Here is a 56996-nt window from a genome sequence, read left to right as displayed (position 1 = left end):
GCATCGGGCTCAAGAGGCGCCGGCTCATGGATCATCCACTCCGGCGGTCAGCGTCCATTCGTCGGTGCGCGCCAGGTGATCGTACGGCCCCGGATACGATTTCCTCCCGGTTTCCACCCGCGGCCGGATGCGCGCCGCCATCGGCAGCCCGTCCTGCAGCAGGAAGGCCTCGACATGCCGCTGCATGCGGCGTTCGATCTCGCCCACCGCATCCATCAGGCTCATGCCCTTCACCAGCTTGAACGGCTTGATCTGGAACGCTGCCGGCCCGAGGCCGATCTTGATGTAGGTGAGCGCCGAGCTGTCGCGGGGCGAGATGCCGGGGAACACCCCGGCGCGGGCCATTGCCGCTTCCAGCAGCAGCTGCGGCGCATCGAACGCTGTCATGTCCTTGGGCTGCGGTACGCCGCCGGTCTTGAAGTCGATGATTTCGAGCGTGCCGTCGCGCTTCAGGTCGAGCCGGTCGGCCTTGCCGACGAGGGTGAAGTTGTCGAGCGCCGGAAACAGCCATTCGCCCTTGGTCTCGGCATGGCGCTCGACGATCTCGGCATCGCGCCGCCGCTCATAGTCGAGGAACTGCCGGGCGGCGCGCTCGAAGCGCTTGAGCCAGATGTCGCGACGCTCCTTGATGGCGTCGAGCCCGGCAAAGGCGTCGCGCGCCATCTCCATCATCTCGGGCAGCGCTTCGGGCAGTTCGAGATCGAGCCCGGCGTGGACGAATCTCTCGAACACGCCGTGGATCATGGTGCCACGCTCGCGCGCGCTGGGCTCGGTCCCGAGCGGCTCGATCCGTTTGAGGGCGAGCACGTGCCGGGCGTAGATGTCGTAGGGCGAGCGCATCAGCGGCTCGATCTCGGTGATCGACAGTCGCCGTGGGCGGATGCGGGCAGGCGGATTGGGCGACGGCCGCTCGGCCGGGCGCGGCACGCCGGCATGATCGATCGCATCGGCTTCAGCCAACCAGCGCATGCCCCGCGCCCGGGCCTGCCTCGCCTCGCTCTCGCCGATAAAGGCATAGAGCCGCTGCAGCAGCGGCGAAGGCAGCGCGGGCGAGGTGCCGATGCGCTCGGCATAGGCGATGATCACTTCGGCATTGCCGGCGGCCATGACGAAATCATGCGCCGCCTGGCCCTGCCGGCGCTCGGGCGGCTCGAGCCCGACGCCGATGCGCATGCCGCGGCTGAGCCAGGGGCCAGGGTCGGCGACCGGCGGCCAGATATCCTCGTTCATGCCGGCGAGGATCATCAGGTCGGGGTTCATCAGGCGGGCTTCGAGCTCGCCCCAGATGTGGATGTCGTCGCGCGCGGGGACCGGGTTCTGCATCTTGGTGCCGGTGAGCAGCGCCTCGAGCACGGCTTCGAGGTCGAACGGCGCGAAAGCGGTGCCGCCCTGGTCGAGCGCCACCAGTTCCTCGGCCCAGCGGCGGAGCTCGGCCATCCCCGGCAGCTCGGCTTCGGCGATCAGCGCATCGAGCGTCGTCAAGAGCGCCGAGGCGAGTTCGGGAGCGGTGATGCGCTCGCGCGTCCTGAGCGTCACGATCGGCGCCATCGCGGCATCGAGCCGATCGAGCAGCGCCGGCAGTTCGGCGTGGTCGGACAGGGCCCGCAAGCCGGCGATGCCGGCGCCGGGGCGCTCCGAACGCAGCCGCAGGTCGAGATGGTCGGTGAGCTTGCGGACGAGGAAGCGCTCGAGGCCCAGCGATACGGCGGCGTTGCGCAGCAGCGAGATGGTGTCGACCGGCGCATAGTCGTCGGTAGCGATGGCCAGCACCTGCCGCGCCAGCCGCCCGGCGGCCGACTGGAACAGCGGTGTGCCAGCGGCGTCATCGACCACCACGCCGTGGCGGTTGAGTTCGGCTGCGATGCGCCGGGCCAGCGTCTGGTCGCGCGCCACGATGCCGACGGTCTTCTTCTCAGCCAGCGTGGCCCGGGCGGCCAGCGCGATGGCGCGCGCCTCGACGTCGGCGTTGCGGGCGGCGAGGATGCTGACGCCCTCGAGCGCCCGGCCCACCGGAATATCGGCTCGGAGGATCGGCCAGGCCGGCGTCTCGCTGGCCGGCGCCAGCGCTGCCTGCACCAGTGCGGTGCGGGGCGTTTCGCCGCCCAGTTCCACCACTTCGCCGACACCGGCCTCGAGGCTGCGCAGCAGCTTCATCAGGCCATACTGCGGATGGCCTTGGGTGGTCTCGCCGTTGATCATCCGGTCGTGGCGATCCGGGGTGAACGAGGTATCAAGCCCCGGCAGCACCACGACGCCGCGCGGCAGTGCCGCCACAGCCTTGAGCAGCGCCGCAGTAGCGGGGATCGAGCCGGTGGAGCCGGCGGCAATCACCGGGCGGTCGCCATAGACGAAGCTCGCCGCCCCGGCCTGGCGCAGCAGCCGCTCGTTGCGGGCGGTGGCGGCGTCGATGCGGCCGCGTTCGGCGAGGATCGCCGGCCAGGCCTTCAGCGCCACATCGAGGAACTCCAGCACCTTCTGCCAGTTATCGGCCAGCTCCTCGGGCACCAGTTCCTTGAGCTTTTCGGTGGCGATGCCGGCGATGGTGAAATCGTCGATCACCTCGCCCAGCGAGTCGGCGAGCCAGAAGATCTCGGCCGGGTTGGGGGGCGTGGCAAAGCTTTCGGCCCGCTCGGCGAACAGCCGCACCAGATGCGACAGGGTCAGCCGGCGCTCGAGCAGCGACGCCGCGGGCTTACTGGCCGGCGCATCGAAGGGCGGCAGGAACGGCTCCTCATCTGCCACCTCACCGCCAAAGGTGCGGATATCGGGCAGCAGCACGGTGCCGCCGAGGCGCCGTGCGAACTCTTCGGCCAGCACAAAACGGGCGCGCCGGGTCGGCAGGATGATGGTGATGTCGCTCAGCCAGAACGCACCCTGGCGCGGCCAATCGCCCAGCAAACGGCCATCGAGCACCCGCTCGGCGAGCGTCGCGAGAAAGGGCGCGTGGGGCGCGATAGTGAAGAGCGAGTCGCGGCGCATGGTCCGCGATTTGACTCGGTGGGGCGCGGGAAGTCCAGCCGCCTAGACGACGCGCTCATCAGCGAAATTGTATCGCACATGACGACCGTCGCCGCCTGGCGGAACGGTCAGCTCGAACTCGCCAGTCGCGCTATCGATGAAGTGGTGCGAGGCCCGTCCCGGCCATTCGACCAGCACGATCGCCCCTGGGGTGTCGGAAAGGCCGAGTTCATCGACCTCGCGCTCATCAACGACCCGGTAGAGGTCTGCATGGAGAATCGATTGCTCCCCAGCTTCATACGGCTGAACCAGCGCAAAGGTGGGCGAGGGAACGTCCAGCATGTCATCGCCGACCAGCGCACGAATGATCGACCGTGCGAGCGCCGTCTTGCCCGCGCCCAGATCGCCATAGAGCAGGAGACGATCGCCGGGAACCAGGCGAGCGGCCAACCGTCGCCCAAAGGCGGCGGTCGCGTCGTCGTCGGCGAGGAACAGGTGCTGGTCAGCCATGGCACTGCAATAGCGTCAGCGCGCGACGGCGAAAAGCCCTACTCGGCGGCGCCGGCCATGGCGGCGTCGCTCGGAAGGCTCACCACCACGCGGGTGCCGCGCGGCTCGCGCCGCTCCACCGCGATGGTGCCGCCATGCATGTTGACGAAGGCGCGGACGATCGAGAGGCCGAGGCCGGCGCCGCGCTGGCGGACCGGGCCGGCCAACGCCTCGTTGCGATCGAGCAGCGCGACGCGCATTTCCTCGCTCATCGGGGCGCCTTCGTCCTCGACGACGAACTGGATGCGGCCGGTGCGGCCGCTGACGGTGAGCCGCACCTCGCCACCCGGTTCGGAGAAGCGGGCGGCGTTCGAGAGCAGGTTATAGAGCACGTTCACGATGCGGGTGCCGTCGGCGATGAATGGCGGCAGGTCGGGTTCGACGATGACCTTGAGGTTGAGCGAGGGCTCGCCATCGATATCGGGGAAGGTGGCGGCGAGGCCGGCGCGCGCCTTGTCGACAAGCGTTGCGACATCCTGCGGTTCGGGCTGCAATTCGGCAATGCCGGCATCGACCGTCGCGAGGTCGAGGATGTTGTCGATCAACACGCCCAGCGTGGCGCTCGAGGCGCGGATGAAATCGGTATAGCTGTGCTGCTTGTCGTTGAGTTCGCCGGCGGCGCCCGAGGCGAGCAGGTCGGCGAAGCCGATGATGTTGGTGAGCGGCGAGCGCAGTTCGTACGAGACGTTCTGCACGAACGCATCCTTCAGCCGGTCGGCGGTGATCAGTGCGTCGTTGCGCTCCTTCAGCACGCGCTGGTAGTTGGCGCTCTCGGTGACATCGAGGAAGGTCATCATCGTCTGCCCGTCGGGCAGCCGCACGATGGCATAGTCGATCAGCTTGCCGTCGGCGCGGGTGATGCGGCCCTGCCGGTCCGAGCGCGTCGGGTTGAGGTCGATGATCGAGCGCTTGAGGTCGCGCCAGATCGTCGCCCCGTCCTCGGGCAGCGCCCGCGCCGCGGCTTCGGCGATCTGGTCGATATGCGGCGTCTCGGCGAGGAGGTTGGCCGGCAGCTTCCACACGGTCGAGAGTTTCGGGTTCGACAGCGTCAGCCGCCCGTTGGTGCCGAACACCGCCACCGCTTCGCTCAGGGCGTTGAGGGTCGAGCGCTGTACGTCCAGCACCACCTTGTGCTGGCTCTTCAGGTTCAGCTGGTCGGTAATGTCCTCGAACACGTAGATCACCCCACCCTTCGGCCCAGCCGGGGCGGCGATCACCTGCACGGTGCGGCCATCGGGCAGGTGCCAGGGCTCGAGTTCCTTGGGGACGCGGAGTTGGTAGGCACTGAGGTGCCGGGTGCGCCAGCCCTGATAGTCGGGCTCGTTGGGCAGCTTGCCGTCGGTGCGGAGCTTGTCGAGGATGGCGCGCTCGTCCATGCCGAGCTTCAGCCAGTTCGGGTCGATGTCCCACATGGCGCAATAGGCGCGGTTGAACTGCACCAGCTCGCGATTGGGATTGAAGATGGCGATCGGCGTCGCCAGCGCATCGATAATGGCGCTGAGATGCGACAGCCCGGCATCGCGCGGGGCGCTGTCCTGGCGGGCGTGCAGATAGCCGGCCGAGCCACCGTTGACCGGGAAGTCGACGACCTCGAAATCGCCGACCTCGCCCAAGGTCACCATGGTGCTCTGGGGCTTACGCGCATCGCCAAGCACGGCGCGGTTGCGCTGCAGCAGGCCGTAATCGACCAGTTCGGCCGGCTGGCTCTCGCTGGTCTTGCGGCCGAGCGCCCGCGCCAGGTCGTGATAGGCGGCGTTGGCGAAGACGAGGCGGCCGGCGCCATCACGGAGGAAGGCCGGCTTGCCGAGGCTGGCGAGCACCGTACGGGCCGTGGCGTGGTCGGTGGCGGTCTGCGTGGCCTGCGAAACCGACGCTGCCGCAACCAGTTCGCCCTGCGGCGCAATCGCTGCCGGCCGGAGCCGGAGGGCGGCGCCGTTGCCGAGCAGCGAGCCCGAGGCACGCACGGTGCGGCCATCGCTGGCCTTGAGCGTCAGCTCGAAGCCGCGGCCGCCGACGCGGAGGTTTTCGATGGCGCGGGCGATGCGATCGGCGTCGGCCTCGCCGAGCCAGGAGGCGAAATCCAGCACCGCTTCAGCGCGCCGCCCCGGGGGCAGCAGGGCCGAAGCCTGGCCGAGGAAACGCGGGCCTTCGCCGGCGCTGGCCCACAGCACGATGATCTCGCGACCGCCAGACAGCAGCGCCTCGTATTCGTCGACCCGGGCGCGGAGCCCGGCGATCTGTTCGGCGGCGCGTGAGCGCGCCAGCCGGTTGTCGCGCAGCATGCGGCGCACCAGCGCCATGGCGATCAGTGCGAAGGCGCCGGCGCCCAGCGCGATGGCGACGGGCGCAGCGCCCATCACATTGTTGGCAGTGATGCCCTGGGCCAGGGCGGGGGACGCACTCACAAGGGTCACCAGACTCGCTGATAGACCTGCGAATCCCCAATCGTTCCGGACCCTATCCGGCGCCATATACTGCCCCTAACCGATTATGCCGCTCACCGCTGCCCGGATCGGACAGCGAACACCGCACTTGCCGCCGCGCCGAGCCCCATTGATTCGCCGCGCCTTCGGCAGGCCAAAACCCGTAACCGCCGAATCACCAGACATTACCGGGCGCGGAATCGCGCAAAAAGAGTCTAATTGTATGTGAACAGCGGGGAATGGCCCGAGAATGGGTGTTGACCCGAGTCCGAACAGTGAACGCTTCGTTAACGCCGCACTGATTTGGGGGGATTATTTTGCCTGGTGCGGTGCGTGTGGCCCCCCACCCAGCTTCGCTACGGCTGCGCCTAGCTGCGCTACCCTCCCCGTGGGGACGACAAGAGGTCGCCCCGAGGGGGAGGGAGACGATAGAACCGAAGCCAGCAGTCAGGTCTCCCTCCCCTTGATGGGGAGGGCAGCGCAGCTTGCTCGCGTAGCGAGCTTAGCGAAGCTGGGTGGGGCGGGGCCACAGGCACCAGATGTGAAAAAGGGCGCCCACCGGGCGCCCTTCAGAATTCGAAGCGTAACCTGTCAGTAGCGGTACTGTTCGGACTTGAACGGGCCAGTCTCGCTGACGCCGATATAGTCGGCCTGCGACTTACTGAGCTTGGTCAGCTTGGCGCCGAGCTTGGCGAGGTGGAGTTCGGCCACCTTCTCGTCGAGGTGCTTGGGCAGGACGTGCACCGCCTTGGTGAGCGTCTCGCCATTGGTCCAGAGCTCGATCTGCGCCAGGGTCTGGTTGGCGAACGAGGCGCTCATCACGAAGCTCGGGTGGCCGGTGGCGTTGCCGAGGTTGACGAGGCGGCCTTCCGACAGCAGCACGATGCGCTTATTGGCCGAGAGCTCGACGATATCGACCTGCGGCTTGACGTTGGTCCACTTGAAGTTGCGGAGCTCGGCAACCTGGATCTCGTTGTCGAAGTGGCCGATGTTGCAGACGATCGCCATGTCCTTGAGGTTGCGGATGTCGTCGAGGCTGACGACGTCCTTGTTCCCCGTCGCAGTGACGACGATGTCGGCGCGGTGCGCCGCGTCCTCGAGGGTCACCACTTCATAGCCATCCATCGCCGCCTGCAGGGCGCAGATCGGATCGACTTCGGTGACCAGCACGCGGGCGCCGGCGCCGCGCAGCGACTGAGCCGAGCCCTTGCCGACATCGCCGTAGCCGCAGACGATCGCCACCTTGCCGGCCAGCATCACATCGGTGCCGCGGCGGATGGCGTCGACCAGCGATTCACGCGTGCCGTACTTGTTGTCGAACTTCGACTTGGTGACGCTGTCATTGACGTTGATCGCCGGGAAGGGCAGCTCGCCCTTCTGCTGCAGCTGATAGAGCCGCATCACGCCCGTGGTGGTCTCCTCGGAGACGCCACGGATGTTGGCGCGGATCTTCGAATAGAATTTCGGGTCCTGGGCCAGGCGCTTCTTGATCAGCGCGAAGAAGATTTCCTCTTCCTCGGAGTGCGGGTTGTTGAGCACCGACGGGTCGGTCTCGGCCTTGGCGCCGGTCAGCACCAGCATGGTGGCGTCGCCGCCGTCATCGAGGATCATGTTGGGGGTCTGACCGCCCGGCCATTCCATCATGCGGTCGGTGTAATCCCAGTATTCCTCGAGGCTCTCACCCTTTTTGGCGAATACCGAGATGCCGGCGGCGGCGATAGCGGCGGCGGCGTGATCCTGGGTCGAAAAGATGTTGCAGCTGACCCAGCGGACGTCGGCGCCGAGCGCCTTCAGCGTCTCGATCAGCACGGCGGTCTGGATGGTCATGTGGAGCGAGCCGGCAATGCGGGCGCCCTTGAGTGGCTGCTTTGCCGCATATTCCTCGCGGATCGCCATCAGGCCGGGCATTTCGATCTCGGCCATGCCGATTTCCTTGCGGCCATACTCGGCGAGGCCGATGTCGCGGACCACGTAGTCGTTATTGCTGGCCATCGGCCCTGTCTCCGTCTTGTCGTGCTGTTGCGGCCTTATACTGAAGCCTGAGGCCGCTATCAACCGGGATATAAAGAAAGCTTTATGTCCCTCACGGTCAGCGCTCCACGTAGCGAACCCGACGGCGCCGGAACGGCAGCATCAGCACGCCGACGATTGCCGAAAGCGTGACGTAGCCTACGGCGAAGCCGGCGGCCGCATAGCTCAGCCCCTCGATGGTCACCGGCACCGCCGGCTGGTAGTCGCTGAGGGTGCGCCGGCCGATCTCGGTATCGAAATATTCCGGCATCCGGGTGAAGCGCTCCCAGCCGGTGGCGCCACGCACTTCGGCCAGGGTCGAGGACAGTTCCTGATAGCGCGAGAAGGTCCGCGCCATCGACTCGCCGCGTGCCGCAATGAAGCTGTCGCCGGTCTTCGAATAGCGGTCGATCGCCTGCTCCAAGGTCAGGCCGGCTTCTTTGGCGGCGACCTCGAACTCGGTGGTGATGATGTGCAATTCGTCCACCGCGCCCCCCAGCCGCTGGGTGTATTGCTGGGCATATTCGGGGAACTGGCTGAGGCACAGCCCAAGCGCCAGGCCGCCAAGGATGCCGAGTGTCCTGCGCATCAGAGAGCTCCGTTCCCAACTGCAACGGCACGACAGCGCGTGCCGTTCCGAACATAGGAACAGTTGGTGAGCGAGAGGCTAACTCGCCAGACCTCGGAAGCCGGAGGCCTTGCTGCAGTCAGGCGGCCGCCTTTGCCCGCTTCACGCCGCTGGAGAGGCCCGCGACCAGCGTCGTCACCGCAGCGACGGTGCCGGCGGTGGCCTTGCCGTTCTCCAGCGAGCCGAGCACCGCGTTACAGATGGCGGTGCCGACGGCGATGCCGTCGGAATCGCGGCCCATGCGGGCGGCGTCGTCGGCGGTCTTGATGCCGAAGCCGACCACGACCGGCAGGTCGGTATGGCCCTTGATGCGGGTCACCGCTTCGCCCACGGCAGCGTGGTTCTTGATGCTGGCGCCGGTGATGCCGGTCATCGAGACGTAGTAGACAAAGCCCGAGGTGTTGTTGAGCACCGCCGGCAGGCGTGCATCATCGGTGGTCGGGGTGGCAAGCCGGATGAAGTTGAGGCCGGCCTCAAGCGCTGGAATGCAGAGCTCGGCATCTTCTTCGGGCGGCAGGTCGACGACGATCAGCCCGTCGACGCCCGCGGCCTTGGCAGCGCTCAGGAAAGCATCGACGCCGAAAATGTAGATCGGGTTGTAGTAGCCCATCAGGACGATCGGGGTTTCGTCGTCCTGCTTGCGGAAGGCTTCGACCATCGCGAGCGTCTTCTTCATCGTCTGGCCCGCCGCGAGCGCCCGCTGGCCGGCGGCCTGGACGCCCGGGCCATCAGCCATCGGGTCGGAGAACGGCATGCCGAGCTCGATGATATCGGCGCCAGCGCCCGGCAGCGCCTCGAGGATGGCCTGCGCGGTGGCGAGGTCCGGATCGCCGGCCATGGTGTAGGCGACGAGCGCCGGACGGTTCTGCGAGGCACAGAGCGCAAAACGCGCGGGGATACGGGTGGTCATCAGCTGTTCATCCCCAGGTAGCGGCCGACGCTCTCGACATCCTTGTCGCCGCGGCCGGAAAGGCAGAGGACGATGGTCTCGTCCTTGCTCATAGTCGGCGCGACCTTCATGAGATGCGCGAGGCCATGGGCGCTTTCCAGTGCCGGGATGATGCCCTCGAGCCTGGTGCAGAGCTGGAAGGCGTCGAGCGCTTCCTTATCGGTGATCGGCGCGTAGGTGACGCGCTTGGTATCATGCAGATAGGAGTGCTCGGGACCGACGCCTGGATAGTCGAGGCCGGCCGAAATCGAGTGGCCCTCGAGGATCTGGCCGTCGGCATTCTGTAAGAGGTAGGTGCGGTTGCCGTGCAGCACGCCGGGGCGGCCGCCGGTCATCGAGGCGGCATGGCCGTTCTCGACTTCGATGCCATGGCCGCCGGCTTCGGCGCCATAGAGCTTCACCGAGGGATCATCGAGAAAGGCGTGGAAGGTGCCGATGGCGTTGGAGCCGCCGCCGACGCAGGCGACGACGGCGTCGGGCAGCCTGCCGGTCTCGGCCTCTATCTGCGCCTTGATCTCTTCGCCGATCACCGACTGGAAGTTGCGCACCATCTCCGGATAGGGATGCGGGCCGGCCGCGGTACCGATCAGGTAATAGGTGGTCTCGACATTGGTGACCCAGTCGCGCAGCGCCTCGTTCATGGCATCCTTGAGGGTGCCGGCGCCGGCAGTGACCGGACGGACCTCGGCGCCGAGCATCTTCATGCGCAAGACGTTGGGGTATTGCCGCTCGACGTCGGTGGCGCCCATGAACACCACGCAGGGCAGATCGAACTTGGCGCAGACCGTCGCCGTCGCCACGCCATGCTGGCCGGCGCCGGTCTCTGCGATGATGCGGGTCTTGCCCATGCGCTTGGCGAGGAGGATCTGGCCGAGCGTGTTGTTGATCTTGTGCGAGCCGGTGTGGTTCAGCTCTTCGCGCTTGAAATAGACCTTGGCGCCGCCCAGTTGCTCGGTCAGCCGCTCGGCGAAATAGAGCGGCGAGGGGCGGCCGACATAGTGGGTAGCAAGATGCTTGATCTGGGCCTGGAACTCAGGATCGGCCTGCGCTGCGCGGTAGGCCTTCTCGAGATCGAGGATCAGCGGCATCAGCGTTTCGGCGACGAAGCGCCCGCCATAGAGCCCAAAGCGACCCTGCTCGTCGGGGCCGTTGCGAAGGGAATTGGCCCCGGTCGCGGTCACTGCTGAACTCCTACCCGTGTGCGGCTCGCGCCTGCTCGATGAAAGCCCGGATCAGCGCCGCGTCCTTGACGCCGGGCGCGGTTTCGACGCCGGAGGAGACATCGACGGCCATCGGTCGAACGGCCCGGATTGCCTCTCCCACCGTCTCGGGCGTGAGGCCCCCGGAAAGCATGAATGGAAGGTTGGGGTCAAGCGCCTTGAGCAGGCTCCAGTCGAACGGCACGCCATGCCCGCCGCTGCGATCGGCCCCCTTGGGCGCCTTGGCGTCGAGCAGGATGCGATCGGCGATATCGGCGAAGTCGGCAACATGCGCCACATCCTCGGCCGTGCTGATGCCGATGGCCTTCATGATGGCGATGCCGGCTTCGTCGCGGATCGCTTCGACGCGATGCGGCGTCTCAGGGCCATGCAGCTGGATCCAGTCGGGCGACAAAGCGGCAATTTCCATGACCGAGGAATTGTCCGGATTGACCAGGACGACGCAGGTCTCGATCCGGCCACGTGCCGCCGAGATCAGTTCCTGCAGCGTCTCGAGATCGACATGCCGGGGGCTGCGCTCGAAATGCATGAAGCCGACGATGTCGGCGCCGGCGTCGATGGCTGCGTCGAGCAGTGCCGGGGTCCTGATGCCGCAGATCTTGACGATGAGGGGGTCGGACATGTGCCTTGGATCAGTTGGGAACGAAATCTTCGGCGCCAAGCGCCGGGGGTTCGGGCGAGCGGCGGGCAACCTCCAGCTCGCGATGCAAGCGTTCGGTCTCGCGCTTGAAGTGGCGCTCGTCGCGGCGATGCGGCCCCTGGGCGAACCAGGTGGCGACGCCGCCGAGCAACACGCCGACCAGCAGCACGGCAAACAGCACCAGGAACAGCGGCACGCCGACACCCGGCGAGCTCAAGGCTTCGACCGGCGCGAAGGGGTTGAAGTTCACCACCACCAGCTGGCGGTTGGCCAGGGCGAACACAATCAGCACCGCGCAAAGCGGCACCAGCACGAACCAGCCGACAATGCGTCTAATCATCGGAAATGCCAGACATCATCCCGCGCGATTGATCCGCTCACGGATTTCCTTGCCGGCCTTGAACTGCGGCACGTACTTCTCGCCCACATCGACGGTTTCGCCGGTCCTGGGGTTGCGGCCGACACGCGCCGGCCGGTTCTTGACCGAGAAGGCACCGAAGCCGCGCAGCTCGACGCGGTCACCACGGGCCATCGCGTCGCCGACCTCATCGAGGATAGCGTTCACGATGTTCTCGATATCGCGCTGAAACAGATGCGGATTCTCGTCGGACAGTCGCTGCACGAGTTCGGACTTGATCATACCGCCCCCCGGCGCACTCCACGGGTCGATGGGGTTCACATCGATGGGTTAGCCTGCCAAAGCGAGACCAAACCGTCAAGGGACATCGCCCCGTCGACGCTCGAACGCATCACTTCGGCAGCGCTCTGGCCGAGCCAGCGGGTTACGCCGAACCAACCTTCGGCCGGCAACGGAAAGTAATCGACCACCGGCAGGTCGGCGACAATGGCTTTGTCGCTCTCGAGCCAAGTAATGGCCTCGGCTTCGCCGCCGATCGCGTCGATCAGCTTGCTCTCGACGCCCTGGCGCCCGGTGATGATGCGGCCATCAGCCAGCGCCAGCGTTTCAGGCCGTGGGATGGCGCGGCGTTCGGCAACGATATCGACAAACCATTCGAACGAATCGTTGACCAGCGCCTGCAGCGAGGCGCGGACCTCGCCCTGCATCGGTTCGTTGAAGTCGGGCTCGGCCTTGAGCGGGCCGGTCTGCACCTTGTCGAAGTTGACCCCGATGGTGTTCAGCAGCTTGCCGGCATCGACATGCTGATAGAGCACGCCGATCGAGCCGACGATCGACAGCCGGCGGGCGAAGATGCGGTCGGAGGCGATGGCGGTCATATAGGCGGCCGAAGCGCCGAGCTCGCTGATCACCGCGACCACCGGTTTTTTGGCGCGCAGCGCCCCAAGCGCCTCGTAGAGTTCCTCACCGCCCGCCGTGGTGCCGCCGGGAGAATTGATGGCGACGATCACGGCTTTCACCGCATCGTCCTCGGCGAGCTTGTCGAGGATCTTGAGGCGAGCCGGATCGGTCATGATGGTGCCGGTAATGCTGACCCGGGCAATGCGGTCGCCGGGGCCGCCCTGCTCCATGGCGAAGCGGCCGACAATGGCCAGGACGGCAGCAGCGAGCGCTAGGAAGAACAGCACCCGCCACAGCCGGCGTGACCGGCGCAGCCGGGCATTGGCGGGGATCAGGTGCGCGCTATCGCCGGGAGTGTCGGTCATCGGGGCCTCATGCAGGATTGGAGCGAGGTAACCCGCGGGCGGCGGCAAATGCAAGGCGGAGAAGGGTTGCGGGCCGAGGCTCTGAAAGTCCTCCAAACTCGGTGTCATCCCCGCGAAAGCGGGGAACTCCGTTTGCGATCGTGCGGCAAGCCAAGAAAACAGAGGTTCCCGCTTTCGCGGGAATGACCCGGTGGGTGGGGACGGGATCACACAGTGGGTGGGGAAGGGTCATTGCCCCGCGGATAGCGAGCCCTACACCTTCAGCCGCTGCCGCTCGGTCTTGATGAAGCCGGCGAGGTGATCGGCCTCGAACAGGGTCAGCGCCCTGCCCTGCTGCAGCAGGCGGTCGCGTTCGGCTCGGCCCAGCGCGGCCTCGAGGGTGCCGGAGAGCCGGTTACGCTGCATTTCCTCGGTGGCCTGGCGACCATCGATCCAGCCCTCGAAACTCTTGTCGGTGAAGCCGACGAGGAGCGCCGCGACATCGAAGGCGCCGCGCGTCGCAAGCAGCTCCGCGGCGTTCTGCAACAGGCACCAGTGCCACTGGCCGCCATCGCGCGGCACGATCTCGGCCGCTTCGTAGAGAGGGGCGACCGCACCGTCGAAATCGCCGAGCGCCATGCGGTAGGCGGCGTTGTTGTTGAGATGGAAGCCGAGCAGCAGGCTGCGGCCGGCGGCTCGCAATTCGGGCATAATCTGATTGGAGAGCGACAGGGCGCGAACCGTGTCGCCGCCCTTGTGCAGCATCTCGGCGAGGTTCATCACCGAGCGGAAGCGGCCCTTGGGATTGCCGACATCGAGATGCATGGCAAGCCCGGCTTCGGCGCGGGCGAGCCCCGACATGGTGTCACCGCGGGTCCAGGCCTGGGTGCCGATGCCCACCAGCGCCCAGGATTTGACCTTGCTGGGCGGCATGTCGGCGATCAGCGTTTCGAGCTCGGCGACCAGCGGCTCGGCATCGCCCTGATGGTGGAAGAAGATGGTGATCCAAGCGGTAAGCACCAGCGCCTGGGTGTAGCGCAACCGATCATCGCTCTGGCGGAACCAGTCGAGCGCCGGCTCCAGTCCCTGATAGGCGCGGACGTCCATGGCGTTGTAGCGGCCGATCTCGCCCAGGGCCAGTTGCAGCCGCGCGGCGGTTTCGGGCGGCACGGCGCCGACCAGCGACATGCCGGCCTCGATGGTCGCGAGCCCTTCGGCGCCGAGCTGCTCTTCCATGAAGTAGCGGTAGGAGCCGGCGGCGATCTCGACATAAGTCGGCCAGTCGGCGCGGGTCTTGGTCCAGGCGAGGGCAGCGCGGAGGTTGTCACCGTCCGGGCGGTAGATCTGGTCCCAGCGCTCGTCGGGCAGCACCTCCCAGCGCAGCACGCTGTCGGCGAACAGGTCGCGAATATAGGCGGCATGGCGGTCGCGGGTGATGACGTCCTCGCCGGCCTCGGCCAGCTTGTCGAGGGCGAAATGACGAGTGGACTCGAGCAGGCGGTAGCGCGCCCGGTCCTGCCCGTCGCGCACGACGAGCGAGCGGCGCACCAGTTCGGCGACCCGCATCTCGGCCCCCTCGCCCGCCACCGCGTTGACGGCGGGGATGGAGAAGCTGCCCTGGAACACCCCGAGCGCGCGCAGCGTGCGTTGATCTTCGGGCTCGAGCAGGTCGTAGCTCCAGGCCAGCGAGGCGGCGAGGGAACGGTGGCGCGGCAGCGCCGGGTCCCAATCGGCCTCGAGGCTCGCCAGCTGCTGCTCGAGCTGGCGATCGACGGTCTCGATACCGACGGTGGCGGCGCGGGCGGCTGCCATCTTCAGCGCCAGCGCCACCCCATCGAGGCGACGGCAGAGCCGGGCGACGATCGGCAGTTCGTCGGCGGAGAGCTTTTCGCCGAACGCCTCATAGCAATAGGCGAGGAACTGCGCCGAGGCGGCGTCTACGAGCTCGCCTTCGCCGGTGACGGCGAAAGGCAAGAGCTTGAAGACATGTTCCTCGGGCAAGGCGAGCGGCACCTGCGAGGTCGCAAGGATGCGGATATCAGGCACTTCGGCCAGCAAGGTGCGAATGACGCGGGCCGCGGCGCCGCGCACATGCTCGCAATTGTCGAAGATCAGCACCGCTTCGGTGGGCCTCAGATACTCGACAATCGACTCGAGCGAGCGGCTGCCGGCGCGGAACGGCACGGCGAGGGTCTGGATCAAGACGCTCTCGATGAACTCGCCGCTGCCGAGCGAAGCAAGGTCGACCATCCAGACGCCGCCATCGACGCGACCGAGCGTCTCGGCCACCGCGACCGCCAGCGTGGTCTTACCGACCCCGCCGGGGCCGAGAATGCTGACCAGTCGGTGCTGGTCGAGCAGGCGCGCCACCGCGGCGATTTCAGTTTCGCGCGCCACGCAGTCGGCACGATAGCGGCCGAGATTGCCGTCGGCGCCGGCGGCGAGCGATCGCATCGGCTCCTCATCCTCGACCGGCTCGGGGCCGACATATTTGTAGCCGCGACCGTGCACGGTGGCGATGAAGCCGGGGCCCAGCGCTTTGCGCAGCGCCGACATGTGAACCTGGAGCGTATTCTCCTCGACCACCACGCCGGGCCACACCGCGTCGAACAGGGCCGCCTTGTCGAGCAACTGGTTGGGCCGGGTCAGCAGCGCCTCGAGCAGGTCGAAGGAACGGCCCGAAAGCTCGATCAACCCGTCGGGGCCGATGAGCTCGCGTTCACGCGGCCGGATCCGGTAGTCGCCAAAGCGTTTTTCCATTGTGTGATCATAGCCTGATCCCCTGATTCAGGTCGATCAGGACTGCTTCAGAACTCTTCAGGATTGCCCCAAGGACTGCCGGGCCGCTCGGGGCGATGATCAGCGCATCAGATCCGAGGAGACGGACAAATGCTCTACCAGCCCAAGGCCCGTAACAATGCCGCAGCGCTCGCCCGGCACGTGCTCGTCGCCATCGCCGGCGTGTTCGGCGGTCTCGGCCGCGGCCGTTCCGACGGCGCCTATCTCGACGGCATGCGCGGCAGCGAACTCGAAGACCTCGGCCTCCGCCGCGGCGACGATGGCAGCTACCGGACGTTCCAGTGAGCGGTCAATCGAGCGTGCGCACCATGTACCGCGCCTCTGCCTCGTAGCTCAGCAGCTTGCCGTAGAGCTCAGGAACCTCGGTCACCTCGAAGCCGTGGCGTTGCCAGAACGGGATCGAGCCGTTCACCGCGACCAGCGTCATGGTGGGGTAGCCCTCGGCGTTGGCGTGCTTGACCAGCGCCTCGACGATCTTGGACGCTGCGCCGACCCGGCGGGTGACCGGCAAGAGGCAGAGATCGTGCAGGTAATAGGTATCGGGCTCGGCCGGCAGCGCCTTCAGCAGCGTGTTGAGCGGCGGCAGCGTGCCATAGAGCCAGGGGTGGCTCAGCACGTAGCCGGCCGGCTTGTCGCCGATCTCGAGCAGGTAGCAGCCGTGCCGGTAGAGCTTCAGGCGCTCGGCCAGCACCTCGGGCGTTTCGAAGAAATCGACATGCACGGTATCGGCAATGCCCTGCACGGCCGGCAGGTCATAGCTGGTCATGGCGCGCCAGGCGACATCCTTCAAAAGCATCGTTTCCCCCAAACAAAGGGCCCGCACCTGTCGGTGCGAGCCCTCCGGAGCGCTTTCAGGAAAAGTTGCAGACTTTTCCGGTTCGAAAGCGCGACCAAATCAAACAGATGCAGACCCGCGGGGTGCCGAAGCACCCCGCGGAAACGCTTACTTCTCGTCGCGGCCCTTGAGGGCGGCGCCCAGGATGTCGCCGAGCGAAGCGCCCGAGTCCGACGAACCATAGGCGGCCACGGCTTCCTTCTCCTCGGCGATTTCAAGCGCCTTGATGGAGAGCTGGATGCGCTGGGTCTTGCGATCGTACTGGGTGACGCGCGCGTCGACCTTCTCGCCCTTGCTGAAACGCTCCGGACGCTGGTCGTTGCGGTCACGCGACAGATCGGCGCGACGGATGAAGGCGGTCATCTCGGTGTCGTTGATGCGCACTTCGATGCCGCCATCGTTGACCTCGGTCACCGTGCCGGTCACCACCGAGCCCTTGCGGACGCCGTCGCCGCCAGCATCGGCCACTTCGCCGACTGCCAGCTGCTTGATGCCGAGCGAGATGCGCTCCTTCTCGACGTCGACGTCAAGCACCTTGGCCTGGACGATGTCGCCACGGTTGTAGGCCTCGAGAGCCTGCTCACCCGGCTTCTGCCAGTCGAGGTCGGAGAGGTGGACCATGCCGTCGACATCGCCATCGAGACCAATGAACAGACCGAACTCGGTCTTGTTCTTGACCTCGCCCTCGACAACGGTACCCGAGGGGTACTTGTCGGCGAAGGTTTCCCACGGGTTGGCAAGCGTCTGCTTGAGGCCCAGCGAGATACGGCGCTTCTCGGGATCGACCTCGAGCACCATCACTTCGACTTCCTGCGAGGTCGAAACGATCTTGCCCGGGTGGACGTTCTTCTTGGTCCAGCTCATCTCGGACACGTGGATCAGGCCTTCGATGCCCGGCTCCAGCTCGACGAACGCACCGTAGTCGGTGATGTTGGTCACGCGGCCGGTGAACTTGGCGCCGACCGGATACTTGGCGGCAATGCCATCCCACGGATCGGCCTGCAGCTGCTTCATGCCCAGCGAGATACGGTGGCTCTCGTGGTTGATGCGGACGATCTGCACCTTGATGGTCTCGCCGATCGACAGCACTTCGGACGGGTGATTGACCCGGCGCCAGGCAATGTCGGTGACGTGCAGCAGACCATCGATACCGCCGAGGTCGACGAACGCACCGTAATCGGTGATGTTCTTGACCACGCCGTCGACGACCTGGCCTTCCTCGAGCTGCTGGACGATCTCGGAGCGCTGCTCAGCGCGGCTCTCTTCGAGGATCGCACGACGCGACACGACGATGTTGCCGCGGCGCTTGTCCATCTTCAGGATCTGGAACGGCTGCGGCACATTCATCAGCGGGCCGATGTCGCGGATCGGGCGGATATCCACCTGCGAGCGCGGCAGGAAGGCAACAGCGCCTTCGAGGTCGACAGTGAAGCCGCCCTTGACCTGGTTGAAGATGATGCCTTCGACGCGCTGGTTGGCGTTGTACATCTCTTCGAGCTTGACCCAGCTCTCTTCGCGGCGAGCCTTCTCGCGCGACAGCACGGCCTCGCCGACGGCGTTCTCGACGCGATCGACATAGACTTCGACGAGCGAACCGACCTTGATGGTGCCGTCACGGCCGGCGGCGCCGAATTCCTTCAGCGCGATGCGGCCTTCGGTCTTCAGGCCGACGTCGATGATGGCGAGATCCTTCTCGATCGCCACGACGGTGCCCTTGACCACGGTCCCTTCCAGCGGCTCGTTCTCGAGGAACGAGTCCAGCAGCAGGGATTCGAAATCTTCCTTGGTAACAGTTTGAACTGCCAAACGACTTCTCCAATGCGCCCGGTGGCTTGAGGTGAAAGGCCCGGTTGCCAATCGCCATGAAAAGGCGATCCGGTGCGCTGGCGCGCGAGCCATGTGGGGTTAGGATGGTTTTCCGCTGCCGGCTCTTGGAACATGCCGGGGGACGAAAGCCGCAAGGTTTGGTTTAGCAGCCCGGACTTGGTGGTCGCCGAAGCTACGCCTTGCGCGCCATGACCCCGTCGACAATGGCGACGGCTGCGCGGAGTGCGGCCTCTATACCCAAGAGCGTGGTGTCCAGCAAGTGGGCATCGGGCGCCTGGTAGAAGCCGCCGTGTGGATTCGCTCGGTCCCGCGCGTCCCGCTGCTCTATCTGGTGATAGAGGGCGTAACGATCAACCACCTGCCCCTTGGCTTCGAGCTGGCGGGCGCGGCGCTCCATGCGGGCCTTGCTGTCGGCGACGATGAACAGCTTCACATCGGCATCGGGACAGACCACCGTGCCGATGTCGCGGCCGTCGATCACCGCGCCGCCTGGCTGGTGGGCATAGTCGCGCTGATACTGCCGCATCGCGAGGCGCACGTCGTTGATCACTGCGACGTGCGAGGCAAGAACGCCGGCTTCGGCGCTTGTCAGCTTGTCGACGTCGCTCAGGTGTGCGGCATCCAGCGCACGGGCCGCGGCGATGGCATAGGCCTCGAAATCGGACTTACCCAGATGGTCGGCGACGGCAAGGCCAACGGCGCGATAGAGCAGCCCGGTGTCGAGGTGCGGCAGGCCATAGTGCCGGGCAAGACCGGCCGCCAGCGTGCCTTTGCCGGATGCCGCCGGCCCATCCATCGCAATGATCATTGCCCCTCCGCACCCAGGCTGTTCGCGGCCCTGCCTATCACGCTGGCCGGGCGGGCTGCCAGCATGCCACGACGCTACCCCCAGAGATCGGTCGAGTGCCGCCGCACTTTCGGTTTGACAGGGCGAAACTTTCACCCTAACCGGACGTTTCCCTGCGGGTGGCCCCGCCTTTCTATACGAGGAAGCAATTGGCCAACGACGAACGCGGTACGAAACGGGAAGATCCCGATACCGGCAAGAAGTTCTACGACCTGAATAAGGATCCGATCGTCTCGCCTTATACCGGCAAGTCCTATCCGCGCTCCTATTTCGAGCAGAACGCCGTAGCGGCGGTGCGTGCCAAGGCCGCAGTTGCTCGCGAAGACGAGGATGAAGAGGAAGAGACGGAAGTCGAGGAAGCGGCCGAGCCCGGCGCGCCCGAGATCGTCTCGCTCGAGGATGCCGACGCCGAAGAGGCCGGCGCCGATGACGGTGAAGAGATCCCTGATGTCGAGGACGTCGAAGACGTCGAAGACATCGGCGATGACGACAGCGACGTGTTCCTCGAAGAGGATGAAGACGAGGACGAGAACCTCGACTTCGACGTCGGCGGCGGTGGGGACGAGCGCTAAACCCGGCCCCCTCCGGCGCGGGTTTGGGTGCGAAAGTCGAGAACTTTTCCCCACCGCGCAGAGCCCACGAAATACCGCTTGCATGCGAGAGGTGACGTGGGTAGATAGCACCGCGCTTCGACGGGAGACCGCCGCGGCGCATACCCAAAGGCACGATACGATCGTGCCACCGGATGTGATCCACGGATCGTTGATGGGGCCATAGCTCAGTTGGGAGAGCGCTTGCATGGCATGCAAGAGGTCGTCGGTTCGATTCCGATTGGCTCCACCAAATCCCCGGTTTTCCAGGACCGTCCATTGGCGTCCTGAAATCGTCCGGCAAGGGCTGCCAGCTCAGGCGAATTACCTCGATTTCCAATTGTTCAGACGTCCTGGCGGACCGCCGGCTTTCTGCGCGCGCGGGCGTCGATCAGCTTCGCCTCCGGTTCATAGGCTTGAGCGCCGGCGGAAAGCCAACCGGCGCTCTTGCGTGACCTTGCCCCTGCGATCAGCGCTTGAGCAGCGTTGCGAACTCGCGGAGGTCGCCGGCGAAGAATTCCGGATCCTCCCAGGCCGCGAAGTGCCCGGCTTTCTGCATGTCGTGGAACTGCACCACATTGCCGGCGGTCTGACGATCGGCCCATTCGCGCGGCAGGCGCACGCCGCCGGGGATCGGAACCTCCGTCGCCACCGCCACCGGAACTCCGGTGTTCGCGCCCTTGATGGTCGGCGGCTGCATGGCGTTCTGGCTGTAGATCCGGAACGACGACGCGGCGGTCTCGGTCAGCCAGTAGATCATGATGTTGGTGATCAGCTCGTCGCGACCGAAGCGTTCATCCGCCTCGTCGCCGACGCCCATGCCGGCCATGAAGCTCATGATCCACGCCGCGAGCCCCACCGGCGAGTCGTTCATCGCGAACGCCAGGCTCTGCGGCTTGGTGGCATGCACCAGGTTGAAGGCGCCATGCGCGAAGAACCACTGCTGGATGGCGCCGGCATAGGCCTGCTCCGGCGGGGTCAGCGCCGCGAAGTCGGTGGTGTGGTCGGGATAGCCGACATCGGTCACGTGATAGCCGAGCAGCACCTCCGGGTGTCGCTGGGCCAGCGACATGGAGATGATCGAGCCGCCATCGCCGCCGGCAGCGATGAACTTGCCGTAGCCGAGCGTCTCGGTCATCAGGCGAGCGAAGAGATCGGCGACCTTGTCCATCGGCAGGGCCGTCCTGCCGGAGAACCCGGTCCCCGGAATCGACGGGACCACAACGTGGAAATCCTCGGACAGCCGCTCGATCACCCGGTGATAGCGGAAGAACGAATCCGGCCAGCCGTGCAGCAGCAGCAGTGGGGTCGCGTTCGGGTTGCTCGAGGGACGGTGGACGAAATGCAGGTCCATGCCGTCGAGTGCGACCTTGAAGTTGCCGAGCGCGTTGAGCCCGGCCTCGGCGCGCCGCCAGTCATAGTCGTTGATCCAGTAGTCGGTCAGTTGCTTGAGATAGTCGAGATTGGTCCCGATGGACCAGCCCGCATCTTCAGGTTGATCGGGCCAGCGGGTGTGCTGGAGCCGATACTTCAGGTCGGCGAGCTGGGCATCCGGGATGGCGATTTCGAAAGCGGTCGGATTGGTCATGGTGGTCGTCTCCTCTGAATGAGCGGCTTTGGCTGTGAAGGCAGCGAGCAGGGCTGAGGCTGCGAGGGCCTTGGAAAACTGACGGCGGTTCATCTCTCATCTCCACGCTTGTCTGATGGGATAAGGCTACGGGGAGGCGCCGCGAGGGGATTGGAAAAATCCGACAATCACCTGCCGGCAGAGGCGGCCGCTCACGAGCGCGCGCCGATGCATACAGCGATACGACCGATCTTAACGCCGCATTTCCGAAGCTGAACTAGCCTTGGCATCGTCGCCAATGTGCCCGGCGGCTGCACCTGATCCAGCCGGATGCCCCAATGAGTTCTACGTCGGCCGGGTTTGACAGATCGCCGACAGATGCCGCGCGCCAGCAGAACGCGGTGTCGCTGCTGTTCTTCTTCTGCGTCGCCGCGGCATTCATCGCCCGCTTCGCCGTGTCGTCGCAGCTGATGAACCGGGTCGTCGCCTACACCACGGAAGCCGGGCCGTTTTACGAGAAGCTGCATTTCGGCACCTATGCCGTGCTGTTCCTGCTGCCGGTCGTGCTGTTCAGCCGGCCGTTCCTGCTGCGCGGCGACGAGATCGGCAAGTTTCGGGCCCTGGTGCGCTACAGCGGGCTGATGCTGCTGCTGGTGCTGTTCATGTTCGTTACCGGGCGGGCAGGCTCGTCGGTCGTCCTGATCGATACCTATCTGGTGACCGGCGGGGCTGGCTTGATCATGCTGGCGCTGAACCCGACGTCGCGCCGGCTGCTCGGCGACGTCACCCTGGGCCTGCTCATCCTCAGCGCCGCCCTCGGGACCCTCGAGGCGCTGACGCAGCAGCGGATCATGCCTTACGATGCCGTGGAGCTGGGGTTCCGGCCAGTCGGTCTCTCCGAGCACCCGCTGGCGCTCGGCACCACCTGCGCCATTGCCGTGGGTTTCGTGGCGCTGACCAATTGGCGCGTCTGGATCCGTGTCGCCTGCATCATCGTGCTGTTTATCGGAGCCGCGGCCTCCGGCGCGCGCATGGCGCTGCTGGTGACCGTCGTCGAGATCTTCGCCCTCATCATTGTGGTGCCGTGGCCCCGTCTGTCCCAACGCCACCAGCGGCAGGCCAAGCTGTTCGTCTTGCTCGCTGCAGCTGCGGGTGGTGCGGTGCTGACCGGCATCCTGCTTTCGGCGGGCCTGCTCAGCCGCTTCACCAGCACCCTGTTCGACGAGAACTTCTTCGTTCGGGTGAGCATCTATGACGTGTTCAAATATGTGAGCTTCGAGCAGGTCATGTTCGGCATGGACGGCAAGGAGCTCATCAGGATCGTCACCGAAAAGCTCCATATGCCGACGATCGAGAGCGCTCAGGTCGTCATCGTGCTGCTGTTCGGCCTGCCGGTGGCGCTGCTGTTTGCCTGGCTGGTGATCTGGATGCTGCTGCGCATGTTGCGCCATGCCCCGCTCGCCGCCTGGATCGGCGTGGCGGCGACGCTGCTGGCGGCGCTTTCCAACAACACATTTTCGTCCAAGACCCCGATCGTCATGATGATGATCGTCCTGGTGCTCGCCTACAATGCCAACGGCATCAAGGCCGCGCCGGAAAAGCCTGTCCAGGCTTAGCTGCGGGGCCGCCCCATATTAAGGACGATTCGAGTAGGAGCAGGCATCCGCGGCCCCGCTCTGGCATCTTGGCCCCAGTATCTGGATCCTCTCGAGGCCGCGATGATTTCTGACATCGTCGATTTGGTAACCACCAAGCTCGTCAACGCCGTAAGCGGCGAGAACGGCATCACGCTGCTCATCCTGTTCGCGACGGCCTTCGTCAGCGCCCTCGTCGCCTATTGGCGGACGGTAGAGGACAAATCGTTCGGCGATTTCTTCAGCTTCGCGCTGCCCAAGGAGGTGATCATGCATCCCTCGGCGCGCGCTGACCTGCTGTTCTACATCACCAAGCGCCTGCTGATGCCGCTGCTGCTGATCCCCACCGGCATCGTCTTCATCGCGCTGGTCGGCTACGGTACCAACCAGCTGATCAGCTGGATCTTCCAGATCCACGGCCCCCTGCTCGAGGGCCCGACACCCTGGTGGGTGCTGGTGCTGTTCACCGGCTCGATGCTGATCGCCTACGACATCTCGTACTATTTGTACCACGTCGCGCAGCACAAGGTGCCGTTCCTGTGGGAGCTGCACAAGGTGCACCACTCGGCCGAAGTGCTGGTGGGCATTACCAAGGACCGCGTCCATCCGCTCGACGACCTGATGAACCGGGTGTGGGATGGGCTCATTCCCGGCATCTGTTTCGGGGTGTGGAGCATTATTGCGCTCGATCCGGTCGAGCTCACCGTGTTCGGCATCAATGTCTATGCTATGCGCAACCTGCTGATGATGGATTTCGTCCGGCACACCCACTACAAAATCTCGTTCGGGCCGCTCGATAACTACATCCTGTCGCCGCACTGGCATCAGTTGCACCACAGCGCCGACCCGCGTCACTACGACAAGAATTTCGGCCTCCTGCTGTCGATCTGGGATCGGATGTTCGGCACGGCCTATGTTCCCGACCCCGACGAAGAGATGAAGTTCGGGCTGCTCGATCGCGACAAGGACGACTACCAGTCGTTGTTCGGGCTCTATCTGCTGCCGCTCAAGAAGATGGCCGGCCATGTCGCGCGCTGGTTCGGCCGGCGCCCCGCACCGATCACTCCGCCCCCTTCGGAACCCACACAGCCATGAACGTCCATGCTCCCATGGTGCGCCTCGATGATCGTTTCGAGGACTATCGCCTCGAGATTGTCGAGAGCGATGCCCGCCTGGCCGAAATCGGCGCTGCCTGGAACGCCCTGTGGCGGCGCGGCGATGGACTGATCTTTCAGAGCCACGACTGGGTTGCGGCCTGGTGGAGGACCGTGCCGAACCGGGACGGCCGACAGCTGCGGATCGGGCTGATCTGGCGCGGCGACGAGCTGATGGCTATCCTGCCGCTGGCCATCCAGCGCCGCAAAGGCCTCAGATTCCTCGAATGGGCGGCCAATGACTGCAGCGACTATGCCGATGTGCTGATCCACCCGCGCTGCCCGCCCGCCGCGCTCAGCCAGCTGTGGCGGCAGGTGGTCGCTGCCGGCGGGTTCGACCTCTACTTCCTCAACCGGCTGCGGCCGGACGCGAAGTTCCGCGCCCTGCTCGATGCACCCGGTGGCCTGAGCCTACCCGCCAATCGCCGCACCGAAATCTGCTCGCAGGTCGCGGGGGACTGGGCGACGGGGGCCCAGTGGTTCGAGGCGCAGTCGAAGAAAACCCGGCAGAACTACCGGCGCGGGCGCAAGGCACTGGAGGAGAGTGGCAAGGTGGTGTTCCGCCTGCTGCCGCTCGACGAGCCCGCGGGCCCGGTGCTGGCGCGGCTCGGCGAACTGAAGCGGCAGTGGCTGGCGGGGAACGGCCGCGTTGCGCCGCTGTTCGACGCTGGCGCTCCGGCGCTGCCGGCATTGGTCGAGGTGCTGGCGAAGGCCGGCGCGCTCAGGATTTTCGTCATCGAATGCGCGGGGACCACCGTCGCCATTTCGGTCAATTTCGTGCAGCGCGGCACCCTGATGGCGTTTCTCACCAGCTACGATCCGAGCTTCGAGCGCGGTTCGCCCGGGATGGTGCTGCTGATGGATTATGTTCAGTGGTCGATCGACCAGGGACTCGAGATGGTGGATTTCCTCTGTGGTGAGGAGCCGTTCAAGGTCCGCTTTGCCACCCAGACGCTGACCCTGACCTCGGTGATGGGGCCGGCGACGCTGAAGGGCAGGCTCGCCATATTGGTCGACGAAATACGGCTCAGGTCGCAGTCAGCGCTCGATCGGTGGCGAGCCTGGCGTGCCGCTAACGTCAAGCGGCCAGGATCGAGCCAAAGCACCGAGCTGGTGCGCGACGACGCCTAGCGGACGAACCGTCACGAGCGCCCTCGTAGAGCCGCAGCACTCCAGATCCGGTCGTGAACAGAAGCAGCCCAAATGAACACCCCTCCCGCAGACGCGTGCGTGTGGCTTAGCATTTCGCATGTTAAGAGCGAGCTGTTGTTCGGATTTGCCTGCGATCTCTTCCAGAAAGATTCAGCGACCACGGTCGCGCGCCTTGAAGCGTTCACTCGAGGGGGTGCGATAGCGGTGGAGAACTGCCTTCGGTGATGTGGATCCGCCCGCAACGCGCCGTGCACGATCGACGCAAGCTGCCGCACCTTTTCAGTGCTGCGGGGTTGCTCACGGTATCTGAAGCGTTTGCCGAGGTACTGAGTGGCTTTGAGCTAGGGCAAACCCGGCTCCGCCTTGTGGAGCTGCTGCATTCCAATCGCCGAGAGCTATTCCGGGGCGGTACTATTTTCTCAGTATTGCCGAGGTGCGGCGGTACTTCTCGCCCGAGTTCTCGACGCGCTTCGAAGCAATGCCGAACTCGGCGACCTCCTATATCGGGAGTGTCGGAAACGAGCTGCCGGATGACGATGTTACAGTTGTCCCGGCGGCGCTGAGCGATCCAGATCTGTGGATCGATGACACGCTGCTCAGGCATTTTTTCTGCTCCGACCGGCTGACGCAGGCGCTTCGCGCCGCAAAGATTGCGAGCAGGTTCGTTGCTGGGTTTTGACGGAACACTGAATATGGAGAAATGCACCTTCGCCACCCACCCGGGACATGTGTTTGAGTGTTGACCGATTGGCTTCGGCATGTCAGCCTCATGAAGCTTATCGACGATCTACACAAACGAAATTCGATCACGTTATTTCTGCATACATCAAACTGCGCTGGGTAAATGAGGCGATGCTGTTGCGGGTTGGAAATTTGCGAGTGCCTCGAAGTATGATCCAATGAGAGCGATCGTCGATTGGCGGAACACCGGCGTTCGCGGGGAAGATTAGGTGACGATAGTCGCCTCTCGATTTGAGCAGTGTTGAGCAACGTGGAAGACAACGCCAAAGACAACGTCCCGTCCGAAGCATGCGTTTGGCTTAGCGTATCGCATATTAAGAGCGAATTGCTGTTTGGATTTACGTGCGACCTAATCGAAACAAATTTGCCCGCCGTGGCCTCACTTATCCAGGCATTCAGGCAAGGGGTGGCCGTCGAAGGTGGTCAACTGCCTTCGACGATGTGGATCCGACCTCAGCGCGCGGCACAGGACAGAAACAAGCTGCCGCACCTTTTCAGTGCTGCGGGGTTTCTTACCGTGTCCGAAGAGTTTGCCGAGGTTCTGAGCGGCTTTGACCTTGGGCAAACGCGGCTCTATCCAGTGGAGTTGCTGCACTCCAATCGCAGAGAGGCTTTTCCGGGACGCTACTATTTCCTTAACATAGCAGAGGTGCACCGGTACTTCTCGCCGGAACATTCGGCCCGCTTCGAACGGATACCCAACCCTGCGACTACCTATGTCGCAACTATCGAAGCGGAGGCGCAGGATGACGATGTCACAGTCATCCCGGCAGCGCTGAACGGCCCCGATCTTTGGATCGACGACACATTCCGCAGTCATTTTTTCTGCTCTGACCGGCTGGCGCAGACGCTTCGCGCCGCAAAGGTGGCGAGTCACTTGCCGCTATTTCGCTGCCGGGTTTTGACACCAAGCTGATTGATTTTTGGGGATACGGAAGTGGATTACCTTTGGCAGTTCCATGTTCATCATATCATCCCCGAGAAAGCTTACGATGACGTACTGGTGGGGCAAGCCCTGGAGGCAGCTGGCTTCTTCCAGCAAGCGAAAGGCAACAAGATCGCCTTATTTGCCAGTTCGGAAACGGCAGCCATTGCCCGCCAATCGATAAATAGCGGCAGCAGTTTTTACCTTGACGCTGGCTTCGGGGGCTCGGTCCACCCCCGGGCGAGAGACTGGCCTTAGTCACAAGGGCTACAACGATTTTGCCCTGGCTCAACTTGAAGCGATAATGCTCGCTGATCCTGCCGACAGGCAGGCCGCCTTCACGAAGCTCCACGCGTTTCTCACCGATGTATCGGAGGGGCGCTTCGCCAACCTCGGCGTTGAGAGCAGGTCGGCGGCGTTAGGCAGCACTTGGGTTGACTACGATCCCAGCCCGGCCGAACTAAGCCAGCGTACCGCTGATTTCGATCCAACGATTACCGATGCCAATGGCCTGAGCAATGACGAGGAGCGCTACGAGAATATCAGGGACCAGATTGAGAAGGCGTACGACGCGGGGCACTTGACCGAGGCGCAGTACCACAACCATGTTGCCGATCTAGGGGCCAGCGTTTCTAAGGGACCCAGCCACGTCTCAGCCGTCGGCGTCGCCGCGACCATCGACATTCAAAAGAACATGGGCTCGATCCAGCCCAGTGCGAAGTCGGAGTTCGCGCTTCTTGTCACAAAGTTCGTCGGTGATCAGAACGCCTCGGTCCCGGTCGACGTTTTCGATCGGATGATGTCTTCGATGGATCGGCTCGGTGACCGGGTGGCTGGTGACTTCGGGGCCCGCTTGCCCGCTTCGCTGGATGGGCTTGGGAGTTCCACCGTCGGCGCCATGGCGACCAGCATGGGGAGCATACTTGCCGGTATCGGTGGCGGGGCCATTGGCGACGTCGTCGAATTCCTGAATGCAAGCTATGAATCCATCAAGATCGGTCTCGATACAAACGATTGGTCCAGTTTCAGGCAGAACATACTGACATATGGGGCTTCGGCAGTAATAAGTGCTGCGGTAGTAGCCCTCAGCGTCGCCGCCGCCGCGGAAATCGGTGTGTTGGCCGCCTCCGTCGTCGCCGCCGGCTGGGCGGCCTATGGTGTCTACGATGCCCTCACCAACGGGATCGAACTGATCGGAAAGCTGCATGCCGACTGGCGGGACAGTGATCTCGGAAAACTCCTCACCGAGTTCTTCGATCTGCCGCCGCTCTCCCCCCTGGTTCTCGACCTTGACGGTGACGGCGTCGAGCTTGTCGCGCTGCAGAACTCGGGGACCTTTTTTGACCTCGATGCGGATGGTGTTACGGAACTTGCCGGTTGGGTTGCCGCCGACGATGCATTGCTGGCGATTGATCTCGATGGCGACGGACGCATCGACAACGGCTCGGAGCTGTTTGGCGACCAGACCGGCTTCGCCCACGGCTTCCTGGCGCTCGCAGAGCATGACAGCAATGACGACGGCATCATCGACGCGCAGGACAGCACATTTGCTGAGCTATTGCTGTGGCGAGACGCAAATGGCGATGGAGTGAGTCAATCCGGCGAGTTGAAGACGCTGGCCGAACTCGGCGTCGCTTCGATCTCGCTGTCAGCGACCGCCACGAACCAGCAGGTAGCCGGGCACGGCATTCTCTGGCAATCCGGCTTCACGCGGACTGACGGCTCTACGGGAACCGTGTCGGACGTATTCTTCGAAATCGATCCGATCCGGACCAGGGCTGTGGTGCCCGATGGGTTCCAGTTCGATCCCGATGTGTTCAAGCTGCCGGTGATCCAGGGCGCAGGACAGCTCCCGTCTACGCTCATTGCCCTCAGCGCCCAACCGGCACTCAAGGCGCAGTTTACGGCGCTCTTGGCTCAGGCCGCGTCGGGAGACATTGGTGGTCTTCTCGCAGGGTTCGAGGCCTTCGTCTACGCTTGGGCAGGCGTCGCCAACGTCGAACCGGATAGCCGTGGTCCTGCAATGGACGCGCGTAAAGTTGCGTTTCTCGAAGCGATCTTAGGCCGGCAGTATCAGCAGGACGACTACGCCTATCTTGCCAACCCTGGGCCTGTCGCGGCGCTGATGCTCGACTGGGAAGCTTCGAAGATCATCGAGGCCATGGCGGCCCAGTTCCTCGCGCAATCGACGATATCGCACGCGCAACTGACAGCCACGTCGGCGGCAACGTACGAAGCGGCCATCGCGGGGCACCCGCTCAACATGCTCCCATCCGTCGGCGACGATGCCGGCTCCTATGATTGGGTCGGAGAAATCCTGGCCGATGCGGCGAGCGAGACGGGACTCACCCTTGCTCAGGCCGGCACTTTGTTGCGCATCATGCGCCACGAGGCGAGCGACCTCGGCGCCTACGAACAGGCCATTGTTCATGGCTATGTCAGCATCGGAGTTGCTGCCGGGATCGCGCAGCAGATGGCTGCCCGACTTGTTGCTGAGGACGGCTACTACGTCACCGATGGCCCGGGCGATGAGCTGGTACCGGACGCCCTGATGGCAGACCATGCAGTCTATGTTGCCGACCCCTCGGGTAACGACACGCTTCAGGGAACCAAGGGGGACGATGTTCTGGTGGGGCGCGAGGGCAACGACACCTATGTCTGGGGCACCGGCATGGGCAATGATGTCACTGACGAAGAAGGCGATGCCGACCCCAACAACACCACCGACGTCGATCGGCTCGTCCTGACAAACCTGACGGCGGAGGACGTGCGGTTCGTCCGCATGATCGAGCCTGGCTTCGACATGGACCTAATGATCGAGGTCGTCGATACCGGAGAGTGGTTGCTCCTCGACGATCAGCTGAGCTCTTACGCCTTTGAAGCAATCGAACAGATCGTGTTCGCCGATGGCCAGGTTATGCTGGCGGCGGAGTTCGAACAGTTGGCCAGGGTCTGGGTTGATGGAACGGCGGCGGACGATGTCCTCACCGGCCCGAACATTGCCAGCGGTATCAATGGCTGGTCTGGTAATGACGTGATCGACGCCGGAACCGGCCAGGACATGCTGGCCGGCGGCAGTGGCAATGACACGTTGCGCGGTGGTGAGGGCAACGACACCTACGTCTATTCCCGCGGCGACGGCCATGACTCGACCACCGAAGGGACCAATCAAGGCGCCGCCGACAAAGTCGTCCTCACCGATATCAATCCAGACGATGTCGCCCTTGTCCGAAACGGAAACAACGTCACGCTGCTGATCGGCGAGAGTGCCCCAGGCGCCGGAGATGGTGGTTCGATCCTTCTTAACGAAAACCTGGACGATTACTTCGATAGAGGCGTCGAGCAGATCGTATTCGCCGACGGCACCACCTGGGCTCGGGTGGACTTGCGGCTGAGGCTCCTGGCGCARGCCTCGACCGACGGCAAYGACACGATCGTCGGATTCAATACTGGCAATACCATTACCGGCGGCCTCGGCAACGATACTTTGCGCGGTGAGGCCGGCAACGACACCTATGTCTATTCCCGCGGCGAYGGCCATGACTCGATCGCCGAAGGGACCAATCATGGCGGTGCCGACAAACTCGTGCTCACCGATATCAACCCCGACGACGTCAGCCTCCTCCGGAAYGGAAACGACGTCACGCTGGTGATCGCCGAAAGCACTCCAGGGGCCGGAGACGGTGGCTCGATCTTCCTCGACGAAAACCTGGACGATTACTTCGATAGAGGCGTCGAGCAGATCGTATTCGCCGACGGCACCGTGTGGAGCCGCGCTACCCTGCGGAGTATGGTGCTGCTTGGAACCTCAGGCAATGACATCATCACCGGCTTCAGCTCGAACGACTACCTCAACGGCGCCAGCGGCAACGACACCTTGGATGGGGGTGATGGCAACGATGCCGTCCACGGCGGTGATGGCAACGACGTAGTTCGAGGTGGGAACGGCGACGACAGCCATTTCGGCGGCAACGGCGATGACGTCATATACGGCAGTGTTGGAACCGATAGCTTCGATGGCGGGGCTGGCAAGGATTCGTTGAACTTCGATTACACCAGCGCAGCGCTGACCGTGGATCTGGCGAACGGCTCCGTCAGCTTTGAGACGGGACAGATAGAAGCCGCGATTGACTTCGAGAACTTCACATCGGGTGCAGGCAACGACACCCTGTTGGGCTCGGCCCAGGGAAACACTATGCGAGGTGGCGGCGGCAACGACACCATCAATGGCGCCGGTGGCGACGACATCATCGACGGCGGCGACGGAGATGACAGCCATTTTGGCGGAGACGGCGACGACCGTCTTGTCGCCAATGCCGGCACGGACACGTTCGACGGTGGCGATGGCGTCGATACTATCGATACGACCTACTACGCATCCAACATCCAGGTCGATTTCGCATCCGGAACGCTCACCTTCGCCAATGGAGTCAGTGAGAGCGCCATAAACATTGAGAATGCCACCACAGGGGCCGGCAATGATGTGCTGGTTGGCAGCTCGGGCAGCAACCGGCTCAACAGCGGAGACGGCAACGATGCTCTGCACGGCGGAGATGGCGACGACATTCTCGATGGCGGCGCGGGTCTCGACAGTTACTTCGGCGGCGGTGGCGACGACCTGCTTATCGGCAATCTTGGCGCCGACACGTTTGACGGCGGAGATGGTAACGACACACTCGAGCTCACCTACACAAGCGAGAGCGTAACGGCCAACCTCACCGCTGGAACCGTTCTGTTCGCCGGCGGCACGACGGAGACGGCGGTCAATATCGAGAACCTCAGAGGTGGCAGCGGAAACGACACAATCCTGGGGACGAGCGGAAGCAACGTGCTCGGCGGCGGGCTCGGAAGCGACCAGCTCGATGGCGGCTCGGGTGTCGATACCGCCATCTACAGCGGCGCACGGCAGGACTACTCGATCGTCGAGAACGTCGACGGTAGCTTCACCATCACGGATCTGAACGCGAGCGACGGCAACGAGGGCACGGATCTCCTCACGTCCATCGAGTTCGCGCGATTCTCGGATCAGGACGTTGTGCTGGCCGTCGAACCAATCCATCAGGCTATTGACGGGATACTCTCTATCCCAGTCGGCTCGACCGCCCAGGGCAAAATTCAGCTGACCGTGCCACCCGGATACGACGGCATCTTTGAGTATTCGATCATCGACGATGCCGATCACGGGTCGGTCTCAATTGGCTTAGATGGCACCTACTCTTATGCGGCCAACCCTGCATATGTTGGCGGCGATGGCTTCTCGGTCAGAATCGAAGATGAGTTCGGCGGTGTCCAGGTAGCGACGGTCGCCGTTTTCGTTCGTCAGGCGGTGACGCAGTCTCCGGTCTCCTTTGTCAATGCGTATTGGCGGGCCAGCAACATAACGACGGACGCCGATTATTGGAGGATGGACCCCGCGATATCCGCCCTCGAGGACGGTGGCTACATCGTCGCCTGGTCGCAGGATGGGCGTGACGGTTCGCTGAGCGGAGTCTTGGCGCGGCGATACGACATTGACGGAAATGCGCTAGGCAGCGAGTTCCAGGTCAACACCTATGCCACCAATGATCAATCGCTGGCCGACGTAGCCGGACTGAGCGGAGGTGGTTTCGTCGTCACGTGGACGTCCACGTCGCAGGACGGCAGCAACGACGGCGTCTATGCGCAGCGCTACACCTCGACCGGTGCAAAGGCCGGTGGCGAGTTCCGCGTTAACACGACAACGGCCGACTATCAGCGGCGATCGACCGTGGCGGCGACGGATGATGGCGGCTTCATCGTGACCTGGGAAAGCAACGGTCAGGATGGGAGTGATTTCGGCGTCTACGTTCGCAAGTATGACTCCGCCGGCTCCGCAGTGACTACAGAGCTTCGCGTCAATACTTTTGCGACCAACTGGCAACGTGTGCCGCAGGTTCAAGAACTGACGGATGGAAAGTTCGTTGTAGTATGGGACTCCAATACCCAAGACGGCAGCGGTCTCGGTGTATATGGGCAAGTGTTCAATGCCGACGGAAGTAAGTTCGGCAACGAACTTCAGATCCATGAATACTTGCAAAATGCGCAGCGGGAGCCGCAAATCGCCGCCCTTCGTGATGGGGGCTTCGTTGTGATCTGGGAGGATGAGAGCGGGGGCTTCGGTGCGGGAAGCGGTACCGATATTGTCGGCCGCCTGTTCAGCTCGGACGGAGTGAGCGAGGGACCGAGCTTCCGCATCAACAGCTCAGGTTTTGCGGGGAGCCAAACCGCACCCACTGTTGCAGCTCTTCCGGATGGTGACTTCGTAGTCATCTGGGGTGATTTGTCCGACGGCACGATACGCGGCCAGCGGTTTGACTCTCTTGGTCAGGCCGAGGGGTCGGGAATCTTCCTTGCCGACTACGCGATCAATGAGGCCTGGAGGCCCGAGGTCTCCGTGCTGGAGGACGGCGGCATAGCATTGGCTTGGCAGTTCTCGGAAACAGCCGGCGGCCGAACGGCCATCAGAACCACCCTCCTTCTCGGCGATCACGTGGGCGCGGTCTCTGGAACCGCCGGCGCCGACACGATCATCGGCGATGACATCAGGAACACCTTCGACGGCGGCGATGGCGATGATCGCTTGGACGGCGCCGGGGGTGGCGACTGGCTGACTGGTGGCGTTGGCGATGACTCGTTCGTGTTCCGCGGGGACTTCGGCAGCGACGAAGTCGAGGATTTTGAGATCCACGCTGGCGGCGCGAATGGTGACGTGATCGAGATCCATGACCAGACTGGCCTCACGTTCGCCGATGTCATTGCCGATGCGGAGCAAAGGGGTTCCGACGCATATCTCGATCTGGGGGAAGGCAATTCCATCACCCTCCGCGGCGTCGCCGTCAGTGCGCTGACGGTGCAGGACTTTTGGTTCGTTTAGGTACTTCGAGCTGGACTGAGAGGATCTGGTTGAGGTGTCGGACGGGCAGCGTTGAAACCCATCGTGCCGTGGGTAAATCGCGCGTCGGTTCAACGTTGTCGCTCCTGGACGACCCCCGAATTGACCAACCCCAGCTCCGGGCCACGTCCCCGTTTAGCAAACGACAATCGGCGAGGAGCCGGGACGAAGCTCCTCGCCTGCGGGCCTGTCGGTGATCGGGAGACTGATCAGCCGGCAGTGATCGCCGACGCCTGGTTCACCTTGCCGTTGAGGGTATAGGTGATCGCGACCTTCTCGCCGGCTTTCAGCTTGGAGAAGTCGCACTTGGGCGCGAACTGGTAGACGGACTTGTCGGCCAGGGTCACGGTGCACGCCTTGCCGTCCATCGACTGGATGGCGCCATGGGCGGTGCTGGGGGCGGCCAGCGCCATCGAGGACGCGCCGATCGAAGCGACGAGCATCAGGGGAACAAGGAACTTGCGCATGACGATCTCCTTTTCGTCAGGTTCGCCACGCCGGCTTTGGGTGGCGGCCGGTGCGTGGTGCAGCGGCGAGACAGAAGCTGGGGCCGGCCGATTGCTCCCTCCTTTCCTGAAACTTACATATTCGTAAGCCGACAGGACGGCTGCACCGGGTGTAGGTTGCGACCAGGCGGCAATGCCATCGTCGGGCGCGCCGCGCTTCAATGTCGAGGTTGCACGGTGAAGGTCGTTGTCGCCGAAGACGACCGGACGTCGTCGGATTTCATCCGCAAGGGCCTGGCCCAGCAAGGGCACAGTGTCGAATCGGTGTTCGACGGCCGCGACGCCCTGACCTTCTGTCTCTACAATAGCTGCGACGTGCTGGTGCTCGACCGGATGATGCCCGGCATGGACGGGCTGTCGGTCGCCAAGGCGCTGCGCGCCTCCGGGCGCACCATGCCGATCCTGTTCCTCACCTCGATGGGCGATGTCGACGACCGGGTCGAGGGGCTGATGGCCGGCGGCGATGATTACCTGGTCAAACCCTTCCATTTCTCCGAGCTGATGGCACGGATCACCGTGCTGGCGCGGCGGCCGCAGACGGCGGAAGCCTCGACGCGGCTCAGCATTCACGACCTCGAACTCGACCTGCTGGACCACACCGCGACGCGGGCCGGCACCCGCATCGAACTGCAGGCCAAGGAGTTCGCCATCCTGGCGCTGCTGATGCGCAACGCGGGGCGGATCGTCACGAAGACCATGCTGCTCGAGCAGGTGTGGGACTTCAATTTCGACCCGCAGACGACGGTGGTCGAAACCCATATGAGCCGGCTCAGGGCCAAGATCGACAAGCCGTTCGAGGTGCCGCTGATCCACACCACCCGCAATACGGGCTACTCGATCCATGCACCGCGTCAGTAGCATTCTCGCCGGGGCGGCGTTCCGCTCGGCGGTGCTGTCGCTGCTGCTGTTCCTTGCGGTGTTCCTGGTCGCCGGCGTGGTGATCGTCAGCCAGACCAGCAGCGAGGCCGAGAGCGAGATCCGGGCGCTGGTCAGCAACGAGTTCGAGCTGTTCCGCGAGGCGGCCGACACCGGTGACATGGACCAGTTGCGGCAACTGGTCGACAGCTCTGCCGCTGCAGCCGGGCCGCGCTTTTTCGTCGTCGCCCTCTACCGGCCCGACGGCACGCTGTTGGCCGGCGACGATATCCCGCGGCCGGCGAAACTGGGCTGGAGCACGATCAGCTCGGGGATCAACGTCACGACGCCATCGGAACAGTACCTGGCGCTGACCGAGGATATCGGCGGCAACCGGGTGACCTTCGGGCGGACGCTGTTCTTCGTCGAAGTCGGCTCGGCGGCGCTGTGGCGCGCCTTGATGCTGGCGAGCATCGTGGTTGGCATCGGGGCGCTGGCGATCGGCTATTTCACCAGCCATGGAGTCTCGGCCAAGCTCGACCGCATGGCCGATACGCTGGAACGGGTGGCGCGCGGCGACAGCCGGGTCCGCCTGCCGGTCGGCCGCTCGAACGACCAGGTCGACCGGGTATCGCGGCAGATGAATGCCCATCTCGACCGGTTGAGCGACCTGCTCGGCACCATGCGCAACACGGTGATCTCGATCGCGCACGACCTCAAGTCGCCGCTCAGCCGCGCCTATATCCTGCTGCAGGAAGCCGAGGAGGCGCCGAGCGAGGCGGAGCAGAGCAAGCTGCTCGAGGAAGCGCAGGCCGAGATCGAGCGGCTCAACGGGATCTTCGACACCGTACTCAGGATTTCGCGCATCGAGGCCTCCGACGATCAATCCGGCTTTGCGGCCTTTTCCGCCCGCGAACTGGTGAGCGAAACGCTGCAGACCTTCGAGCCGGTGGTCGAGGAGGCCAAGCAACAGCTGGTCGAGGCGCCTGGGGATGGCGACGCGACGATTGTCGGGGATCGGCGGATGGTGGTGCAGATGCTGGTCAACCTGATCACCAATGCCTCGCGCTATAGTCCGCCCGGCGCCCGGATCGAACTCAGCGCCGGCATCGAGGATCAGCACCCGGTGCTGGTGGTGGCCGATAACGGCCCGGGGATCCCGCCCGACCGGCGCAGCGAAGTGTTCGAGCCGTTCCGCCGGCTCAACCCGGAGCGCGACGAGAAGGGCTCGGGATTGGGGCTGGCGCTGGTGCAGGCCATCGCCACCCGCCACCGGGCCAGCGTGCGGCTCGAGGACAACGGCCCCGGCCTGCGGGTGACCGTCCGCTTTCCGATCGCCGCCGCCGGCGCAGTTTGAGGATTTGTAAGGTTGGGGAGAGCGACGCGCAAACCCCGCACGTCATAACCCTGCCCGCCGATGCCGTTGCACCGACCGCCGGCCCTCCTCCGCCGACGCCAACCCACCATGCGGAGTTCCATGAAATGAACAAGCTCTCCAGCCTTTCCGTCGTCGCCCTCATTGCTGCGCTGATCGCCGCCAATCCGGTGCTCGCCGCCGTGCCGAAGTTTACGAATGGCGCGCCTGGCACCGCCATGAGCGTCGACGACTTTGCCAGCCAGCTGGCAAGTTTCAACGCCAAGGATGTCACCGACCTCGTCGGCGCCAAGAGCGTCACGGTCTACAACTACAATACCGCCTGGACCGACAAGGCCGGCAAGGCGGTTGACCTGTTGACCGAGGACTCCCAGAGCATCGGCCTGTTGCGCGAGGCGCTGAACAAGAACCCCGCCGCGGTGAAGCTGCTCGCCGACAACAAGATCAAGGTCAACCAGGTGGTCGACATCATCGATGTCGGCGGCAACGTGCAGCTCTATATCCAGTAACGGCATGGCGGACGCCATGACAGATTCCTGATCTGTCGCGGCGTCCGCCAACCACTCGCGGGAGCTCGGTCCATCGCCGGTTCGTTGCGATAACTACGCTCCCCCGCGCGGATTCCGCCGCGAGCGGGCACGCCCTCTCGACAGCTCCCGCCATACCGCCTATATCGCGCGCCCCGCTGCCCCTTCCGGTGCAGCTTTCGAGGCAGCCCCGGAGGACAGGATGGCGCGGACCCATTGCGGCATGGATTTCGGCACTTCCAACTCCACTCTCGCGGCAGCCGGCGGCAACACGCCGCCGCGGCTGCTGCCGCTCGAAGACGGCAAGCCGACCATCCCCTCGGCGATCTTCTTTTCGTTCGAGGAGGATCGCACCTTTTTTGGCCGGCAGGCGGTGAGCGAATATGTCACCGGCGCCGACGGCCGGCTGATGCGCTCGATCAAGAGCGTGCTCGGGACGTCCTTGTTCAATGACACCACAAGGGTGAAGCGCGACGCGCTGAAATTCTCCGAGATTCTGGGACGCTTCATCGCCGAACTGAAGCGGCGCTCGGAGGCTTCGCTCGGCCATGAGATTGAAGACATCGTCTGTGGCCGCCCGGTGCGCTTCGTCGATGACGACGACAAGGCCGATGCCGAGGCGCAGCGCCAGCTCGAGGGCGCGGTGCGGGCCCAGGGTTTCCGGCATATCGAGTTCCAGTTCGAGCCGATCGCCGCGGCGCTCGACTACGAGCAACTGGTAGCGGGTGAAGAACTGGGCCTGGTCGCCGATATCGGCGGCGGCACCTCGGACTTCACGGTGATCCGGCTCTCGCCGGAACGGGCCCGGCGCGCCGACCGCAAGGCCGACATTCTCGCCACGGCCGGCGTCCATGTCGGCGGCACCGATTTCGACCGCCTGCTGTCGCTGAAAAAGGTGATGCCGCTGATGGGCTACGGCACCGAGACGGCGGATGGCAAACGCCCCCTGCCCTCGGCGCCCTATTACGATCTCGCCACCTGGCATCGGATCAACCGGCTCTATAACCAGAAGACCCTGCTCGAGCTGCACTCGACCTACCAGGAGGCGCAGTTCCCCGACCTCGTCAGCATGCTGATCGCACTGGTCGAGGACCGGCAGGGACATCGGCTGGCCGGTCGCGTCGAGGAAGCCAAGATCGCGCTCAGCGAGGCGCCGCAGACCGAGTTCCGCTTCGTGACGCGCGACGTGAAGCTCGAGACGCCGATCAGCATCGAGCAGTTACACGCCGCCCTCGAAGGCGCCACGGCAGCGATCGCCGCGGCAATCGGCAGGACGCTGGTGGCGGCGGGCGTACCTGGTAGCCGGATCGACACGCTGATCCTCACCGGCGGTTCGACCCGGGTACCGGCGGTCGGCAATATGCTGAGGGCGCTGTTCCCCGAAGCCAAGGCGGTCGAAACCGATGCCTTCGGCAGCGTCGGGCTCGGCCTCGCCCTCGATGCGATGCGGCGGTTCAGCTAGCCTTCAGCTTGGTCTCGCTACGCCTCTAGAGGTGACTTGTTTGACGCGAGATCGAACCGGAAAAGTCTGCAACTTTTTCTGATCTCGCTCTCAGCACCCGAGGGGGATTTCGATGCTGCTGCCGATCCGTTCGCTGCTGTCGGGGCTGCTTGCCCTGCTGCTTTTGGGCCCGCTGGCCTTCGCCATGCCCGCCTCGGCCGCCGAGAAGGCGATCATCATCCTCGATGGCTCTGGCTCGATGTGGGCGCAGATCGACGGCAAGGCCCGCATCGAGATCGCCCGCGAGACGCTGAACACGGCGCTGGAGGGGGTGCCCGAGGCGCTCGAGCTCGGCTTAATGAGCTACGGGCATCGCGAGAAGGGTTCGTGCGACGACATCGAACTCCTGGTGCCGCCGGCCGCCGGAACCGGCGCGGCGATCAGTGAGGCGGCTGCGGGAATCACGCCGACCGGCAAGACGCCGATCTCGGCGGCGGTGCAGCTGGCGGCCGAGGACCTCAAATACACCGAGGACAAGGCGACGGTGATCCTGATCACCGACGGGCTCGAGACCTGCGAGGCCGACCCTTGCGCGCTGGCCTCGACGCTCGAAGGCCAGGGCGTCGATTTCACCACCCATGTGGTCGGCTTCGGGCTCACCGACGAAGAGGGCAAGCAAGTCGCCTGCCTCGCCGAGAATACCGGCGGCAAGTATATCGCGGCGGGCGACGAAGAGACGCTGACCGAGGCGCTGAAGAGCACGGTGGCCGAGGTTGCGGCGCCGGCGGAGCCCGAACCGGCGCCTGCCCCGGGGCCCGCCAACGCCGAGTTCAATTTCGATCCCGATGCGAGCCTCGCCGAAGGCGGCGAGTCGCTGGACGAAGAGGCGGGCCTGGTCTGGGAGGTCTACAAGGCCAATCCGGATGGCAGCCTCGGCGAGTACGTCACCACCGATTACGGCATCAACTGGAAGACCAATCTCGAACCCGGCGCCTATGTGGTGCGCGCCACGCTCGACTTCGCCAAGCTCGAACAGCCGGTGACGATCGAGGCGGGGACGGTCGCCGAGCCGCTGTTCGTGCTCGATGCGGGCCGGCTGATCATCCGGCCATTGCCGGCAGCCGACGCCGAACCCGACCCCAATGCCGCGGTGTTCACCGAATTCCCCGGCGGCGCGAGCACGACCAACTACGGCGAGACCAAGCTCTATGTGCCGGCCGGCGACACCAGGGTCGAGGTGAGCATCGGCAGCGGCAAGGTGTCCGAGCTGGTGCCGGTGCAGTCCGATACCACGGTGGTCAAGGATATCGTCGTCGGGGTCGGCGTCGCGGCGGTCAACGCCTTCTATGTCGAGGGCATGAAGGTCGAGGACGGCGACCTGTTCGAGGAGATCCTCGAGGCCAAAAAGGACATCCAGGGCAACCGCAAGTCGGTGGCCTACAATTATGGCCCGGACCACAATTTCGAGCTGCCGCCGGGCGATTATGTGCTGGTGTCGACGGTGGGCGGCGCGACGCTGGAAACCCCGTTCAGCATCGCAACCGGCGAGCGGACAGAGGTCGGCGCCATCCTCGGCGCCGGGGTCGTGGCGATCACCGCGCCAGGCACCGACAAGGTCGAGGTGTTCGGCGCCAAGGCGGATATCCAGGGCAACCGCAAATCCTTCACCTACGGCTTTGGCGGGGCGCTCGAAACCACGCTGACCGCCGGCGACTACCTGGTGGTCGCATCGCCGGCCGAAGGCGAGCCGAAACAAACCAGCATCAGCGTGGTGGCCGGCGAACGGCTGGAGGTCACGGTCGAATAAGGCTCAGGCGGCGTGGTCGCGCAATTCCTCGAAACCCGCAGCGTAGAGATCGACCAGCTTGCGGGCGCGGTCCATGGCGATGCCCCGCCCTTCGCGCAACAGGGCCGTGGCCTTGGTCGGCAGCACCGCGCCGGTGCCGGGCTCAAGCAGAATGGCATGCCATTGGGCGGCACGCGTCACGCGGATGATGTAGCCGCGATAGCTATCGTCCAATGCGTAGTCTCCTGCGTAGTTGTACTTGCGCGCTAATGCGACGCTGCACCCGGCGTTCCACTGGCTCAACGCGGCCGTGATCACAACTGCTGGGCGGTGTGAATTGCGGGGAGAACAGGAAACGTGATCGGCAGCGTCACGATTCAGAGGAAATCGTCCCGCCGCGGGCTTCGGCTGGCTCCGCCGCGATGACTACCCGGTTCATCGCGGCTTCAGCGGCGCAGGCGCAGTCTCCCGCTCAGCACGGAGGGAGGACTCCAATGTTCAGGTCATTGATGCTCGGCGTCGCGTTCGTGGCCCTATTGGCGATGCCGGCGGCCGCCGCGGAGGTCGAGTTAGACGCCAACGACAACGGGCAGATCGAATTCGTCATGCCCTCGGGCAATGTCGGCTGCATCGTCACCCCGGAAGGCGGCACCGACGTCTATCAGCCGGAAGGTGGCGGCCCCGAGATCATGTGCGACCGGGTCGAACCGGAATATGTCCGTGTCGTGCTCGGCGCCGATAGCGCCGAAGAACTCGACGAGGTTGGCGACGCCAGCTGCTGCGGAGCCGAGCAGGTGCTGCACTACGGCGAGTGGGCGTCGATCGAAGGCTTCGTCTGCTATTCGAAGAAAACCGGCCTCACCTGCACGACCGAGGACGAAGCCCACGGCTTCCAGATGGCCCGCGCCGGCATCGAAACCTGGTGACGGGCACGGCTTGGATTCTCCGATCTGACCGCTTGCCATCCGGCAGCGCTCCAAACTCGGTGTCATCCCTGCGAAAGCAGGGACCCAACTCGCCGTCGCGCAGGTGGATGGATGGGTCCCTGCTTTCGCAGGGATGACAGCCGGTGGGTGGGCGGGATCGCAACTTAGCCCGCAATGGGGCATGCTGGGTATGCGAACCGAGGCTCCCCCAAACACGGTGTCATCCCCGCGAAAGCGGGGACCTCCGTTTGCGATCGTGCAAAGGCCAGGAAAACAGAGGTTCCCGCTTTCGCGGGAATGACCCGGTGGGTGGGGCACCACCCGTATGCGCCTTCACGAGGACAGGCTGAAAGCGCCCTACAGGAAATCGTCGCGGCGCGGGGTAAAGCTGTCGATCAGTTTGCCGGCTTCCAGCGCCTTGACCCCGTGCACCAGCCCAGACGGCACGATATAGGCGCCACCCTTGCCGATGGTCTGGGTGACGCCGTCGATGGTCACCTCGAACACCCCTTCGGCGACATAGCTGGTCTGGAGGTGCGGGTGCGAGTGCAGCGCACCGATCCCGCCCTCGTCGAAGGTGAACTCGACCAGCATCAGTTCGGGCAGGTCGAGGATGACGCGGCGGGACGAGCCATTGAGCTCGGTGTGCTTGCCGTCGCCGGGCTGCGCAAAGAGGGGGGACATTCTGTCACTCACAGTTTGTAGGCCTTCTTGACCAGGTTGTAGGCGAGGTCTTTGGCGACTTCGTGGGCCTCGTCCTCATCGAGCCGATGTTCGGTGACGAGGCGGGCGAGGAAGGCGCAGTCGACGCGGCGGGCGACATCGTGGCGCGCCGGGATCGAGGGGAAGGCGCGGGTGTCGTCGTTGAAACCGACCGTGTTGTAGAAACCCGCCGTTTCGGTGGCCATCTCGCGGAAGCGGCGCATCCCCTCCGGGCTGTCGTGGAACCACCAGGGCGGGCCAAGCTTCAGCGACGGATAAACGCCGGCCAGCGGCGCCAGTTCGCGCGCATAAACGCTCTCGTCGAGAGTGAACAGGATGATCGACAGTTTCGGGTCGGTGCCCACTGCATCGAGCAGCGGCTTCAGTGCGCCGACATAGTCGGTGCGCGAGGGGATATCGAAGCCTTTGTCGCGGCCGAACTTCTGCAACATGGAAGGCGAGTGGTTGCGCCAGGCGCCGGGATGGATCTGCAGCACCAGCCCGTCATCAATCGACATGCGGGCCATTTCGGTGAGCATCTGAGCCCGGAACAGGGCGCGCTCGCGCGCATCGGCCTTGCCGGAGCGCACCTTGTCATAGAGCTGCCCGGCCTCCTTAGGGAGGAGGTTCGCCGTCTCGGCGGTCGGGTGGCCATGGTCGGACGAGGTGGCGCCGAACTCAATGAAATAGGCGCGGCGCTTGCGGTGCGCCTCGAGATAACCGTTCCAGTGGCCGGTATCCTCGCCGGTGATCTCACCGAGCTTGTCGAGATTGCCGGCAAAGCCGGCGAAATCCGGATCGACCACCGAATCGGGGCGGTAGGCCGGGACCACCCGGCCCTTCCAGCCACTGTCACGGATCATCCGATGCCATTTGAGATCATCGAGCGCCGCGTCGGTGGTCGAGATCACCTCGAGGTTGAAGCGCTCGAACAGGGCGCGCGGGCGATAATCGTCGCGCTGCAGCCGTTCGGCGATCTGGTCGTAGATCGCATCGGCATTGTCTGCGCTCAGCCGCTCGGTGACGCCGAACAGGGTGGCGAAGGTGTGGTCCAGCCAGGAGCGCGTCGGGGTGCCGCGGAACAGGTAGTAGTTCCTGGCGAACAGCCGCCAGATCTTCCGGCCATCGGTCTCGACCGCCGAACCGTCGGTGGTCGGGACGCCCAGGTCCTCGAGGCGGATGCCCTGCGAAAACAGCATGCGGAAGACATAGTGATCGGGGACGATCAGCAGTTGCGCCGGATCGGGGAACTTCTCGTTCTCGGCATACCAGCGCGGCTCGGTGTGGCCGTGCGGCGAGACCAGCGGCAGGTCCTTGATCCCGGCATAGAGCGCCTGCGCCACGCCACGCGCCTTGGGTTCGGCATCGAACAGCCTGAAGTCGTCGAGCAAAGTCATGGTCAGCGGGTCCTCCGAACCACTTGGTTACTTAGCGCGGGCGCCGATGTCAAAGCCGGGGGCTTGATCCCTCTCATTAGCCCTGCAATGGGTCGATAAGGAGGATTGGCAATGAGCGGGATTATTGAGCGGATCGAGCGCGAGAGCGGCGTCGAAGGGCTGGCGGAGATTCTCGCCGACCGGCTTAATCCGTCCGACCTGCAGTCGCTGCTGATCGAGGTGACCCGCCGCCGCGCCAAGAAGCGCAGCCCGGCCGAACTGCTCAAGGATTTTGCCACCAGCCGCTTCTTTGGCGTGGCCCGGCCGGACCGGGCGGCGCTGCTGGCCTGGGAACAATTGGCGCTCGGCCTGTGCGAGGGGCGCTTCGAGCCGGTCGAACTGTCGCCGGTGACGCCGCTCGGCGCCTGCTCGGTGGTGGCGACGGTGGACCAGGACTGGTCGATCGGCACGACGCGGCGGGGCGAAGTGGTGTCGGACCCGACGAACGTCCTGGCGCTCGAGGCGGCGCGGCTGCGCCAGGGCGGCGGCGACGATGTGCACCTCACGACCAGCCATCGGGTGGTGCGGCCGCAGAACTATGGCGACGGGCGGGCCGCAGGCCGTATCGATGGTGTCAGCCGTCAACCCGTGCAAATGCTGGCGCATTTCCGGCTGTTCGCCCTGGCGAGCAGCGGGCGCGATCGGGGCGGCTACGGTTTCGAGGCCGAGGCGCTGCGCCGGCAGGTGGGGCTGCTGCTCGAAGCGTTCGGGCAGTTTCTGGCGCCGGGCACGGCGCTGCGGCTCGGCTACACCCGGACGACGGCGCCAGATGTCGACGCCCGGCTCGAGGCGTTGCGCGGCGTCGCCGAGGCGAATGGCGCGGAGCTGTTCGAGGAGGTCGGACGCGAGGCGGCAGGAGGCTACTATGCCGGCTTCTGCTTCCACATCTTCGCCGGCGACATGCAGCTGGCCGATGGCGGCGTCGTCGACTGGGGCGCCAAACTCACCGGCAACGGCAAGGAACGCATGGTGATCTCCGGCTGCGGCGTCGAGCGGCTATTGGCGCTGCGGGGGTAGGATGTTGCCGGCGCGTTCGATTTGGACTGCCCCTCACCCCGACCCTCTCCCCAGCGGGGGAGAGGGGGCGATGGGGCACTGCTGGTGCAGACTGCGTCCCCTCTCCCCGGCGGGGAGAGGGCTAGGGTGAGGGGCAGGACGCACCGGTCACAGCGTAGCTCTCACTAAGCCGCCCGCGCCACCAGCTGGCCGCGGAGGTCACGCAGCCAGAGCTGGCCGCAGGCGGCGTCGATGCGGTTGCCCTGGGTGTCGCGCACCACCACCGGGATGCCGGCGCGTTCCAGCCCGGCGCGGAACTGCATCAGCCTGAAATCGGAGATGCGGCCGAAACCGAGCCCGTCGACTTCGTTCCAGCGCATCAGGTTGAGCCGGGCGGGTTCGTTGCGGAACATGGTGACGAGCCGCCGCAGATCGGCGTCGCTGTCGTTGATCCCAGGAAGCAGCAGGTAGACGAAGGTGACGATGCGGTTGTGCCGGCGGGCCCAGCTCAAGGCGCCACCGACCACGTCGGCGATGACGTGTTTGCGCGCACCGGGGATCAGCCGGCCGCGGGTCTCGTCGGTGGTGGCGTGCAGCGAAATGGTGAGGTTGAGCCCCAGATGCTCCTCGCGCAGCGCTTTCAGCCCCTTGGGAATGCCGATGGTGGAGAGGGTGATGCCGGTGGTGGCCCAATCGAGCCCGCGTCGATCCCGCAGGATACGGATGGCCGCCAGCACGTTGTCGTAGTTGTTCAGGGGCTCGCCGATCCCCATGAAGACGATGCGGTTCACCTTCGGCCCCAGCCGCACCACCTGCTCGACGATCTCGCCGGGCGAGAGGTTGCGCTTCAACCCGGCCTGCCCCGAAGCACAGAACTGACAGGCGAACGCGCAGCCGACCTGCGACGAGATGCAGGCGGTGAAACCATCACGCCGGCGGATCAACACGGATTCCACTGCATAGCCGTCACGCAAACCGAACAGGTGCTTTTCGGAGGTGCCGCCCAGTTGCCGGTCACGACGGGTCAGGGCGCGCGGCGCAATGTCGTGCGCGGCAGCCCAGCGGCGCAGCGGCCTGGGGAGATCATCGTGCGGCGAGAACAGCTCGCGGTAGGTGAGGCGCGGGCTGGTGTTGAGCGCATCGAAGGCGGCGGAGCTGAGGTCGAGGGCGCAGGGCGCGGGTTGCATCTATCATTTATAACTTACACGTTGGTTATAAATCAAGATGACATACTGAGAGAGACGGCCCCCTCCCGGCCTCCCCCCACAAGGGGGGAGGTGAAGAGTCGAGGCTCTGTCTTCGATCGTGCCAAACACTCGATGCGGCACCTCCCCCTTCATGGGGGAGGATGGGAGGGGGCCGTCTCTATCAGTCGCCTACTCCAGCCGCGCGCCCGGATAGAGCCGCTCGATCGCCTTGCGCGTCTCGGCCTCGGTATACCCCGCAAGCGTCCCCTGCGGCTCGACCAGCCAGAGCATGCAGGCGCCCTGGATCACCATCTGGATCAGCGCCGCCGACTCGGCCCGGTCGGCCGTCTGCGGCAATCGCTCGAGGATTGCCGCCCGCACCAGCTGGTTGCGCTCGCGGGCCAGCGCGTTCAGCTGCGCGTCGTTGATGTCACCCCAGGCGAGCAGCAGGTAGCCGGCAAAGCCCTCGCCCGAGCCCATGCCACTGATCAGGTCGCGCAGCATGGCCCAGAGCGGGATCAGCCCCTGCTCCCGGGGAGCGGCGGCAAAGTAATCGCGCACCTCCTGGGTCGAGCGCTCCAGGGTTTTCAGATGCAGCGTGCGCTTGTCGGAAAAACGCTGGATCAGCGCAGCGCGGCTCAGCCCCACCGCCTCGGCGACATCCGAGAGAGTGAAGCGCTCCGGCCCCAGCCGCAGCATGGCGGCATGGGTGGCATCGAGGACCTGATCGTCGGAAACAAGCTTTGGGCGCGGCATGTGGATTGATAACCGCCACGGCGGTTACATGCCACTCTTTAGCTGGTAATCCCGTACCTTCGCGCCATCTTGCTGATATTGGTGACGACGCGGCTCCTCAGCTCCGGCGGGCCCAGCACTTCGACATCGTCGCCGATCTTGATGAACTCGTGGCTGGCCCAGCCGACTTCCTCGATCGGTATGTCGAGCTCGCACCAGCCATCGGCGTCGGGCGTGGGCGCCAGTGCCTCGACCGCGCGTCGCACCGTGTCGCTCAGATCCCTGAGCTTGCGCAGCCCGACGGCGGTGGCGCGCACATGGGCAATGCCGACATAGATATCGCGCTCGAACTGCTTGGTCGCCTCCTGCCAGTAGGTGGGCAGGTCGAAATCCTTGGGCCGGGTAAAGGTCTGCCCGGTGGGGCCGAGCGCCTGGATCTGCGACAGCCGGTAGGTGCGGCTGTTGCCGTCGCGCTGCGCCACGACGTACCAGACGCCGCCCTTCAAGACGAGGCCGAGCGGCTCGATCACCCGGTCCTTCACGTCCTTCCAGCTCTCGTAGCGGATGGCGATGCGGGTTTCGCTCCACACCGCCTCGGCGACCAGCTTCAGGAATTCCGGCTTGTGGCCGGGCTGGAACCAGCCGCGCGGATCGAGGTGGAAGCGCGAGCTCATCCGCCGCGCCTCGGCCTGCCAATCCGACGGCAGCGCCGCCAGCAGCTTCAGCTCGGCCTGCGCGGCTTCCTCGCCGAGACCCAGTTCCCCGGCCGGGCCGGGCAACCCGGAGAAAAACAGCGCCCGGGCTTCCGGCGCGGTCAGCCCGTTGAGCCTGGTCTTCCAGCCATCGAGCAGGGCGAAGCCGCCATTGCGGCCGGTCTCGGCATAGACCGGCACCCCCGCAGCGCTCAGTTGGTCGATGTCGCGATAGACGGTGCGGACCGAGACCTCGAGTTCCTCGGCCAGCGACTCGGCACTGGTCCGCCCCCGGGTCTGGAGGATCATCAGAATGGTGAGGAGGCGACTGGCACGCATAAATCTTCTCTACACCACGAACCCTGACAGCGGGTGTCAGTCTTAGCGGCATAGAGTCGTTTCTTGAAGATTCGAGGAGACGCGAAATGGCTTTCGAGCAGGTGAAGAACGAGCGGGCTCGCGACGCAGCGGAGCTGCGGCAGGCGGTGGCCGGCATCAACGTCTTGCGCGCCGACCTGCCAGCGCGGGGTTTTGGACAATGGTTCCGCACGCTGGTGCTGCGGCGCTACGCCAACACCATGCTGAAACGCACCCTACGCCGTCCGCGCCGCACGCCGCTCGACCAGCTGTCGCCGCATCTGCTGCGGGATATCGGCGTGCCGCCGGATGTGCGGTAGAGCAGCTCGAGAGCGGGCATCGGGGCCTCCCACGACCCCCTCTCTTGCGAAAACTAAGGACTTAGCTGCGCTAAGCCCAAGTTTTCGCTTTCTCCCCCGCCGAGGGGGAGAGTCCCGACAGATACTCCGGCGCAAGTGGAAGGCACGGATCATCTCCCCCTTGGCGGGGGAGAAAGCAAAATCTTGGGTTTAGCCGTTTGGCTAAGCCTTAGATTTTGCAAGAGAGGGGGTTTTGGAGGGCACGATGCTCGACCGTACCGTCCCAGCGGCGAGTTACGCCGTCTGGCGGTCGAACTGGCCGTTTTTCATGAAGCGCCACAGATAGCTCGGCAGGATCGCGTCCATCGCCGTCGGCGCGATGTCGAACGCGGCGAGGGTGCGCTTTTCGCGCTTGGCGTCTTCCGACACCACGTTGTCCGCCTGCAACTGGTCGACCTGGTCGCTGGTGATCAGCGGCGAGGGCAAGAGCGACAGCGGCAGCGCCAGGAGCTTGGCCGGCCCGGCGGGCAGCGGCAGCAGCAGGTTGGTGCGGAGGGTATCGGTCAACACCCGCGCCACCAGCTCCTTGTGGGTCGCGACCTCGGGGCCGCCGATCTCATAGATCTTGCCGCCCTTCACCTGGCCCTCGGCCGCACGGCAGATCGCCTCGGCGACGTCGCCGACATAGATCGGCTGCAGGCGCGACTTGGCACCGATCACCGGCAGCACCGGCAGCATGCGGGCGAGCATGCCGTAGCGGTTGAAGAAGCCGTCGCCCTGCCCGAAGACGATCGAAGGACGGATCACCACCGCCGACGGGAAGGCAGCGAGCACTTCGGTTTCGCCCAGCGCCTTGGAGCGGGCATAGCCGCTCGGCGCCTGCGTATCGGCGCCCAGCGCCGAGATATGCACCAGCTCCTTGACGCCGAGCGCCCTGGCGGCCTCGGCAATGTTCTTGGCGCCCATCGCATGCACAGCGCGGAAACGTTGCTTGCCGCTCTCGTGGCCGATGCCGACGAGGTTGATGACGACGCCCGCGCCGCGGATGGCGCGCTCGACCGATTCGCGGTTGCGGATATTGGCCTGGATCGGCATCACCTGCCCGACGGCGCCGAGCGGGCGGACGTGACCGGCGAGATCGGGCCGGCGCACCGCGACGCGGATGCGATAGCCGCGACGGGCCAGGAGCTGCACCACCTGGGTCCCGATAAAACCGGCGCCGCCGAAAATGGTGACCAGGTTCGAGGTGGATTCCATGGCTTGAGGCGGCTCCGGGCAAGGCAATCGGTGTAGGGTTTTGCCGCTTCTAGCCTGCACGCCCCGACGTGTCGAGTGGACGAGCTGTGGTCGGGCAAGAAAGCGAGTTGACAGCCCCCGTGCAGTCACCTAGTGAACGGCGCCCATCGGATTGCCCTGGTGGCGGAATTGGTAGACGCGCACGGTTCAGGTCCGTGTGTCGAAAGACGTGGAAGTTCGAGTCTTCTCCAGGGCACCAATGGCAAACGCAAAGGCCTCCCTCACGGGAGGCCTTTTGTTTTCCTGGGGTGGAACGTGCATGATCGCGGTTCCTCGGCGGCGAGACAGTTGCGGGCTGACTAACCCCAGATGCCCTCGCGCACCTACGTGGACCAAGCGCGATACCTCGTGCCCCCCCCTGAGGCAGTTAGGAGAACGCCAGTGCGACTTCGACTAGTCTACTCGGGGCCGTTAGTCGCGACTCAAGGAGCAGCCGACCGCGAGCCGCCCCGTCGCGCGGCGCTCAAGCACGAGATCAGACGCTGTTTCCATGCTCAGCTCCGCTGGCACTGGCAAACCAATGCCTTCCTCAGCGAAACAGAAGCCTACCCAAGCGACTACGATCTCGCACCTGAGCTTGGACTTCACAACGGCCGGATGAGGCTGGTCGATGCTGTCGCATCGCGCCACGAGCGATGGGGCTACCGGTTCGTTCCTCTAGTACGCCGAGGCTGGAAGGTAATGTGCGAGTTGGACGTCCTGCTTCTACGTCATGACCCTCCCGGCGCGTTGGTAACGGCCGGGGATGTCGATAACCGCATCAAAACCCTGATCGACGCGTTGACACTGCCCCAACAGCAGAACCAGCTGACTGGAAATGAAACTCCTCGCGAAGAGGAAACGCCGTTCTACTGCTTGCTGGAAGACGATGTGTTGGTATCTCGCCTCAATGTAGAGACGGACCGTCTGCTGGTGCCACCACGTGGGACCCGTTCCGAGCATAATCAGGAGGTGCAAGCGGTCGTTACAGCCACCGTACGACCCTACGTCGCGACCCTCTTCAATCTCGGTTTCTCTGCCTGAACGCGGCTGGCCTACGCTACGCCCGCTGCGCCTCAGCCTGCGCCACAATATCGACCCCAACCAACTCGCTCCACGCCCCGAGCAGCCGCTTGGTCACCGGCCCAACCTGCCCATCCCCCACCGGCAACCCATTGAACTTGGTCGCCGGCATGATGCAGTACGGCGTCGAGGTGAAGAACATCTCGTCCGCCGTTGCGAGGTCGTAGGGCAGCAGCGACGTTTCCTCGGTGGGGATGCCCAACTCCTGCGCCAGTTCCAGCGCCGTGGCGCGGCTCACGCCGGCGAGGCAGTTGACGGTGGAGGGGGTGCGGAGCACGCCCTTGGTGACGCAGAAGATGTTGCCGCCCTTGTTTTCGGCGACGTGGCCATCGAGGTCGAGGATGACGCTCTGGGCCTGGGGGTCGACGAGCTTGGCTTCCATCTCGGCCAAGGTGTAGGCGAGGCGGCTGCGGTTCTTGATGCGGGGGTCGAGCGATTGGCTCGGCACCATGCGGCTCATCGGCGTGACGCCGTGGCAGCCCTTCGAATAGAAATCGACCCAGGGCAAGAGGTTCATCGGCTGGGTGAAGATCATCACCGTGGCGGCGCCCAGTTGCTTGGTCGGATCGGCGCCGGCGACCGACAGGCCGCGCGAGATGTTGTGGACGATCCAGGCGTCCTCGTGCGGGGCGTAGTTGGGTCGGTTGGCCTCGAACACCTCGAGCGTCACCCGCTTCATCTCGGCGGGGCTCATTTGCGGATCGATCCGCGTCAGCTTCAGCGACTGATAGAGCCGCTCGATATGCGCGTCGAGCTTGAACGGGACGTGGCGGAAGGTGCGGGTCGATTCCGTCATCGTATCGCCCAGCATGATGGCGCTGTCGAAGATGGAGATCCGCGCTTCGTGTTCGGGCACCAGTTCGCCCGAGATATAGACCAGTCGCGTCATGACGTGCCTCACACGCTGAGAACGATGGGAGCCTCGAGTTCGAAGACGATGCCGTCGGCTGCGGGGCCGGCAGCGGAGCGCCACATCATCATCCCCACCTCGGCCGGCCGATCGAGCACGGTGAGGCCGGCATGCCAGACGTTGCGGTGGATGCAGACGGCATCCTCGGGGCCGGCGAGGAAGGTGCGGATATTGGCGAGGTCGGGCGTGCCATCGGCAAGCGTCGGGGCGAGCAGCACGATCCAGCGGCCGACCTTCAGCGGTACGAAGGTCTGGGTCGAGTGCGGATGGCGCTCGAGGAAGGTGATGCTGATCGCCTGGGGGTCGACCGGCTGCGGGCAGAGCACGGCGAAGGCGTGCTGGCCGGGAACGTCGCCCGGCTCCAGCACTGCAGGGATGGTGGTGAACTTGCCGCCCTCGGCACGGACGTGCGTGGCAAAGGGAGCAAGGTCGGCAGAGGCGAGCGGCGGGAGGGACATGCAAAACTCTCAGTTGAGCCGGGTGAAACCACTATGGGCGACGGGGCCCTTCAGCAGGGTGTTGATATCCCGACCATCCTCGCATTCCCTGATGGTTTTGAAGATCGGCTCGAGCGCGGCGAAATAGCCGTCGACGATTTCGGGGGTGTGCTCGGTGCAGGTGTAGACGCTGGTGGCGGCAAGGTAGCCGGCAGCCAGCATTTCCTGGGTGATCAGGGTTTTGTAGGCGAGACCGTTGGCCGATTTGATGCTGAAGCCGGTGAGCGCCGGCACGCCCGCGGTGCTGAGCGGCAGGCCGTATTTCTGGCCCAGCGCCTGCCAGCGCGCGGTGATGGCGCGGCCGGTATCGGTGATCTGCTGCCAGGACTGTTCTTTTTCCATCACCTCGAGGGTGGCGAGCGCCGCCACCGAGCCGATGCGCTCGGTCCAGAAGGTCGAGGAGATGAAGGTGTTCTGCGCCGCTTCCATGATGTCGCGCTTGCCGATGACGCCGGTGACGGCATAGCCGTTGCCGAGCGCCTTGCCGAACACCGCCATGTCAGGATCGACGCCATAGACCTTGTGCAACCCGCCAAAGGCCTGCCGGAAGCCTGAGGTGCACTCGTCGAAGATCAGGATGATGTTGTGCTGATCGGCAAGCTTCCGCACGCTGACGAGGAAGCCTGGATCGGGGTCGTAGTTGCGCGACACTTCCATCTTGATGACGCCGATCTCCTCTTTCTTGATCAGCGCTTCGAGCTCATCGAGCCGGTTGTAGTTGAAGGTGAACACCGAGCCGCGCAGCGACTTGGGCACGCCATTGGGGCTGAGCCCCGGCAACAGGTGCCCGGCGAGCTTGCTCTCGTCGCCGAGGTTGGATGCGAGATACCAGTCGTGCCAGCCGTGATAGCCGCACAGCGCCACCCCATCCTTGCCGGAGGCAGCGCGGGCGATGCGGATGGCGATGGCGTTGGCCTCGCCGCCGGAACGGGCGAAGCGGGCCATGTCGGCCCAGGGGTGCAGGTCAATCAGCCGCTGCGCCAGCTCGACTTCCTCGGGAGCGTTGAGGGTCGCCATGTTGCCAAGGTCAACGGTACGCTTGACGGCATCATCGACTTCCGGCCGACCATAACCGAGCGTGTTGCAGCCGATGCCCATGATCGACATGTCGACATATTCGCGGCCGTCGAGATCCCAGACGCGACAGCCGGCGGCCCTGGAAAAATAGGCCGGCCACTGTTCGGGGAGGAACATTTCGGGGCGCTTCGACAGCAACATATTGCCGCCAGGTATGACGGTCTTCGCCGTCTTCCAAAGGTCCTGCCCCTTGCCCATTCCGTCTCCCCCATCGCTCGCAAACGCAAGCATTGACGCAATGCTATATTGTTATGAGAATAACCTAGTAGCCGTCAAGCAAGGGACTGATCCTGCATGCTGAAAAACTGGCGGAAGGAAGCCGGGGCGCGGATCGAAGGCAGCCGCGACCTCGATTATTCCAAGGTGCAGGCGCCGTGCATCGTGCGAGCGCCGGCAGGCGGGTATCGGCTGTTCTACACTGCGGTCGGACCGGACAAGCCCTTCGCTGATTGCCAGGGTTACATCCTCAGCGCCGTGTCGCAGGACGGGTTGCGGTTCGAACCGGAGCCGGGGATCCGGGTGGCGCCCGATCCGGCGCTGCCGCACATGGCGCTGCGGGTGCTGGCGCCGAGCCTGACGCAACTGCCGGATGGCCGCTGGCGGATGTATTTCGAGGGGCGCGGCCGGGCGGACCGGCCAACGGTGATCGGCAGCGCCATTTCGGAGGACCAGGTGAACTGGACGGTCGAGCCGGGTATCCGGCTCGACGGTGGGGTCGGCGCGCCGCGCTTCCTGTCGCTGGGTGACGGCAGTGGACGCCTGTTCGTGTTTCGCGCCGAGGTTGTGGAGGGTAAGCGGCTCGGCACGCCGGTGGTGAGCGCGGTGACGCGCGACGGGCTGAGCTTCGAGGTGGAGCCCGGATATCGGCTGCGCGACCGAACGGACGAGCTCGACAGCGCCGGGATCACCGCGGCCGAGGTAATCGCGCCACGCATGCCGGGCGAACCCTGGACGATGCTCTACTCCGCCTGGCAGGACCTGCCTCCGGGCACCGTGGCGCCGGTACATCCGAGCCTCGCTTCCGAAGCGATGGCGCGCGGTTCGAGTGCGGATTTCGCGGCGGCCTCGATCGCCGCCGACATGTCCGGCTATCGCTCGCGCATCCTCGTGGCGGAGTCGGAGGATGGGCTGGATTGGCGGCGGAGCGGGGTCGCCATCGAGGGCGATGGCTATGGCGGAGCGGAGATCGACGCGGTGCATGCCGAGGACATGTCGCTGATCGATCTCGGCGATGGCCGCATGCGGATGTACTACGCCTGCTGCGACGCGCACGGGGTGTGGCGGATTGCCAGTGCGGTTAGTAGTCGCCCACTCCCCTGACGGGAGAAGGGATCGAGCGGCTCATCCGGAGTGCTTGGCGCCCCTCAGCCTAACCCTCTCCCCAGAGGGGCGAGGGGACGCACTTTGTACGGGCAGTGCCACAACGCCCCCTCGCCCCTCTGGGGAGAGGGCGGCGGAGAGGCCGAAGGCCTCGCCGGGGTGAGGGGCGCCAAGCACTCCGAAATCATTTGGCTCAGCTCAATCGCGAAGCGCCCCACCCGGCAGCCACTCCGGGAGCTCCGCGGCAAGCCGCGCCCGATACGCCTCGTACACCGCATCCCCCACCGTCTCGTAGGGCGGCAGCAGTTTCAGCGGGAAATCCGGTTCGCTGAGCTTGAGGATGGTCTTGTCGTAGGCGCCATCGACAAAACTGCCGCCGGCGCTGTCGAGCAGGGCGTGCAGCACGCCGCAAAGCTCGCGGTAGAGTTGGGCAAAGCGCGGCCAATCGCCGTTGGCACCGGCATTGAGATACTCGAAGGCGCGGGCCGGGTGGCTCGAGGAGATCGAGGTCAGGAGGCCGCATGCGCCCAAGGGCGCGCCGATATAGTAGCCCTGCTCGGTGAGGAAATGGCGCAGCTGCGGTGCATGCCGCATGAGGCCGGAAATGAGGAACGGATCGCCGCCGCCATATTTGGTGGCGACGAGGTTGGGGTGGGCTTCGGCGACCTCGGCATAGAGCCGCGGCGAGACCAGCCGGCCGGAGCGCATCAGGTTGTAGTGAAGGAATTTCGCCTCGAGGAAGCCGCCGCAGAGTTCGGCGAAGACCCGGCGCATCTCGGTATCGGTCACCACCGACCAGTTGGGCAGCGAGATCTGGAAGGTGTCGATGCCGAGCGTGCGGCAATAATCGATCCGCTCGAGCATGGTGGCGAGCGACTGGCTGACGATGCCGACCATCGGCGCGGCGCCACCAGCCTCGCGCATGGTCTCGGCGAAAATCGCGGCGACGCGGCGGAACATGCCGTCGGTGACCGCATAGCCCTCTCCGGCGGTGCCGAAGATGTAGAGATCGGGGAGCCCCGCGCTGACGAGGTTGCGGATGGTGCGACGGAACAGCGCCTCATCGAGCGTGCCGTCGTCGCGCCAGGGCAGGCAGACGGTGCCGAGCGCGGTGCGTGGGTAGCGGCTCATTGAGCGAAATCGATCTGCACGCGATCGATCTCGACATAGCCCTGGGCGATACTGGAGGGCCAGATCGGATAATCGCGCCCGGCGCGCAGCCGATGCGGATCGCCGCCGATCTCGCCCATCGGCCGGGGTTGCACCGGGAACATGCTGATGTGGATGTTGACGTTCACCCTGCTCAGGATGTCGAGCAGCGGTTTTTCGCCATAGGTGTCGGTGCGATCGTGGCGCGAGCCGATGCTGGTCCACTGGTTCGGGTCCGGCACGGCGGTAACGGTGGTCTCGGTCCATCCGGAGTTCACCGCGAAGGTCTGGCCGGTCAGCACCCAGCCGGAGGTGAGGCCGTCCTTGCTCCCCTGGATCAGCAGCGACAGTTTCGTGCCGGCCGCTTCGAGTTCGCCGCGGGTGCGCAGGGTGATTTTGGCATTGGTGAAGTCGGTGGGGAACCTGCCTCCGGTGAAGCGGTTGGCGCCCGAGACCTCGCGCACCGACTCGCCGGAGGGGCCGTGGGTGACCATGCACATCAGCAGCTGCAGGTAGCCGCCGCCGGGCGGCGCATGGTTGTAATCGACCCACCAGGGCCCCTGGCAACGTACAGCGCCGTTCCGGATCGGCAGCGCGGCGGGCGGGGCGAAATTGTCGACCACGCGCATCCAACCGCCCGGCCCGTCATCGAAATCCTCGACATATGACGTCACCGGCAACCCCTCGCCTCTTGCCCATAATATTAGCTTATCATTATAACATCCGTAGCGGTGTCAAGTGCGGACGCCGCGATGGGGGATATGTTTATGCGCGATCTCGACCCGACCGACCTCGACCGGCAGATCTGGGAGGACGAGCTCGCCGATTTCGTCCCGGACAAGGTGTTCGACGTCCACACCCATATCTATCGCTGGGCCTTCGATCTCGATCCGAACCGGCTGAGCGGACCATTCGCCAGCAGCATCGGCGCCTATTTCCCCGAAGTGACCTGGGAGCTGGCCGACGAGGTCGATGCGACCCTGTTCCCGGGGCGGCAGATCGAGCGGCTGTCCTTCCCGTTCCCCTTCCCCAACCCCTGCGATTTCGCGGGCTCGAACACCTATGTCGCGGCCGAGGTGGCAAAGGGCGGCGGCAGTTCGCGCGGGCTGATGCTGGTACATCCGGGGATGAGCGCCGCCGAGGTCGAGGCTGAGATCCGGCGCACCGGGCTGATCGGGCTCAAGCCCTACCGCTTCTATGCCGCCGACCCGGTGCAGTGCCGCATCACCGACATGCTGCCCGAGGCACAGATCGCGGTGGCCGACCGGCTGGGGCTGATCATTATGATGCACCTGGGCAAGCGCGACGCCATCGCCGACCCCGAGAACATCCAGGACATGGTGCGGCTCAGCGAAAAGTACCCCGGCGCGAAGTGGGTGCTGGCGCATTGCGCGCGCAGCTATTCGGCCTGGGCGATCGAAAAGGCGGCGGCGCGGCTCAGGGGGCTATCGAACGTCTGGTACGACACCTCGACGGTCTGCGATTCCGATGCGCTCGACGCGCTCTACACCGGCGTCGGCGTGGAGCGGGTGATGTATGGCTCGGACGATATGATCGGGCCGATGCGCGGCAAGTACATCACCTATGGCCGAGCCTGGGCCTATCTGTCGCCGACCAACCATTCGATGGGGTTGAGCCACTGCGACGGGCGGATGACGTATATCCGCTATGAGCAGCTCAGGGCGATGAAGCGCGGCGCGCGGCAGATCGGGCTGAGCACGGCGCAGAGGGAAGCGCTGTTTTATGGGACGGCGCGGGGGCTGGTGGATTCGGTGAAGCTCTGAAGCGCAACGGGCACAGTTTGCCTTTGCATGTTGATTGTTGCCGACTCTGTTCAGAGTAGGCGGTCCCCGGCTGGCGGCCACCAGCCAGGGACCGGATGGACGGGACCGTTGTGCCCTTGGT

The 56996-nt window shown here is 64.9% G+C and carries 50 protein-coding genes and 2 tRNA genes (1 of these 52 running past the window's edge); 22 read left to right on the top strand and 30 right to left on the bottom strand.

Annotation, left to right across the window (positions count from 1 at the left end; translation table 11 throughout):
• The 13 genes from addA to ASC68_RS05655 all read right to left on the bottom strand — a co-directional run.
• Nucleotides 1-28, bottom strand: partial view of a double-strand break repair helicase AddA gene (gene addA / locus ASC68_RS05715; protein WP_055876216.1) — the start only. It extends 3392 nt beyond the left edge of the window; the window shows 28 of its 3420 coding nt (coding positions 1-28); its start codon is at nucleotides 26-28; its stop codon lies beyond the left edge, outside the window.
• Nucleotides 25-2979, bottom strand: coding sequence for a double-strand break repair protein AddB (gene addB, locus ASC68_RS05710; RefSeq protein ID WP_055876213.1), 2955 nt, complete (start codon nucleotides 2977-2979; stop codon nucleotides 25-27). The genes addA and addB overlap by 4 nt, the downstream gene beginning before the upstream one ends.
• A 42-nt stretch (nucleotides 2980-3021) precedes the next feature.
• The gene (gene tsaE, locus ASC68_RS05705) at nucleotides 3022-3468 is read right to left on the bottom strand and encodes a tRNA (adenosine(37)-N6)-threonylcarbamoyltransferase complex ATPase subunit type 1 TsaE (protein ID WP_055876210.1); all 447 of its coding nucleotides are present in this window, start codon (nucleotides 3466-3468) and stop codon (nucleotides 3022-3024) included.
• Between the two features lie 38 nt (nucleotides 3469-3506).
• A complete protein-coding gene (locus tag ASC68_RS05700) occupies nucleotides 3507-5912 on the bottom strand; it encodes a PAS domain-containing sensor histidine kinase (RefSeq protein WP_197421097.1) in 2406 nt (801 codons plus the stop codon).
• A 609-nt stretch (nucleotides 5913-6521) separates the two neighbouring features.
• Nucleotides 6522-7922, bottom strand: coding sequence for an adenosylhomocysteinase (ahcY, locus tag ASC68_RS05695; protein WP_055876203.1), 1401 nt, complete (start codon nucleotides 7920-7922; stop codon nucleotides 6522-6524).
• A 97-nt stretch (nucleotides 7923-8019) separates the two neighbouring features.
• Nucleotides 8020-8529, bottom strand: a complete 510-nt coding sequence (locus tag ASC68_RS05690) for a DUF2937 family protein (protein ID WP_055876201.1) — start codon at nucleotides 8527-8529, stop codon at nucleotides 8020-8022.
• Between the two features lie 118 nt (nucleotides 8530-8647).
• Nucleotides 8648-9478: a tryptophan synthase subunit alpha gene (trpA, locus tag ASC68_RS05685; RefSeq protein ID WP_055876198.1), complete on the bottom strand. Its 831-nt coding sequence runs from the start codon at nucleotides 9476-9478 to the stop codon at nucleotides 8648-8650.
• On the bottom strand, nucleotides 9478-10698 hold the full coding sequence (gene trpB / locus ASC68_RS05680; RefSeq protein ID WP_055876195.1) for a tryptophan synthase subunit beta: 1221 nt from the start codon (nucleotides 10696-10698) through the stop codon (nucleotides 9478-9480). Before trpB ends, trpA begins: the two co-directional genes overlap by 1 nt.
• A gap of 10 nt (nucleotides 10699-10708) precedes the next feature.
• A complete protein-coding gene (locus ASC68_RS05675; protein ID WP_055876193.1) occupies nucleotides 10709-11359 on the bottom strand; it encodes a phosphoribosylanthranilate isomerase in 651 nt (216 codons plus the stop codon).
• A gap of 10 nt (nucleotides 11360-11369) precedes the next feature.
• Complete coding sequence (locus ASC68_RS05670; protein WP_055047554.1) at nucleotides 11370-11717, bottom strand: lipopolysaccharide assembly protein LapA domain-containing protein; 348 nt, start codon at nucleotides 11715-11717, stop codon at nucleotides 11370-11372.
• 15 nt (nucleotides 11718-11732) lie between these two features.
• The gene (locus ASC68_RS05665; protein WP_055876189.1) at nucleotides 11733-12017 is read right to left on the bottom strand and encodes an integration host factor subunit beta; all 285 of its coding nucleotides are present in this window, start codon (nucleotides 12015-12017) and stop codon (nucleotides 11733-11735) included.
• Between the two features lie 35 nt (nucleotides 12018-12052).
• Nucleotides 12053-13000: a signal peptide peptidase SppA gene (sppA, locus tag ASC68_RS05660; RefSeq protein WP_055876184.1), complete on the bottom strand. Its 948-nt coding sequence runs from the start codon at nucleotides 12998-13000 to the stop codon at nucleotides 12053-12055.
• A 252-nt stretch (nucleotides 13001-13252) separates the two neighbouring features.
• Nucleotides 13253-15739, bottom strand: coding sequence for a winged helix-turn-helix domain-containing protein (locus ASC68_RS05655; RefSeq protein WP_055876182.1), 2487 nt, complete (start codon nucleotides 15737-15739; stop codon nucleotides 13253-13255).
• A gap of 129 nt (nucleotides 15740-15868) precedes the next feature.
• Between ASC68_RS05655 and ASC68_RS05650 the strand changes: the two genes are divergently transcribed.
• Nucleotides 15869-16063, top strand: coding sequence for a hypothetical protein (locus tag ASC68_RS05650; RefSeq protein ID WP_055876181.1), 195 nt, complete (start codon nucleotides 15869-15871; stop codon nucleotides 16061-16063).
• Nucleotides 16064-16067: 4 nt separating this feature from the next.
• Here ASC68_RS05650 and ASC68_RS05645 read toward each other — a convergent pair whose 3' ends face one another.
• The 3 genes from ASC68_RS05645 to ASC68_RS05635 form a co-directional block, all read right to left on the bottom strand.
• Nucleotides 16068-16574, bottom strand: a complete 507-nt coding sequence (locus ASC68_RS05645; protein WP_055876178.1) for a GNAT family N-acetyltransferase — start codon at nucleotides 16572-16574, stop codon at nucleotides 16068-16070.
• 147 nt (nucleotides 16575-16721) lie between these two features.
• The gene (gene rpsA / locus ASC68_RS05640; RefSeq protein WP_055876168.1) at nucleotides 16722-18419 is read right to left on the bottom strand and encodes a 30S ribosomal protein S1; all 1698 of its coding nucleotides are present in this window, start codon (nucleotides 18417-18419) and stop codon (nucleotides 16722-16724) included.
• A gap of 193 nt (nucleotides 18420-18612) precedes the next feature.
• The gene (locus tag ASC68_RS05635; protein WP_055876163.1) at nucleotides 18613-19248 is read right to left on the bottom strand and encodes a (d)CMP kinase; all 636 of its coding nucleotides are present in this window, start codon (nucleotides 19246-19248) and stop codon (nucleotides 18613-18615) included.
• A gap of 188 nt (nucleotides 19249-19436) precedes the next feature.
• Between ASC68_RS05635 and ASC68_RS05630 the strand changes: the two genes are divergently transcribed.
• Together ASC68_RS05630 and ASC68_RS05625 are read left to right on the top strand one after the other, a co-directional pair.
• On the top strand, nucleotides 19437-19859 hold the full coding sequence (locus ASC68_RS05630) for a TIGR02300 family protein (RefSeq protein ID WP_055876161.1): 423 nt from the start codon (nucleotides 19437-19439) through the stop codon (nucleotides 19857-19859).
• Nucleotides 19860-20054: 195 nt separating this feature from the next.
• Nucleotides 20055-20130 (top strand) — tRNA-Ala (locus ASC68_RS05625).
• 216 nt (nucleotides 20131-20346) lie between these two features.
• On the opposite strand, the gene ASC68_RS05620 is transcribed toward ASC68_RS05625, so the two are convergent.
• The gene (locus ASC68_RS05620) at nucleotides 20347-21465 is read right to left on the bottom strand and encodes an epoxide hydrolase family protein (RefSeq protein ID WP_248310494.1); all 1119 of its coding nucleotides are present in this window, start codon (nucleotides 21463-21465) and stop codon (nucleotides 20347-20349) included.
• 317 nt (nucleotides 21466-21782) lie between these two features.
• On the opposite strand from ASC68_RS05620, the gene ASC68_RS05615 reads away from it, so the two are divergent.
• The 7 genes from ASC68_RS05615 (at nucleotide 21783) to ASC68_RS05585 (ending at nucleotide 33942) form a co-directional block, all read left to right on the top strand.
• Nucleotides 21783-23060 (top strand): VpsF family polysaccharide biosynthesis protein, encoded by a 1278-nt coding sequence (locus ASC68_RS05615; RefSeq protein ID WP_156384614.1) that lies wholly within the window; start codon nucleotides 21783-21785, stop codon nucleotides 23058-23060.
• A 102-nt stretch (nucleotides 23061-23162) separates the two neighbouring features.
• Complete coding sequence (locus ASC68_RS05610) at nucleotides 23163-24173, top strand: sterol desaturase family protein (RefSeq protein ID WP_055876150.1); 1011 nt, start codon at nucleotides 23163-23165, stop codon at nucleotides 24171-24173.
• Nucleotides 24170-25363: a GNAT family N-acetyltransferase gene (locus ASC68_RS05605; RefSeq protein WP_055876147.1), complete on the top strand. Its 1194-nt coding sequence runs from the start codon at nucleotides 24170-24172 to the stop codon at nucleotides 25361-25363. The genes ASC68_RS05610 and ASC68_RS05605 overlap by 4 nt, the downstream gene beginning before the upstream one ends.
• Nucleotides 25364-25817: 454 nt before the next feature.
• Nucleotides 25818-26063: a hypothetical protein gene (locus ASC68_RS05600; RefSeq protein ID WP_055876144.1), complete on the top strand. Its 246-nt coding sequence runs from the start codon at nucleotides 25818-25820 to the stop codon at nucleotides 26061-26063.
• A gap of 303 nt (nucleotides 26064-26366) precedes the next feature.
• A complete protein-coding gene (locus ASC68_RS05595) occupies nucleotides 26367-27041 on the top strand; it encodes a hypothetical protein (protein ID WP_156384613.1) in 675 nt (224 codons plus the stop codon).
• Nucleotides 27042-27062: 21 nt separating this feature from the next.
• Nucleotides 27063-27308, top strand: coding sequence for a hypothetical protein (locus ASC68_RS05590; RefSeq protein ID WP_055876136.1), 246 nt, complete (start codon nucleotides 27063-27065; stop codon nucleotides 27306-27308).
• A gap of 46 nt (nucleotides 27309-27354) precedes the next feature.
• Nucleotides 27355-33942, top strand: a complete 6588-nt coding sequence (locus tag ASC68_RS05585; RefSeq protein WP_055876130.1) for a calcium-binding protein — start codon at nucleotides 27355-27357, stop codon at nucleotides 33940-33942.
• A 227-nt stretch (nucleotides 33943-34169) separates the two neighbouring features.
• Here the strand turns inward: ASC68_RS05585 and ASC68_RS05580 are convergent, their stop codons facing one another.
• Nucleotides 34170-34427, bottom strand: a complete 258-nt coding sequence (locus ASC68_RS05580) for a DUF1344 domain-containing protein (protein WP_055876127.1) — start codon at nucleotides 34425-34427, stop codon at nucleotides 34170-34172.
• Between the two features lie 216 nt (nucleotides 34428-34643).
• Between ASC68_RS05580 and ASC68_RS05575 the strand changes: the two genes are divergently transcribed.
• The 5 genes from ASC68_RS05575 (at nucleotide 34644) to ASC68_RS05555 (ending at nucleotide 40471) form a co-directional block, all read left to right on the top strand.
• On the top strand, nucleotides 34644-35324 hold the full coding sequence (locus ASC68_RS05575; protein WP_055876124.1) for a response regulator transcription factor: 681 nt from the start codon (nucleotides 34644-34646) through the stop codon (nucleotides 35322-35324).
• Nucleotides 35308-36678 carry a HAMP domain-containing sensor histidine kinase gene (locus tag ASC68_RS05570; RefSeq protein ID WP_055876121.1) on the top strand — a complete coding sequence of 457 codons (1371 nt, stop codon included), beginning with the start codon at nucleotides 35308-35310 and terminating at the stop codon, nucleotides 36676-36678. The genes ASC68_RS05575 and ASC68_RS05570 overlap by 17 nt, the downstream gene beginning before the upstream one ends.
• A gap of 125 nt (nucleotides 36679-36803) precedes the next feature.
• Complete coding sequence (locus ASC68_RS05565) at nucleotides 36804-37205, top strand: hypothetical protein (protein ID WP_055876118.1); 402 nt, start codon at nucleotides 36804-36806, stop codon at nucleotides 37203-37205.
• Between the two features lie 220 nt (nucleotides 37206-37425).
• Complete coding sequence (locus tag ASC68_RS05560) at nucleotides 37426-38685, top strand: Hsp70 family protein (protein ID WP_055876116.1); 1260 nt, start codon at nucleotides 37426-37428, stop codon at nucleotides 38683-38685.
• A gap of 112 nt (nucleotides 38686-38797) precedes the next feature.
• Entirely contained in the window at nucleotides 38798-40471 is a 1674-nt protein-coding gene (locus ASC68_RS05555) for a VWA domain-containing protein (RefSeq protein ID WP_055876114.1), read from the top strand.
• Between the two features lie 3 nt (nucleotides 40472-40474).
• Here the strand turns inward: ASC68_RS05555 and ASC68_RS05550 are convergent, their stop codons facing one another.
• The gene (locus ASC68_RS05550; RefSeq protein WP_055876112.1) at nucleotides 40475-40684 is read right to left on the bottom strand and encodes a hypothetical protein; all 210 of its coding nucleotides are present in this window, start codon (nucleotides 40682-40684) and stop codon (nucleotides 40475-40477) included.
• A 260-nt stretch (nucleotides 40685-40944) separates the two neighbouring features.
• On the opposite strand from ASC68_RS05550, the gene ASC68_RS05545 reads away from it, so the two are divergent.
• Nucleotides 40945-41376: a hypothetical protein gene (locus tag ASC68_RS05545; protein ID WP_244488459.1), complete on the top strand. Its 432-nt coding sequence runs from the start codon at nucleotides 40945-40947 to the stop codon at nucleotides 41374-41376.
• 357 nt (nucleotides 41377-41733) lie between these two features.
• On the opposite strand, the gene ASC68_RS05540 is transcribed toward ASC68_RS05545, so the two are convergent.
• Entirely contained in the window at nucleotides 41734-42060 is a 327-nt protein-coding gene (locus ASC68_RS05540) for a cupin domain-containing protein (protein WP_082527932.1), read from the bottom strand.
• Between the two features lie 8 nt (nucleotides 42061-42068).
• The gene (uxaC, locus tag ASC68_RS05535) at nucleotides 42069-43475 is read right to left on the bottom strand and encodes a glucuronate isomerase (RefSeq protein WP_055876103.1); all 1407 of its coding nucleotides are present in this window, start codon (nucleotides 43473-43475) and stop codon (nucleotides 42069-42071) included.
• 111 nt (nucleotides 43476-43586) lie between these two features.
• Here uxaC and ASC68_RS05530 point away from each other — a divergent pair, with 111 nt between their 5' ends.
• A complete protein-coding gene (locus ASC68_RS05530) occupies nucleotides 43587-44531 on the top strand; it encodes a hypothetical protein (RefSeq protein WP_055876100.1) in 945 nt (314 codons plus the stop codon).
• A gap of 164 nt (nucleotides 44532-44695) precedes the next feature.
• Here ASC68_RS05530 and rlmN read toward each other — a convergent pair whose 3' ends face one another.
• From rlmN to ASC68_RS05515, 3 genes are all read right to left on the bottom strand, one after another.
• Nucleotides 44696-45697 (bottom strand): 23S rRNA (adenine(2503)-C(2))-methyltransferase RlmN, encoded by a 1002-nt coding sequence (gene rlmN, locus ASC68_RS05525; protein ID WP_055876097.1) that lies wholly within the window; start codon nucleotides 45695-45697, stop codon nucleotides 44696-44698.
• Between the two features lie 189 nt (nucleotides 45698-45886).
• Nucleotides 45887-46453: a TetR family transcriptional regulator gene (locus ASC68_RS05520; protein ID WP_055876094.1), complete on the bottom strand. Its 567-nt coding sequence runs from the start codon at nucleotides 46451-46453 to the stop codon at nucleotides 45887-45889.
• 38 nt (nucleotides 46454-46491) lie between these two features.
• The gene (locus tag ASC68_RS05515; protein WP_055876091.1) at nucleotides 46492-47463 is read right to left on the bottom strand and encodes a YafY family protein; all 972 of its coding nucleotides are present in this window, start codon (nucleotides 47461-47463) and stop codon (nucleotides 46492-46494) included.
• Between the two features lie 86 nt (nucleotides 47464-47549).
• On the opposite strand from ASC68_RS05515, the gene ASC68_RS05510 reads away from it, so the two are divergent.
• Complete coding sequence (locus ASC68_RS05510; protein WP_055876088.1) at nucleotides 47550-47801, top strand: hypothetical protein; 252 nt, start codon at nucleotides 47550-47552, stop codon at nucleotides 47799-47801.
• A gap of 273 nt (nucleotides 47802-48074) precedes the next feature.
• Here ASC68_RS05510 and ASC68_RS05505 read toward each other — a convergent pair whose 3' ends face one another.
• Nucleotides 48075-49037: a complex I NDUFA9 subunit family protein gene (locus ASC68_RS05505; protein ID WP_055876084.1), complete on the bottom strand. Its 963-nt coding sequence runs from the start codon at nucleotides 49035-49037 to the stop codon at nucleotides 48075-48077.
• 153 nt (nucleotides 49038-49190) lie between these two features.
• On the opposite strand from ASC68_RS05505, the gene ASC68_RS05500 reads away from it, so the two are divergent.
• Nucleotides 49191-49275 (top strand) — tRNA-Leu (locus tag ASC68_RS05500).
• Nucleotides 49276-49457: 182 nt separating this feature from the next.
• Nucleotides 49458-50099, top strand: coding sequence for a hypothetical protein (locus ASC68_RS28595; RefSeq protein ID WP_156387263.1), 642 nt, complete (start codon nucleotides 49458-49460; stop codon nucleotides 50097-50099).
• Nucleotides 50100-50115: 16 nt separating this feature from the next.
• Here ASC68_RS28595 and ASC68_RS05490 read toward each other — a convergent pair whose 3' ends face one another.
• From ASC68_RS05490 to ASC68_RS05480, 3 genes are read right to left on the bottom strand one after another with little or no spacing between them, the layout of a single operon-like run.
• The gene (locus ASC68_RS05490) at nucleotides 50116-51027 is read right to left on the bottom strand and encodes an aminotransferase class IV (protein ID WP_055876078.1); all 912 of its coding nucleotides are present in this window, start codon (nucleotides 51025-51027) and stop codon (nucleotides 50116-50118) included.
• An 8-nt stretch (nucleotides 51028-51035) separates the two neighbouring features.
• Nucleotides 51036-51506, bottom strand: a complete 471-nt coding sequence (locus ASC68_RS05485; RefSeq protein WP_055876076.1) for an ureidoglycolate lyase — start codon at nucleotides 51504-51506, stop codon at nucleotides 51036-51038.
• A gap of 9 nt (nucleotides 51507-51515) precedes the next feature.
• Nucleotides 51516-52820: an aminotransferase class III-fold pyridoxal phosphate-dependent enzyme gene (locus tag ASC68_RS05480; protein ID WP_055876072.1), complete on the bottom strand. Its 1305-nt coding sequence runs from the start codon at nucleotides 52818-52820 to the stop codon at nucleotides 51516-51518.
• A gap of 96 nt (nucleotides 52821-52916) precedes the next feature.
• On the opposite strand from ASC68_RS05480, the gene ASC68_RS05475 reads away from it, so the two are divergent.
• Nucleotides 52917-53942: a hypothetical protein gene (locus tag ASC68_RS05475; RefSeq protein WP_055876069.1), complete on the top strand. Its 1026-nt coding sequence runs from the start codon at nucleotides 52917-52919 to the stop codon at nucleotides 53940-53942.
• A gap of 198 nt (nucleotides 53943-54140) precedes the next feature.
• On the opposite strand, the gene ASC68_RS05470 is transcribed toward ASC68_RS05475, so the two are convergent.
• Both ASC68_RS05470 and ASC68_RS28920 read right to left on the bottom strand, forming a co-directional pair.
• Entirely contained in the window at nucleotides 54141-55073 is a 933-nt protein-coding gene (locus ASC68_RS05470; protein ID WP_055876066.1) for a dihydrodipicolinate synthase family protein, read from the bottom strand.
• Nucleotides 55070-55765, bottom strand: coding sequence for a hypothetical protein (locus tag ASC68_RS28920; RefSeq protein WP_197421089.1), 696 nt, complete (start codon nucleotides 55763-55765; stop codon nucleotides 55070-55072). The genes ASC68_RS05470 and ASC68_RS28920 overlap by 4 nt, the downstream gene beginning before the upstream one ends.
• Nucleotides 55766-55858: 93 nt before the next feature.
• Here ASC68_RS28920 and ASC68_RS05460 point away from each other — a divergent pair, with 93 nt between their 5' ends.
• Nucleotides 55859-56875, top strand: coding sequence for an amidohydrolase family protein (locus ASC68_RS05460; protein ID WP_055876060.1), 1017 nt, complete (start codon nucleotides 55859-55861; stop codon nucleotides 56873-56875).
• The last annotated feature ends 121 nt before the right edge of the window (nucleotides 56876-56996 follow it).

Source organism: Devosia sp. Root105, assembly GCF_001424865.1.
Classification (GTDB): Bacteria; Pseudomonadota; Alphaproteobacteria; order Rhizobiales; family Devosiaceae; genus Devosia_A.
The sequence above is the reverse complement of the archived record's forward strand: the minus strand, read 5'-3'. Positions and strand labels throughout refer to the sequence as shown.

Excerpts from the sequence above, each read along its gene's own strand:
- addB (WP_055876213.1), bottom strand. The coding sequence starts at position 2,979 with ATGCGCCGCGACTCGCTCTTCACTATCGCGCCCCACGCGCCCTTTCTC.
- tsaE (WP_055876210.1), bottom strand. The coding sequence starts at position 3,468 with ATGGCTGACCAGCACCTGTTCCTCGCCGACGACGACGCGACCGCCGCC.
- ahcY (WP_055876203.1), bottom strand. The coding sequence starts at position 7,922 with ATGGCCAGCAATAACGACTACGTGGTCCGCGACATCGGCCTCGCCGAG.
- ASC68_RS05690 (WP_055876201.1), bottom strand. The coding sequence starts at position 8,529 with ATGCGCAGGACACTCGGCATCCTTGGCGGCCTGGCGCTTGGGCTGTGC.
- trpA (WP_055876198.1), bottom strand. The coding sequence starts at position 9,478 with ATGACCACCCGTATCCCCGCGCGTTTTGCGCTCTGTGCCTCGCAGAAC.
- ASC68_RS05675 (WP_055876193.1), bottom strand. The coding sequence starts at position 11,359 with ATGTCCGACCCCCTCATCGTCAAGATCTGCGGCATCAGGACCCCGGCA.
- ASC68_RS05670 (WP_055047554.1), bottom strand. The coding sequence starts at position 11,717 with ATGATTAGACGCATTGTCGGCTGGTTCGTGCTGGTGCCGCTTTGCGCG.
- ASC68_RS05665 (WP_055876189.1), bottom strand. The coding sequence starts at position 12,017 with ATGATCAAGTCCGAACTCGTGCAGCGACTGTCCGACGAGAATCCGCAT.
- sppA (WP_055876184.1), bottom strand. The coding sequence starts at position 13,000 with ATGACCGACACTCCCGGCGATAGCGCGCACCTGATCCCCGCCAATGCC.
- ASC68_RS05655 (WP_055876182.1), bottom strand. The coding sequence starts at position 15,739 with ATGGAAAAACGCTTTGGCGACTACCGGATCCGGCCGCGTGAACGCGAG.
- ASC68_RS05650 (WP_055876181.1), top strand. The coding sequence starts at position 15,869 with ATGCTCTACCAGCCCAAGGCCCGTAACAATGCCGCAGCGCTCGCCCGG.
- ASC68_RS05645 (WP_055876178.1), bottom strand. The coding sequence starts at position 16,574 with ATGCTTTTGAAGGATGTCGCCTGGCGCGCCATGACCAGCTATGACCTG.
- ASC68_RS05635 (WP_055876163.1), bottom strand. The coding sequence starts at position 19,248 with ATGATCATTGCGATGGATGGGCCGGCGGCATCCGGCAAAGGCACGCTG.
- ASC68_RS05620 (WP_248310494.1), bottom strand. The coding sequence starts at position 21,465 with ATGACCAATCCGACCGCTTTCGAAATCGCCATCCCGGATGCCCAGCTC.
- ASC68_RS05615 (WP_156384614.1), top strand. The coding sequence starts at position 21,783 with ATGAGTTCTACGTCGGCCGGGTTTGACAGATCGCCGACAGATGCCGCG.
- ASC68_RS05610 (WP_055876150.1), top strand. The coding sequence starts at position 23,163 with ATGATTTCTGACATCGTCGATTTGGTAACCACCAAGCTCGTCAACGCC.
- ASC68_RS05605 (WP_055876147.1), top strand. The coding sequence starts at position 24,170 with ATGAACGTCCATGCTCCCATGGTGCGCCTCGATGATCGTTTCGAGGAC.
- ASC68_RS05580 (WP_055876127.1), bottom strand. The coding sequence starts at position 34,427 with ATGCGCAAGTTCCTTGTTCCCCTGATGCTCGTCGCTTCGATCGGCGCG.
- ASC68_RS05570 (WP_055876121.1), top strand. The coding sequence starts at position 35,308 with ATGCACCGCGTCAGTAGCATTCTCGCCGGGGCGGCGTTCCGCTCGGCG.
- ASC68_RS05565 (WP_055876118.1), top strand. The coding sequence starts at position 36,804 with ATGAACAAGCTCTCCAGCCTTTCCGTCGTCGCCCTCATTGCTGCGCTG.
- ASC68_RS05560 (WP_055876116.1), top strand. The coding sequence starts at position 37,426 with ATGGCGCGGACCCATTGCGGCATGGATTTCGGCACTTCCAACTCCACT.
- ASC68_RS05555 (WP_055876114.1), top strand. The coding sequence starts at position 38,798 with ATGCTGCTGCCGATCCGTTCGCTGCTGTCGGGGCTGCTTGCCCTGCTG.
- ASC68_RS05545 (WP_244488459.1), top strand. The coding sequence starts at position 40,945 with ATGTTCAGGTCATTGATGCTCGGCGTCGCGTTCGTGGCCCTATTGGCG.
- ASC68_RS05540 (WP_082527932.1), bottom strand. The coding sequence starts at position 42,060 with ATGTCCCCCCTCTTTGCGCAGCCCGGCGACGGCAAGCACACCGAGCTC.
- uxaC (WP_055876103.1), bottom strand. The coding sequence starts at position 43,475 with ATGACTTTGCTCGACGACTTCAGGCTGTTCGATGCCGAACCCAAGGCG.
- ASC68_RS05530 (WP_055876100.1), top strand. The coding sequence starts at position 43,587 with ATGAGCGGGATTATTGAGCGGATCGAGCGCGAGAGCGGCGTCGAAGGG.
- rlmN (WP_055876097.1), bottom strand. The coding sequence starts at position 45,697 with ATGCAACCCGCGCCCTGCGCCCTCGACCTCAGCTCCGCCGCCTTCGAT.
- ASC68_RS05520 (WP_055876094.1), bottom strand. The coding sequence starts at position 46,453 with ATGCCGCGCCCAAAGCTTGTTTCCGACGATCAGGTCCTCGATGCCACC.
- ASC68_RS05515 (WP_055876091.1), bottom strand. The coding sequence starts at position 47,463 with ATGCGTGCCAGTCGCCTCCTCACCATTCTGATGATCCTCCAGACCCGG.
- ASC68_RS05510 (WP_055876088.1), top strand. The coding sequence starts at position 47,550 with ATGGCTTTCGAGCAGGTGAAGAACGAGCGGGCTCGCGACGCAGCGGAG.
- ASC68_RS05505 (WP_055876084.1), bottom strand. The coding sequence starts at position 49,037 with ATGGAATCCACCTCGAACCTGGTCACCATTTTCGGCGGCGCCGGTTTT.
- ASC68_RS05490 (WP_055876078.1), bottom strand. The coding sequence starts at position 51,027 with ATGACGCGACTGGTCTATATCTCGGGCGAACTGGTGCCCGAACACGAA.
- ASC68_RS05485 (WP_055876076.1), bottom strand. The coding sequence starts at position 51,506 with ATGTCCCTCCCGCCGCTCGCCTCTGCCGACCTTGCTCCCTTTGCCACG.
- ASC68_RS05480 (WP_055876072.1), bottom strand. The coding sequence starts at position 52,820 with ATGGGCAAGGGGCAGGACCTTTGGAAGACGGCGAAGACCGTCATACCT.
- ASC68_RS05475 (WP_055876069.1), top strand. The coding sequence starts at position 52,917 with ATGCTGAAAAACTGGCGGAAGGAAGCCGGGGCGCGGATCGAAGGCAGC.
- ASC68_RS05470 (WP_055876066.1), bottom strand. The coding sequence starts at position 55,073 with ATGAGCCGCTACCCACGCACCGCGCTCGGCACCGTCTGCCTGCCCTGG.
- ASC68_RS05460 (WP_055876060.1), top strand. The coding sequence starts at position 55,859 with ATGCGCGATCTCGACCCGACCGACCTCGACCGGCAGATCTGGGAGGAC.